Origin of the sequence: Lewinella cohaerens DSM 23179 (genome assembly GCF_000379805.1) — a bacterium.
Classification (GTDB): domain Bacteria; phylum Bacteroidota; class Bacteroidia; order Chitinophagales; family Saprospiraceae; genus Lewinella; species Lewinella cohaerens.
The window spans coordinates 173,015-230,095 of the sequence record NZ_KB903533.1 but is presented as its reverse complement, the minus strand read 5'-3'; the positions used below and the strand labels follow the sequence as shown (position 1 = coordinate 230,095).

The following is a 57,081-nucleotide window of genomic DNA, read 5'->3' as shown; positions in this document are numbered from 1 at the left end:
AGTTTTCCTGAGTAGGGCATGAAGCCATCCAATAGGTAAGCCGTAAAACCTTTTTCATAAAAGGCTTTCGCGTAACGCCTGATGGTATTATCATCTAACCCCAGTGCAGCCTCAATGACCTTAATCTTATGTCCCTGATGCAACATAATCAAGACCGTAACCTTACGGAATTGGCGAGGTGGCAAATTCGGATGCTTCTGAATTTGTCGTAATTGATCGTACTCGGATTGACTTAGCTTGATTTTCACGCCAAAAAATACGAATTTATCCCAAAACACTTAGTGACGGGTATAACAAACCATATTGGATATCTTCTATTCTAAATGATTCATCAAAGTTTCCTATGGCAGATCGAAAGTCCGTGAACCTTAAAAAACATTTTTCAAATGATACATTTTCTAATGTTGCGTTTTCAAATACGGCAAGAGGTGAGTATTCATAACCGGAAATAATAGAAAGTATACTAATGAATTCATCTGGCCGCATATCCCTAATTGAGAGTCCAAAAGCACAATTCTCAAACTTTACATCAGATAGACGACAATCATAAAACTGAGTTGCCAAAAGACTTCCACTTCGGAATTGAACATCACTGAACGCTGAATTACTGATTACAGAATCATCAAAATTAGGCTTTGATAAATCAAAATGTCTAATTACTAGGTTTTGTAATTTCACACCCCTAAACTGGAGGTTGTCTGCACTTAAAGTTTCGTACCGATCATAAAGTCTATTACGACGCTGAAGGTCAACAATTTTGTAAAATGCACTTTGCTTTACTCTTATCGCAATGTTAGGATCATTCAGATCATCCAAATAATTATTGTATAAAGTAGAAAAATGCTCTTGACGTGCAAACGAATTTTGCTGCTCTATACTGGATGTCTGTTTATCAATGAGGTTGTTTTGACTGGTAAAAAGCTCAGTCTGACTTTTCAAATAATCTGTTTGCTCTAATAGAAGTCTATTTTGATTCAAGAAAAGTTTATTTTGATCTTCAAATTTATCATTCTGCTTGGCTAGTAAATCATTTTGCTTTATAAGCACATGAGTACCAATCAATCCACCGAATACTACAATCAAAATACCAATTATGCGTAAACTAGAAAGGACGATTCTATAATTTAATATCTTCGTAAAAACCAACCTAAAACGTTTACGCTCAGACTCTGACAAACCAGGCAACAGTCTTACCAGACTGTAATTGTATACATTATTTAATAAGCCTTTTTCAGATTCACTATTGTATAACTTTGTTTTCCCAATAATTAGAATTACACCTATAATCATTAACAAAAACAGGGTTGCTACTACCCCACTTATAAAACTTATAGTAAACTCTATACCTGTACTCATAAAATAGAATCCAAGGTATCCTATTATACATCCTACAATCAACATTATTAATCCCGTAAAAAATCTCATAATTGTAATAAAATTAACGAATTAGCTTAATTGCAGGGAACCCAAAGGCCTGTCTACACCCACTCCCCACACCAAACTCCTCAGCTGACCATCTCGCGCAGACAGGTCCGTTGAACCTGCCTTAAGACGATTACCACCCCTGATCGAGGTTTTCGATAGAGGATATAGAGGAAAAGCGCATTTTGTCCGTTTTACTAGTCGACTAATTTAGGCTTTTTTCGGTATTCCCGCACCGCTTTTTATGGCTCCGTTGGCTCCTTTCCTCGCAGGTCATCGCTGGCGGGCCATTTTTGCTCACGCTCAGGCATAACTTCCCAAAGCCGAATACTACACACTTCACTTAGCTCCAACTCCCCAAAATCCGGTTCCACAGGCATGGGATGTGGGGGGTGGAGAGCGGCTTCCCAACCAGATGGAGGCGTAGTTTCCATCAGGCAAGGATTATACGTTCGGGCTGAAGCCTTACGGTTGGGACACATCTCCAAAAAAATAGAGGAATTGACCAAAAAGAAACACCTCAGAGAGGTGAAATATTGGTAGAATCAGGATAAGTAAGTGATGAAACGACCTCGGATGAGGTCGCACAATAGGAAGTATCGCCCCTCATTTTGATTCTTCCTGCCCCGTCAGCCAAGGTGGGTTGATATTCGACCTCATCCGAGGTCGCTTTCACTCCAATAAACATGGTTCTACCAATTTACGACCTCTCCGAGGTCAAAATCAGCCACAAAGATGTGTCCCAACTGTAGGACTGCGCTGAAGGTATGGCGATGCCAAAGCCCAAGCTACGTCAGATACCTAAAGTCCCCCCTTTACTCCTCCTCTAACGGCTCCCAACCACGCAGCAGCAAAGACAATGATTGGTACTGCGCGGCTTCCTCAGCGGTGAGCAGGTGTGACCAACTCACGCGTTGATCAATAGCCGCACCAACACCCGTATTTTGGTATTCGGCGTAGTAAGCGGTTTTCTCATTCTCGGGGTTGCGCCAATTGTCCCAACCTTCTTGGCGGATAATATCGGAGAGTTCGCAGGCGTAGAAGACCACTTTTGCGTAAGGTCGCCACGGGCGGCCCAGGTAGACGGAACCTGGTTTTACCTCCCCAAAAATCTTGCAATTTCGGAAGACATAGCCCGTCTCCGTCTCCTCCTTGGTAGAGGCTGCCGTGATGTAGCCGGGGCTTTTGCATTTGATCTCGCAATTATCAAAAACGGCGGTTGAGGAGCCAAAGATAAAATCCACCGTACCTTCGATGTAGCAGTTCTTGTAGTACTGCCGACTATTGATGCCGTGGGTATAGAGGGTGTCCTGAAAGCCAAGAAAGCGGCAATTCTCAAACTGCACTTTGTCACCATCCACACGCACGGCCACGGCCTGACCAACTGGGCCAGCGGCGTTTTCAAAGGTGATATTTTTAGCAAAAAAGCCATCTCCATTCAAAAAGAAGGAGGCAGAGCCTGAGGTGCCGATCTCTTCTCCAAAGCGATTTTTCCGGCTGGCGTAATCGTCAAAGGTGAGGATCGTTTGTTCTACACTTTCGCCAATCAAAGAAACATTGACCGTGGTGGTGGGTAGCACCAACTTTTCTTTATAGACACCATTCTTGATGAATATCCGGGTACGGTTGTGCCGCAAGGAGGGCACAGCGTCAATCGCTTCCTGGACGGTTGTGAAATCACCACTGCCGTCGGCAGCTACCACAAAGTCATAATCAGCGTATTGATCGGTATTTGCGGGAAGCGCTGTAGATGCTGAGGTGATGCTGTTCAAATATTTTTCCAACATGGTGTACCCATCCTGGCCTACCTTGTTTCCATCCGCTGCGTTGTCTGGGTCAAGGCCATTTTGCTTTTCCCATTCATCGGGCATCCCGTCTTGGTCGGTATCCACAGGGGCAGGTGTTGAATTTAAGATGGGCCAACTGCCTACTTCTTCCTGGCTTTTGATGATACTGCCCGTGCGATTCCTCACACCGTCCACGATGCGCAAATCAACCGAGTCTCTTTTTGGCAAACTAGCTCCACCCGAAGCCAGTACGCGCTGGTAGGCCGTGGGAGCATCTTCTTTATTGATAGGCCCGGCTTCAAATGCAGTGGCTTGCTTATAGGCACTTACTTCTTCTTCCGTCCAGGTTTTCCTGAACTTTACTACCTCCCAAGGGTTATCGGGAAGTTGATGGTCGTAATAATTCCCCGCGAAGTAGGCACGATTATAGGGAGACTTTGTTGAATAGGCGATCCCATTGGCCTGAGAATTTGCTCCAGGAATCAGGTAATTGCCTACATAGTTCAGTCGCGTAACACTGATGGTATCATTGTTATAGCCCGCGTGCCCACCACCCCAGTTGTAGATCACATTGTTTCTAAAATCCAACAGTAAGCCTTCTGGATCTTCGTAATACGGATTGGTATCATAATTTCCGGGGCGAGGATTGCGGCCTTGATTATGGGCATAAAGGTTGTGCAAATAGCTGTACTGAGCACCTCCCGTTCCACGAATTAAAGAACCATAGCCATGATTATCCGGGTTCAGGCCTTCGGTAATGAAGCACCACTGCACCGTCACGTTCGTCAAGGTCGGAAACCTGGTGGAAGAGGATAAACTTTCATCCAGGCTCCAACTGGTAGAGCAATGATCAATGATAATGTCTTTTCCTTCCGAAATATCGATGGCATCTTTCCCTTGCATACTGCCGATCCCCTGCATTCCATCCCCGAGGCGAACACGGAGATAGCGAATGATAATGTCGTGGCTTCTGATTTTTACTGTTTCGCCTTTCAGGCAAATACCGTCTCCTGGTGCCGTCTGCCCGGCAATCGTTAGGTAAGGATTTTCAATATTGAGTCTTTCCTTGAGCTCAATCGTTCCCGATACGCCAAACACAACGGTACGCGGGCCCTCTTGCTCTACCGCCCACCGCAAGCTCCCTGGGCCATCGTCGTTCAGGTTGGTGACGTAAATGACCTGCCCGCCTCTTCCTCCTTTGGCGTAAGCGCCAAATCCCTCGGCACTGGGGAAGGCCAATTGCTGGCTCCAGGAATTAAGGAATATCGAAACAACGATTAGTAAGGTTAAAAGAATACGCTTGTCCATGGTTTTGGAAATTGTCTTGGTTAAATACGTTTCGCCCGAGGCTGTAAATCCGTAAGCTCTGCTATTCGGACGGGTTCATTGGCTTCGATGCTCTTGCGGGCAGCAATACCTATCAAGACGGACATCGCGCCATCGCGGATACCAGCAGCATGCTTGAAGGGATCAGGATTATCCGGATTTCTAAATATTTTATCATGTAGACGAACATCTCCACCACCGTGACCGCTGCGCTCAGAGCCTACTTGGACGACCTCGTGCGCATTCCAATTCTTGTGGACTATCATTGGTTTATAATCCAGTTCACTTCCAGATTGGTCCATTTCCAGGGCGTGAAGTTCCGCTTGAGACAGGTTGTTGTCATCATTGTACGGAATATCATGCCACGCTTCAATGCGCCCCTCAGTACCGTTGAAGGCAATTCGCCAGCCTTCAAAGGGGGAATACGTCGTGAGGGAATAGTTGACCACTACCTCATTCGCATACTTGATCTGCGCCGACATTTTATCATAAATATTGACTTCAGGGCGGAACAGGCAGTTATCGCGGATGTAACCATCATGGTGCTCATGCTTGACGTAGAGGTTCATCATGCGTTCACTCTTGGTGATATCCCAATGGAATTTACAGTCGTTTTTATGCTCGCAGGTACGGCAATTTTCTCCGCGAAAAGGGCCGTTGCTTCCGTAGTGCTCCAATGCGCCATAGGCAAACACCTCTGCCGGATCGGAATCCAGCCACCAGTTGAGCAGGTCAAAATGATGGGTAGCCTTGTGTACCCAAAGCGTACCGCCAGACTGCCGTAGCCCGTGCCAACGCCGGAAGTAAGACGCTCCGTGATGCGTATTCAAATACCAGTTAAAATCAACCGATGTGACCTTCCCAATCGTATTATTCGCTAAAAGCTCTTTGATTTTGGTCATGTAAGGACTCCAACGATAATTGAAGCCAACAATCAGTTTTTTGCTCGATTTACGCTCCGCATCCAGGATCGCCTGACATTTGACTTCATCGGTCGTAAGGGGTTTTTCCGTAAGGACATCACAACCCATTTCCAATCCCTGGATGATAAACTCGTGATGGGTAGAATCCTTTGTGGTTACAATAATCAAGTCGGGCTTAGTAGTTTCCACCATAGTGGGGAAGTCCAGAAAAGTGGGGCAGTCTACGCCCATGTATTCCAATGCGTATTCCAAGCGACCAGCGTTGTGGTCACACAAACCTACAAAAGTCAACAAGTCCGAGTAGTTCTCGACCAAGCGTTTTCCCCAGAAGCTGGTTCCGCGTACCCCTGTGCCGACGAGGCAAACCTTGAGTTTACTGCTCCCTCCAAAGTTAAAAGCAGAACCGGGCAACAGTGTCCCAGCTGCGAGCATACTAATGGACGTTAGAAATTCACGACGTTTGAGATCATTTTTCATAATAAACATGGTTAGGCGACAGTAGATCAATTACGGTCGCTAGGTGAACAAAGGCAGCAATCTATTCAAACACCTTTCGCAAAAAGCCTACTGAATAGGACAAGGTGGGTTTAAACCAGGGTTTAAACAACCAAAACCCATGCGGTGAACCAGCAAAAGTGTGGGCTTCGTAGTAGGTACCATTTTCTTGAAGAAGCGCGCGTAAATCCTCACGCCCAGCGTGAAATCGCGGATAAGAACTATTGACAAATAGAAAAGGGGGCAGATTTTTATCGGCATAAGTCAGAGGAGAAGCTGCTTCCCAACGGGGGTAATTCTCCGTATAGTCGCCTAGCCAAGCATTGGCTGAACGGCCCGTCCATTCAGGTTCTGCTTCTGGGTGGACAAAAGAAACAATACCATCGATATTAAGGACTGCTTGAACGGCAGCGGAATAATCAGTATACGCTTCGTGAACATCATAAAGTGGCAACCCGTTGGTGGCCCCAAGTAGCGAGGCTAAATGCGCACCCGCCGAACAGCCATAAGCGGCTATCTTTTCGGTATCAATCCCGTAATTTCCAGCTTCCGCTCGCATCCATCGCACGGCAGTTTTCAAGTCTTGAACGGCTGCTGGATAGGGCGCTTCGCCGCCAAGGCGGTATTCTGCTACTACAGCTACGTAACCTTTTTTGGCCAGCTGCTGGGCCATCGGCCTCATGTTTTCCTTCGAACCGGCCATCCATCCCCCACCGTGAATCATAAGTACGGCGGGGCGTTTTTTCTTTCCTTGCCGTTTGGGATGATAAACATCCACGTGGAGCTGGCGGTCATTTTCTAACTGAAGGTAAACAACGTTTTCATGGCCCGTTACCGAACGAGGCAACTTAGGCCAAACGGCTTCAATATCCGGGTATTTCCGGCTGGCTTTTTCGTAAGCAGACTGGATGGTATAGGTCGTATCCCGAGGGTAATAATTGCTCTGAGCCTGACTGCTCAAAGCCAATAAAAGGAGCCCCAATATCCAGCTATGCTTTACGTTTTTCATAGGGTACTCAGCCAATTTTTCAAACGTTCCATCCAATCGTCGGGAGTCGTTGTGTTGTACATACCGAATCCGTGTCCGCCGCGTGGATACAAGTGCATTTCTACGGGTATATTGTGCGCTATGCAAGCCTGATAATACGCCAGACTATTGCCTACGGGCACCGCCTTATCATCTGCTGCGTGCACCAAAAAGGCTAGTGGAGTATCCGTGCCTACTTGCGTTTCGTTAGACCAGTGCAGGATTTCCGCAGCGGTGGGGTTGGTTCCCAATAAGTGTTCTCGTGAACCGCGATGCGTGAGTTCATCGCTAAAGCTGATCACCGGGTAGATGAGTATGGCAAAATCAGGTCGCAAAGACGTAGTGTCCGTGTTATTGGCATCCGCTGGTTTCTGAAAATGGGTAGCTGCCGAAGCGGCCAAATGCCCACCTGCGGAAAAGCCCATAATTCCGATTTTCGTGGGGTCTAGCTGATACATTTCGGCGTTCCTCCGTGCGTAGCGGATCGCTTGCTGCGCATCCTGCAACGGTGCCAGCGATTTGTCGACATTGGTCAAATCCTGAGGGATTCGGTATTTTAGTACGAAAGAAGTGATGCTGTCTTCCAACAGTGATTGAGCGACCAGAATCCCTTCTTTATCAAAAGCCGTTTTAACGTAACCGCCGCCAGGGCAAATGACCACCGCCTTGCCATTTGGATGGGGCGGTGTGAAGACTGTAAGCGTTGGTACAGCTGTATCAAGATAGGCTCGGCCTCCTGTTTCGCGTTGTACTACCTGTTCGGGATCTGGCACCGGGCGAGCATTCGGGATGGGCCCAGGGTAAAGCGGTATCTCTTTCTGAGCTTGCAAGCTCAAAAGTGTTAGGATCAGAAGACTTAACAAGGTTGTTTTTTTCATGTGATGGCCCGTTTTACAATATTTGTAATTCCTCCTTCTTGATCCATCTGCAAGAGGTAGTCTGTCAGCATTTTTTGCAGGCCATGAACAGTCGACAAGTCTTCGCTCCAAGCCTCTTTCCACTGTAAGACTTTCTGTACCAATACAGCTATTGCGGCTTCACTTCCGTCACATTGCTCCCAAGCGGCGGCCAAGAAGCTTGTAGCCCAAGGTTCGTCTTTCAACGGAATTGTTTTTCCGTCAAAAGAACCTTTATAAAAACGAATCAAAGCTGCCAGAGAAAGGACAATCCCCTCAGGCAATGCTCCTTTTCGCTTGGAGTATTCCAGCAACGAAGGCAACAAGCGAGTCTTAAATTTGGACACACTGTTGAGTGCAATACTGATCAACTGGTGATGAATAAAAGGATTCTTGAAACGGTCGAGTACATCCTTGGCAAACTTCTTCAATTCCTCTTCCTTCATGTCCAAGGTGGGCATGATTTCCTCAAAAATGACCTTTTGTACAAAAGCGCCCATTATCGGATGCTCTACAGTTTCGCGAACAGTAGTTATGCCATACAAATAACCAACGGGCACCATAGCAGTATGCGCACCATTGAGGATACGAACTTTACTGGTACGATAGGGCGTCAGGTCGTCGGTATAAATGATATTCAGACCGATTTTATCAAGCGGCCATTCTTCACGGACAGCCATCGGCGCTTCAATGCCCCAGAAATGGTAAGGTTCTCCCTGGGTGATCATTTCGTCCTCAAAACCTGCTTGCGCTAAAGCTGCTGTCATTTCTTCTTTGCCAACGCCTGGGACAATGCGGTCAACCAGGGTATTGCAAAAAGTATTGGCTTCATTTAGCCAAGTGGTAAACCCTGCATCCAAGCTCCATGCATCGACGTATTGTAGGATAGCCTTTTTTAATTCCTCTCCGTTGTCTACCAACAATTCGGTAGGGATAAGCACGCAACCCATCGCCGGATCACCCGCAAAATGCTCATAGCGATGGTACAACCACCGGGTGAGCTTGGCAGGGAACTCAGCAGGAGGCGCATCGCTAAATTGATCCTCTGCTGAAAAGCGAATTCCCGTTTCGGTCGTATTAGAAAGAATAAACCGCAGGTTACTGTTTTCAGCACTACTGATGAATCCTTGCCAATTGTGGTAGGGGTGAATAATTTCTCCCACACATTTGACCAAATGCTTTTCATCCATCAGTTCGCCATCGCGGATGCCTTTGGTCAGTACGTGGTACAAACCGTCTTGTTCGCGCCAGGCCTGGTAGTCGCCCNGTTTGGTAGGCTTTACCACCAGAATCCCCATGGGGTCAGCTGATTTTTGGTTGTAAACATCAACGATCCAATCGGCGAAGCCACGCAGGAAATTCCCGCCTCCGAATTGGAGAATGCGGGCTGGGGGGGCAGCATCTATCTTAGCATTATTACGATTCAGTTTCATCATTTTTATCTATCATTACAAGGAAACGCCACGTTTCCAGGGAATAAAATCATCTTGTCCTAGCCGTTCAGCCTTCGTCAACACTTCTCCGCTGGCGACTTTGATCAATAGTTCCAACAGCTCTTCTCCTTTACTTTCAATGGTATCTTCGCCGGAGATAACAGTGCCAGCATTGATGTCAATCAAATCGGCCATTCGATTAGCCAGCGCTGTATTACTCGACATTTTCACCGTTGGGGCAATAGGATTGCCGGTGGGCGTTCCCAAGCCAGTGGTAAATACAATAAGGTTAGCACCAGAACCAGCCAAGCCCGTTGTGCTTTCTACATCATTTCCCGGTGTACACAGGAGGTACAAACCAGGATCACTGATTTGCTCGGTATAATCCAAAACACCGACTACAGGGGAAGTGCCGCCTTTTTTTGCGGCACCGGCAGATTTCATTGCGTCGGTGATAAGCCCGTCCTTGATGTTTCCGGGGGAAGGGTTCATGTCAAAACCAGAGCCCACTTCCTCGGCTCTTTGGGCGTAAGTAGCCATGATATGGGCAAACTTCTCGGCACTTTCCGCCGTCAGGCAGCGGTTGATCATTTCTTGCTCTACGCCGTTCAGTTCAGGGAATTCCGAAAGGATGGTTTTGGCCTTGAGGGCCACCAACAAATCGGAAGTATACCCCAGCGCAGGATTGGCAGAGATGCCGGAAAAACCATCAGACCCACCACATTCCAAGCCAAGGGAGAGGTGGTGTAAACCTGCTGGCTGACGGGTTATTTTATTTGCCTCCATAAGGCCAGCAAATGTCTTTTTAACGGCCTGCGCAATGAAATCTCGCTCCGACTTACTTGCCTGTTGTTCCAGTAGAAAAAGTGGTTTATCAAAAGTAGGCTTGATCTCGGCAATCGCTGATTCCAGTAAGCCTATCTGTGCATTTTGGCAACCCAAGCTCAGTACCGTAGCACCTGCTACATTGGGGTGCGTAATATAACCCGCCAACAAGCGACAAAGGGTTTCAGAATCTTGGCGAATACCACCACAGCCACCTTCGTGGGTCAAAAACTTAATACCATCCACGTTAGGAAAAAGTCGGTTTCGTTGAATGTCGCTCCCGGTTTTGATGACCTCCGTTGCGAGAATCGTATCGGCAGTTGCTCCGTTTTGGTATTGCTGGATGAGGCCCGCCATATCGACAGAAAAATCCCGATCAGTCGCGTAGCCCAAAGACTCAAGCATGGCTTCTCTGATCACTTTTATATTGCGGTTTTCGCAAAAAACCAGGGGAATCACCAGCCAATAGTTACGGGTTCCTACTGCACCATCGGCACGAAGGTATCCCTGAAAGGTTTGATCTTTAAATTTGCTAATATCGGGGGCATTCCAATCCGTCTGTCGCTTGCCTACTTCGTAAGCGTTGGAAGCATGGGCCAAATTAGTCGTCGTAATACGCGCACCCCGTGGGATAGGGAGCAAAGCTCTACCTACCGTAACTCCATACATCGTAATAATATCACCCTGTGCAAAATCACGTTCTGCAAATTTGTGCTTGGTAGGAATTGCTTCCGGTAATTGAAAATGATGATCCTGAAAGACCACCTCCTCCCCTACTGCAAAATCGCGTAACGCAACAATTACATTGTCGGAAGGATGAACTTTTAGTGCCGTATTTTTCATAAATTATTTTTCTATTCTTCTAAATTTCCCTAAAATCCCAGCAGTTCTCACTTTGACTTTTTTTGCCGTGGAGGTACGGAGACGCAGAGGTTTTATTGGATATCCCCTAATCCCGACTTATTGGTCGGAACCGTGTCTCCGTACCTCTGCCGCAAATTGTTCTGCAAAGTGCGAACCTAGAGGAACGTAGTAACGATCAACGAAGTTAATTGCTGCTAAAACCCAAACAAGCGCGGCAACCAAAGGCTAAGCTCTGGAATGTAGGTTACCAACATCAAGGAAATCAACATGGCAATAAACAAGGGCAACAAGGGTTTGATCACTTTCTGTATCGTTGTCCCAGCCACGCCTACACCGACGAAAAGCACCGACCCTACGGGTGGGGTACACAGACCAATACAAAGGTTCAATACCATTACGATACCAAAATGGGTAGGGTCCATGCCAAGGTTTGTTACTACAGGCAGGAAAATGGGCGTAAAAATCAGTACCGCCGGCGTCATGTCCATGAAAATCCCCACGAACAACAATAGCATGTTGATGATAAAGAGAATCACAAACTTGTTGTTACTAATAGAAAGCATGAACTCGGTAATATTCTGAGGAATATTTTCGTAGGCCATGATCCAGGACATACTCATCGAAGTACCAATAAGCAGTAAAACAATGGCCGTGGTGAGTACTGAGTTGAGGAAAATCTGAGGAAGGTTTTTAACCGTCACTTCCTTGTAGGCAAAACTGAGGATAAGACAATAAAGAACGGCCACTGCCGAAGCTTCTGTTGCCGTAAAGATGCCCACCACGATTCCTCCAATGACGACGACCAACAATAACAAGCTGGGGAAAGCATCTACAAATGTGCGAAACACTACAGAAAGCTTGGTCCGTTCCCCAGAGGGAAACTTGCGAAATTTGGACCAGATTGCGGCCGTAATCATTAACAGTAAGCCTGTTATAATCCCTGGCACATAACCCGCTAAAAACAAAGCGGCTATCGACACCCCACCACTAGCCAGAGAATAGACAATCAGGATATTACTGGGAGGGATCACCAACCCAGTGGTACTTGCGGTTACATTTACCGCTACCGAAAACTCCTTAGAGTAGCCTTCGGCTTCCATTTCTTTGCCCAACATACTTCCCAATGCTGATACAGCAGCTACTGCCGACCCCGCAATGGCACCAAACATCATAGCTGCTACGATGTTTACGTGCGCCAGGCCGCCGGGGAGTGAGCCTACCAAAGATTTTGCGAAAGCGACCAGCCTTCGGGCAATCCCCCCTCGGTTCATAATTTCCCCTGCGAGAACAAAAAACGGGATTGCTAAAAGTGAAAAACTATCTAGCCCTGTAGCCATCCGCTGTGCGACCGTCGTAAAGGCAGAGATGGTAGGGATACTGACCAACATGGTACAGATACTACTGATACCAATACTCCAGGCAATCGGAACGCCAATTGCGATGAGAATAATAAAGGATAGAACAAGAATTAGGACTTCCATGCTTCTGTGTGTTTTTTAGTTCCTAAGCGCTTTGTAAATCGCTTACTTTGAAATACATCACCAACAAACCACTCACCGGCAAAACGGCGTACACCAAAAACATAGGCACCCTTAGTGCAGCAGACAACTGCCCCAGTACCTGGGTAATGTACATCAAGCGGAAGCCCCCAATCACCAGCACGGCAAAGGCAAATACGGTGATCAGAAGATTAATAAAAACGAAGAGCCGGCGTTGGTTATCCGGATTCAACTTTGGGAAGAGCAAATCTATGGCCAAATGTTTATGTTGTCCGGAAGCGTAGGCTGCACCCAGCATACCAATCCAAATCAATAGAAAACGAGCCAGTTCTTCCGACCAATCGGCCTGGCTACCCATCGCATAGCGGGTAAATACCCCCCACAAAACGTCGAGGGTCATTAGGGCCATCAAAAAGACGAGGATGTACCCCAAATAGGTATTGATTATATTTCTCATGGTTAGGCTTGCTTCTTTTACTGTACGGCTTGAATTTCTTTAATCAGCTGGTATTTCTCCGGCTGATCTTTATAGGCATCAAACAAGGATTTTGTCATTTCAGAGAAGAGCGTTTTATCAGGCCTGATAACTTCAACCCCAGCGGCCGTTACTGCTTCCAGTGCTTCTCTTTCTGCTTCTTGCCATAGTTTACGTTGGTAGACCTTGGCTTCGTCGGCTGCTTCCTGGAGCCATTGCTGCTGCTGCTCGTCCAGGCTATTCCAGGCGACTGAACCGATCACCAGAATATCCGGCACGGCGGTATGTTCATTGAGGGTATAGTACTTACACACTTCGTAGTGGCGGGACGTGTAAAAACTGGGAGGGTTGTTTTCGGCACCATCCACTACGCCCTGTTGCAGGGCGGTATAGAGCTCTCCCCAGGAAATGGGTGTTGGTGCACCTCCCAACTCACGAATCAGGTTCATCGCTGTAACACTTTCCTGAACTCTGATCTTTTTGCTTTGCAAATCAGCAGGAGTACGAATAGGTTCTTTGCTGTAAAAAGACCGCTGCCCGGCATCGAAGTAAGTTAAACCACGCAACCAAAATTGCTCTCCCTGAATCAGTAATTTCCTACCCACTTCGCTATCCAGCACATGATAATTATGCTCGCGGCTGCGAAAGATATAAGGGAGGCTCAACACCTGGATATTGGGTGCAAAATTTTCCATTACCGCTGCCGAAACTTTGGTCATTCCCAAGCTACCGATCTGAAGTAACTCCAGGCACTGGCGCTCACTACCTAATTGGCCGCTAGGATAAATTTCCAGTTGAAAGGTGCCACCAGATTTCTCTGCCAGGCTTTCAGCCATAAACTCCATTGCGATGTGAACAGGGTGCTGTGTATCAAGGCCATGAGCCAACTTGAGCGTTTTGCTTTCGCTGAGTTCGGAACAAGCGGTCAAGGAAACCAACATTGCAAAAAAGAGTAACGATCTGTACTTCATAATACCAGGTTTTAACGACGTTTATTGCCGTAATTTCTTGATGAGTGCCAAGGTATCAGCTACTCGTTTTTCCAAGACCTCAAAAGTGCCGTCCTTGAGAATATCTGAGGAGATCATTTGCGACCCCATTCCCACACAGGTTACGCCTGCATTAAACCATCCCTTGAGGTTATCTTCCGTAGGAGAGACACCACCCGTAGGCATAACACTGGTCCACGGCTGAGGCCCTTTGATATTTTTGACAAATTCAGGACCGTAAGTGCCACCAGGGAAGAGCTTTACAATTTCACAGCCCAATTCCTCTGCACGACAAATTTCGGTCAGTGATCCACAGCCCGGAGACCATAGTACTTTGCGCCGGTTACAAGCAATAGCAATATCTTCGCGCAGTACCGGGGTTACTACAAAATTGGCCCCTAACTGTAGGTATAAACTAGTGGTGCCGGCATCTGTTACGGAGCCCACTCCCATGATCATCTCAGGAAGCGCTGCTTCACAATACTTGTTGAGTGCGGCAAAAGCTTCGTGCGCATAATCACCACGATTGGTAAACTCTAATAGCCGTGCACCTCCTGCATAACACGCCTTCAGTACCTTCTTACCAAGTTCAATATCCTGGTTATAAAACAAAGGCACCATGCCCTGCTCGGCCATTTTTTGTGCCACCTCTATTCTTGTAAATCTTGCCATTGCTGGTTTTTATTTTTTAAGAATTTTGATGCAATCGATTGATACTTCGATCCCAATCGATCGCAGTCCAAGTTCCATTTTCTACTCGGTAAAGCTTGGAGTACTTTTGGGGAAAAATGGGGGTGGTAATTTTCTATTACCAGTCCCCATCCACTCACTAATTACCAAAATGTATGAAAACTTTAATCTTATCGGGATACCCGGCCACTGGCATCGCCTCCCATGAGCGTTTCTACTTCTTTGATTGTCGCCAGGTTCGCATCCCCGTAGATAGTGTGCTTTAGGCAGGAAGCTGCCACCGCGAAGTTCAGCGCCCGCTGGTCATCGTCGGGGTAGGTCAGCAAGCCGTAGATCAAGCCGCCCATGAAGCTATCTCCTCCACCTACTCTATCCACAATATGAGTAATCTGGTAGGTGGGTGATTCAAAGAGGGTTTTGCCATCATAGAGCACCCCGGCCCAAGTATTGTGCGAAGCACTGATACTTCCCCGCAAGGTGGTAATCACCTTTTTAGCGCGGGGGAACATTTCCATTAGCTGCTTTAATACAGAAAGGTATGCTTTGGCATCTACGGAATCGCCCTGGGTTACATCTACGTGTTCAGGGTGGAGGCCAAAGTGCTTTTCGGCGTCCTCTTCGTTGCCGAGGATGATATCACAACCCTCCACGAGAGCTGGCATTACTTCGCCCGGCTTTTTGCCGTATTTCCAGAGGTTTTTGCGGTAATTAAGGTCGGTAGAAACGGTTACACCCATTTTATTAGCGGCCTGGATAGCCTCTAGGCAAGCGTCAGCCGCCCCTTGAGAAAGTGCAGGAGTAATGCCTGTCCAGTGGAACCAACCGGCATCTTTAAAGACTTCTTCCCAATCGATCATTCCTGCCTCGATGGTAGCCATGCCGCTGTGGGCACGGTCATACACCACCTTACTTCCTCGGCTCACTGCACCCATTTCCAGGAAATAAATCCCCAGACGCTCACCACCTTGAATCACATGACTGGTACCCACATTGCGCTTACGCATTTCCATGAGGGCACATTCACCAATTTCATTATCAGGTACGCGGGTAACAAACTCTGTAGGCAGGTTGTAGTTAGCCAAAGAAACAGCCACATTGCTTTCTCCACCACCATACACGACATCAAACTCACCGGCCTGACTGAAACGCTTGAATCCTGGAGGTGTAAGCCGCAGCATAATTTCACCGAAAGTAACTATCTTTTTCATCAATTTTTTGGATTGAATTTTTGTTGTTTTTAATAACCAAAGTAATTCTTGGCATTGCGGTAGCAGATATCCGATACAATTCCACCCAACCACTCGGTGTCATTGGGCAGTTCTCCGTTGTGTACATCACGACCGATGAGATTACAAAGCAAACGACGAAAGTACTCGTGCCGAGGGAAGGATAGAAAGCTTCTGCTATCCGTCAGCATCCCTATAAAGCAGCTCAACAAGCCCATATTCGACAAGGCATTAAGCTGTTTTTCCATCCCATCCTTTTGGTCTAAAAACCACCAAGCTGAGCCAAACTGCATCTTGCCTCGGATAGAACCATCATTGAAATTTCCAATCATGGTACTCATGACTTCATTGTCGCGAGGGTTAAGGTTATAAAGAATGGTCTTCGCTAATTTATCTTCCGTATCCAGACGATTCAGAAACTTAGCCAATGCACTGGCCTGCTCCCAATCACCAATACTATCAAAACCCGTATCAGGGCCTAGCTGGCGCAACATTCTGCTACTGTTATTGCGTAAAGCTCCCAAGTGGAATTGCTGTACCCAACCCAGCTCGGCATACAAGCAACCAAGGTGGTAAAGCGTAGCCGACATAAACTTGCGAGCCTCTTCGTCGGAAACACTTCCGCCATTTAGACGCTTGGTAAAGATGGTATTGACTTCACTTTCCGTAAAATCTTCCGCATAAATTTGCTCCAAACCATGGTCTGACAATCGGCAACCCTGCTCATGAAAAAACTGCATCCGGTCTTTCAGCGCCTGTAATAAATCTGTAAAGGATTTGATTTCCGCACCAGCAACACCACCTAGTTTTTCAATATAGGCAGGAAACTGTTCTTGCTGAATCAGGATAGCTTTGTCCGGGCGGAAGGCTGGCAACATTTTGATGTCCATTCCTTCTTTTCGTACCTGCTGGTGGTAGCGTAAATCATCCAGTGGATCATCCGTAGAGCAAACGACTTTCACGTTCATCTTGCGCAGTAGGTTGCGAGTGCTATACTCATCTGTTTGCAAAAGCCCGTTGCATTGCTCGTAAATACGCTGACTGCTCGCTGAATTGAGGAGTTCAGTGACGCCAAAATACCCTTTCAATTCAAGGTGCGTCCAGTGAAAGAGGGGGTTTCTGATCGTAAACGGTACCGTTTCAGCCCATTTCTGAAATTTCTCTTCATTAGTAGCATCACCAGTAATGAATTTTTCGGGTACGCCCATTGTGCGCATCGCCCGCCACTTGTAGTGGTCGCCTTTCAGCCAAACGTCAGTAAGGTTTGTGAATTTTTTATCGCCAGCAATCTCATCTGGTGGTAAATGATTGTGGTAATCGATAATCGGTTGCTTGGCCGCAAACTCGTGATAGAGGATTTCCGCAGTGGAATTTTCCAGCAAAAAATTATCGTCAAGAAAAGGCTTAATACCCTGGTCCGTAATTTGCATAGTTGTTGTTTACCATCAATAGTTGTCCACAATATTCTATTTTTCTCTGAAATTTCGGCATTCAATATCTACCATAATACTAGCTGTAATTCACTTTTTCTGAAAAAAAGCTATTTCAAATGAGGTTCCAGCGGCATTTTCATTGCTTTGATTGCCGAGACCACCAAACCTGCGTAAGCCGTTGCTCCTTTTAGGTTTAAGTGGGTGTCATCCTGTTTTCCTTCCGGGAATTTATCATACTCACCGGGGGCTACCCAGAGGTAAGTCCCCTTGGATTCATCCGGCCCTTGAGCGATAACATAGTCCTCGGTAAGCAACTGCATATCAATAAAAGGTACGCCCATTTCTTCTGCAACCGAGCGGGCTACAAACGGATAAGCACCGTGGGTATCTACAAGCGTACCTTGCTCATTGAATTTTCTGCGAACAATCGAAGATAAAATAACGGGATAGGCTCCTTTGGCCCTTGTTTCCGTTACATATTTTTGAAGATTCCTGCGGTATCCCGTCCAGGGGTTTGTATAACGGGACGAATCAGCAGTTTTCTGATCATTATGGCCAAATTGGATGAAAACGTAATCGCCGGATTGTAGCTTTTCCAATACTGCTTTCCAGCGTCCTTCGGTGATAAAACTTTTGCTACTCCGCCCATTGACGGCATGGTTTTCGATTTTCACCGATGGTTTGAAAAAAGCAGGCAACAACTGCCCCCAGCCTCTTTCTGGGTTCTCCTCTGGTGTACCGGGCTTATTGGCCATCGTAGAATCTCCTACCAGATAGATGGTAATTGAATCCTCCTGGGTATAAAAAGCGGTACTCATCAAAGCGCCTATTAGGGCGATGATCAGGATTAATTTATTGACTTTCATGGCGTCTTAATTTTACGGTTTCTTATTTCCTTAGGAACAGCACTAAAATACTTATGGAGAATCCCCCTTCCCAAAATAGGAAGAGGGATTCAAAATGGTTTATACGAGTGTTTTGTCAGCAACAAAACACCTTAAAAAGGGGGAATTAATGCGTAATTACCTTTACTGCTTTCTGCCCGTCAGGGGCATCAACTGCAACCACCCAAAAACCACCGGGCAAGGTAAAGCTTACGTCAGAAGCGGTTTCGAAAACCTTGTAAAGCACACCATTCAGGCCGTAGACCCGGATAAGCGTGCTGTCCGTTACTGCTGAAACATAAACGCGGTTGTCGTAAGCATGCACTTTCACTGCCGTAGTAGGCACCAGTGGGTTTACGCCAACCACATCTTCTTCAATAAGCATCGGTAATGGATCCCAACCGTCGTTACCTTTGGTAAAATTGAAGGTCGTAATATCCGTACCATCCAACAGCTGAGGCTGGGTCAACAGTGTTGACCAACTGGCTCTAAATGGGCTATTATCTGCTCCTGAGTTCTCGACAGTACCAATTTCGTACATACCTGCCGACTCTCCTCCAAGCGTATTCTGCCAGCCTAATGGAAAGATAAGGGACTGCCCTTCATAGCCAGGGTAATCAGAGGTTTCTATGATCGTATTGTAAAAAACAACTTCACTCGTTGTCGCTTGCCAAGGACGGCCAAAATAGCCCGGCTTAGAGCGTGTCATAGAAGCTGACTCTGTTCCAGGCAGGGCTGAATTGACGGTACATTCGTACATCAAATAACCCCGACCACTACCTTGCTGAGCAGCAGTAATGTATGCCTGATCACTACCCACATCGCTGGTATTCATCGTTAGTTCGGTCTTGTAGAATACGGCCGTCATACCACCAAAGAGGTAGTCTACGGCCCCCATCATTGAGCCTTTGTAAACGACAACACGTGAATTACTGCCTCCGAAGAAAGAGTCCTGACGGCCAACAACGCGGCATTTATTCAAGACCACCTTATCGGTATTATTGACCACAGCAATAGCTGCACCTCTTTCTACAAAGCTGCGGTCTTGTACATCGGTATTGCCGTAATCCGTAGGCCTTTCGCCGCGGCTGCCAGAAGTCCACATAACGACGATGTCCTGTGATTCCTTTTGGGAAATATACTGATTGAAAGAATTTTCAAAGATAATATGATCAGCGATGAAACCTTCCGCTCTCACCACCACTGTGGCATTCCAGTAAGAGCCATTGGTTGTGCCAGCACCGACATTCTCGTAAGAGAGATAGCCGTTCGCTTGGTTCACATTCAGCACATCAGCATTCCATTTTTGATCGTTGCCCATGCTGTAATAATCGTAACCATGACCGTAGTAGGCCGTTACTCTTACGGCACCTTCTGCTATATCCACGCCCTGGTTGAGTAGGTCAATATTGGGCAGTGCCGCAGCATTTTCCAGGGTGATGTTGGGCTCATCAATGACGAGCATTTCTTCATAATTACCTGGGTCTACCAAGATCGTTACGCGGTCTTCGTCATTGCGATCCATGCGGCGGATAGCGGCGAGCGCCTCATTGATAATTTGGTAATCCTTGTCCACACCAACCGTGATGACAGCGCTATAGGGCAAAGTCTGCTCTACTGAAATATTGGTAAAATAGGTCGTACCTGCACCACTTCCAACAGTAATGGTCACATAACCAGGTTCGACACCAGGGTAAACATAATCGGTTTGTTCAAAAATGCTGGTACTTTGGCTATTGGTTGTAATTGCAGCACCACCGTCCAACGTAAAATCTGCGGTATAGTAGTACTGAACAGTAACCGTTTCGCCCGGATTAGCAGGCACTTGAATGGTAGCACCAGGGTTGGCAGCAAGGTGCCCCTGGTTCGGTGAGTTGTAAACCGTACCCGTAAAGAGTAGCCCTTTGTAAGTAGGGTCTCCGTTGACAATCTCCCGGTCGTTAAACGGCCAGTTGGTTACGGGGCCAAAAGTGAGAACTTTGGTAACATCACTTTGATCCACCATCAAGTTCGAAGTTAAACCTAATTCCACAGGGTAAGCATCTACCCCTCCTGTCGTGATGGTGTAAGTTCCATCACGTAAGCTGATTCCACTAACTGAAGGGTAGTCATACACATATCCTTCCTCGTAAAGATTGCTGAAGCTAAGGCTCAAGTCAGCCAATTGCTCCGCCGTCAGGTTTTGGGCATCAATGGTCACATTATACACCGGTTTTGCGGCAAATTCCAGATCAGTATCGGTAACTGCTCCTTCAACAATTATCGTATCAACCATTAGTTCGTAATCGTTGACGCCTTCTGCTACAATCGTGTAGAGGATATTAGGCTCTAGTTCAACCGTATACGTGGCAGCACCAGCATCAATGACAGGTGCAGGAACAAAAATCGCACCGGCAGCAGGATCTGCTTCGTAACGCAAGTTAAGGTTAGCAATTTCTCCATTTAGCCCCATAATTGCACCAGAGACCGTATACAGTTCTACACCAACAATTGTGATATCGTGTACCGTCGTCGTCTCCGTCACTTCAAGGGAAGTGCCATTATCGATAATGTAGCCATTGGCCCCGGATAGACTCAACTCATAAGTATAAGTTGCTGGAAGCGTCATTTCGTAAGCGCCATCGGTAACGGAAGTTGTCCATACTTTTCCTGCTTCGTTGGTAAATACGATGGTATAATCATTAGGAATACCCGCAGCCTGGCTCACATCAACAGCTCCGGTGAATTCTACGTAAGTAGCATCTTTTCTGCTCACGCGGTAATAACTGGGTTTACCCTGGGTGTCGAAAATATGGTAAGCACCCGCTGCTTTGGCAACAAAATTCAACTCGGTCAGATCGCTCGGAATAGGCACAATATCAGTTTGCGCTTCCGGATCAGCAACGTATTCAAAATTGATCGTACCACCAGCATCGGTTTTCGCGATAATGGTAACTTCATCGTCTTCACTGAGGGTCAGGCTCAGGTAGCGCCCGGCATTACCACCAGAGTTTACGTATATCCGGCCTGTATAGCCATCAGCGTTACTGATATTTTCGTCGTAACGGGTAAGGTTGGTATTAACTGTTCGTAGACGATCATTTCCACCACCCAACCAGGATAATGCTCCTGCGCTGAAATTAGGCAGCGTATTGCCCGCACTCCCTACTATGATGGCAGGATCGTACCAATCATTGATCAGCGTTTCATCCAATTGATTGTTGTAAAGCATGGTATCGAGTTGCTCGGCACCAAAGTCCCAAATATCGGTCTTGCCGTTGGAGGTCACAACCTCAGCAGCGTTTTCAATATTAAGCCCATGAAGGTAAATTTCCGCTGTTGGAAAGCCCTCACTAAGCAATGTAGCTGTCACAACTCCGGCAGGGCCAGTATAGGCGTAACTTACGGGAAAACCGTCGTCACCACCAATGTTTTGGCCTGCAATAGCACCCAATACGCTACCTCCGGCATCCGTGATTTCGAGCTCAGCATCAACGGCAGAACCATAGGTATCTACAATGAACGTGATAATGGCATCTCCCGCCACGATCATGTCAAAACTATTGCCGGGAAAGAATACCCCACCGTGGCTGGAATCGTGGTAACCAAATTGTTGGGCCTCTTCGTCGGTATTACTATTAATGGTCAATAAACCATCATGTGAAATGTAGGTTTGATAACGAAGTGACTGATAGCCGACTTGAGGCAATTCTGAACCATCAGCAAAATTGTAGGTATAAGTTACACCTGGTTCCGCTACCGGGATGAGACTGCTATCACTTACTTTAATCAAGAACCCGACAGGGTCGGTATCTGTATCAGCAAAGGTTACCAAAAGAGAATCTCCCGTTGCGATTACGGTATCAATACTGGTGGAGAAAGTAGGTAGATAATAAGCGAGTTCCTCACCGCCCAGGTCAATAGAAATAGAAGCGTCCGTGGGTGTTGCACTGATGATTAGCCCCTCACTGACAGCAACGGTTGCATTGCTGGTTGCATCTTCGCCTGTTTGCAAATCGATGATAACATCATTCACTGTGATCGTACCTGACTTTTGTACAAAAGGAGTGAGTGTCACCTCAAAAGGCACCGGTACCATTTCAATATAAGGGACATAATTAGTACCCGTAAAATCCAAGGTCACCGTACCCGCTTCACCAACGTAAAGAAAGTCTACGGTAGAGCCATCATTACCAAAATTGCCCGCTGTTGCGGCAGCTTGACTCGTAATATCGAAATCTCCATTTGGACTGGAAACAGAGATCGTGCCGTTGGAATAAATACTACCACCAACGCGGATGGTGGTGTTGCCAGCTACTTGAAGTACAATTTGATTACCCTCCTTGAGGATGGAGCCATGCTGTGCACCATTGTACCCATAGGCATTGCTGGGGCCTACCAAAACATCGACCAGCCCAAGGTGGAGGTCCTCTGTTCCAGTAGTGGAGGTAGGAATAATACTGCCGTCTCGGAAATCGTAGTAGTAAATAATATTTTCTTCAGCTGTTGCGAATTCAATACCCAACTGTGCTGGAATTACTTCCAGTGTTGGTAAGTAAAGATCGTTGCCAGAACCCGCAGTCAGCAAGAAATTCAGGGCTGCGGCATCGCCAGCATATACAAAATCATAGATGTCACTCAAATCATTAGCAACCATGGTATTGTGGGTACCCAGATCGCCGCTTTCGGCAGCTGTTCCTACCATATTGAGGCCGGAATATTGCGATCCTAAAAAGCGGAGGGTGCTGCTGCCAGCTACACTGACACCAATCTCTCCGTCCACTTTCATATTCAAGCCATATTGCGTACCGTGGTGACTGTACACACCTGCTAGCGTAACTAGTCCATCTGGGCTTTCTGCCGCACCAATGATGGCTCCATCCCGAAAATCGTAAAGGGTAGCGTTTGTTATCTGGGCTTGCCCCAGGTGGCTAAAAAGCAGTAGCAAGCTACTGCATAAGAGTAATAGTTTCTGTTGCATAAAGGCATAGAAATTTAGGGCTTGGTTTGAGTGACTCAAAACAGGCAGTTAAGAAAAATGGAAAAGGAAATCTTACCTGTTTACATTCAATTTCTGGGTATAAGTAGCTGTTCCTGCCTGCATACTCACCAAGTAAGTACCAGCGGGCCATTGTTGGGTATCCAACAAGTATTGGGGTGAGCTTAGACGCAATTCGTTTTCAACAAGCATTAAGCGTCCAAGGCTGTCATAAACTTTAAGTGTAAAGGCTTGCTCTGGCAAAGCATCCCATTGTAAGGTGGTCTGATCCCGAGCGGGGTTCGGATAAATTCGCAAGGTTTGCCCCTCAATTCCCAAGTCATCTGCTGCGTTGACGGTTTCGTAATCAATAATGATCCGCCCTGTATCTACACCGCCTTGGGTGTCGACCAGTAAATAGAGGATAGTGTCTATTCCCGAAGCATTGGCCGGAGGGAAATAGTAGATATTGTTGAACCTGATCGTCGCTGATCCGGGAGGATCATTGGCTAATTGAGCGATACGCAGGTCACCATTGTCTTCGTCCAGGTCGTTGTCCGTAGCAGAAATGGTCAGCGCACCTGATAAGCCTCCGTAAAGAATAATGTCATCTACTGCTACCGGAGGTATATTGTTCTCAGGATTGAAAGGGCCAGCTTCGTTCATCACCAGTGCGGGCACATCCCAGGTGGGGGTAGGTTCGTAAGTATAAAAATCACCAGGAGTAAAGGCTTCTCCTTCAGCGATTTGATTGCCGGTACAATACTCATAAAGGTTATTGATAGCGACCAAATCAGCGTCCTCCAATCCCAGCCCCTGGTCTTCAATTTCGTGAGCATCTTTTGAGTTGCGGAAGTAAGTGCTTTCAACCACCACATCTGATTCGAAGCGAGCTGCCACACAATAGGAGTCAATCTCTTCGTAGTAATTATTAAAGATATGGACATCACCGAAACGCACTCGTGGGTTTCTCTGATTCAGGCCTTTGTCTACCGTTCCGTCATACCAGCAATGGTGGAAAGTCACCCGCAGGTGATCACGGCATTCAATATCATCATTGCTGCTACCGATCAGCGTCACTTTGTTGTGGTCGCTGAACTTGGTGTTAGAAATGGTGATGTAATCGGCGACTGAGCCATTGCCACTGCGTACATCCAACAGTCCATCAGCGCCAGCCCATAGCCAGCAGTGATCTACCCAAACATTGACGCCATAGATTGTCATACAATCGGTACTGTGCGTTGTGCCGCTCCAGTCACCATCGTAAAAATCGCCGATGGCAAGGTTTTGGATAATGACATTATCGCCTAGAATTTCCAGTCCTCCAAACCTGATCATGGCTTCAGGAGAGCTACCTAGCAGGGTCTTATTGTCGTATATTTTCACCCTTTCGTAAAGATTCAACTCGATGGTATCTACGATGATCAAAATCTTAGGGGTACTCCCCACGACATTGGCTAACAACTGGTCGCGGTTGGTAATCATTACCACTTCGCCCCCTTCACCGCCGGTAGTACCGCCGTTCAGGCTGGCCCAGCCGATGGGTGAAGTTTGTGCCGTAGCACAAATTCCAAACGCAAGTAAGACAGAAAACAATAATGTACGCATGATAACTAATTGAAAAAACGTTTTTTTAACAATAAACTACTTCACTAACTCGTCGTTGAGATAGAGGCTTTTCAAATCAAGGCCCTCGGCGAAGGTTATCTTGTTCCCCTCTTTTACCCCATTGAAACGGCAGTTAGTAACCTGGATATTCCGAACCGGATACTCCGCACTATATCCATCGATTAAAATGCCGTATTTACTTTTTTGGGAAGTAATATTCTCGAGATAAATGTTCTCTATCGTTGGGATATAGACCTGGTTGGTGTCCGAATAAATAGGGTATAACATATTGATACGCAGCACCGCTTCGCGTACCTCTCCTACCTTTATATTTCGAAAGAAAAGGTTTTCGATTTTCCCACCACGCACTTTATTGGTTTTCACTCGCAAGGCACGATCCAGGTTGGGGCTATCCATAATGCAGTTCTCTGCGTAGATGTTGCGGGCGCCACCGCTCACTTCACTGCCGATCACTACGCCACCATGACCGTCTTTCATTTGGCAATCCTGAATTACCACATTCTCGATGGGGCGGCCAACGCGGCGACCGTCTTGGTTTCTGCCAGACTTGAGGGCGATACAATCGTCGCCGGTATCGAAGTAGCAATTCTTGATAAGCACATTCTTGCAACTTTCCGGATCACAACCATCGCTGTTAGGGCCGTGGCTAATTACTCTTACGTTTTGGATGGTAACATTTTCGCACAAGACAGGGTGCATTACCCACATGGGAGAATTGAGGATGGTCACGCCATCGATCAACACGTTTTTACACTTATAAGGCTGCACAAAATTAGGCCGCAGGTAGCTTCCCTCCCCTAGTACGCGATCTTCTACAGGGACTTCGTCGGTATTCCAACCAAACAACTTGGGCCGACTATGGTCATCTGCCTGACTAGGCATACCTTCCTCCCAGCCAAAATCTTTACCATCGACCCAATTCCACCAGTTTTCATTGCTGGCTTGTCCGTCGAGGGTCCCCTTGCCGGTGATGGCAATATTTTCCTGTTCATAAGCATAAATCAGGGGAGAATAATTGTAACACTCTACCGCTTCCCAGCGCGTAAAAACAACAGGAAGGTAATCCTTGGCGTCGGTACTGAACAAGATGGTGGCACCTTCTGCAACATGAAGATTCACGTTGCTTTTCAAGTGAATAGGCCCCTTTACCAGGTAGGTTCCTGCGGGCACCAGTACTTTGCCGCCACCGGCCTCATTACAGGCCTTAATCGCAGCTTTGATAGCTGGCAGGCAATCGGTCTCGCCATCAGCAACAGCTCCGCTCTCCATAATGTTAAAGGTTTGATCCGGGAAAGTCGGTGCTTTAATATTTGCCAATATCTCATCAACGCCTGCCCAATGATCAACAGTATCCTCTTTGGGAACCTCTGACACTTCCGTTGGCTGACAGCCAAACAAGAGAAACAGTAGCAGACCTGGTAATATTTTAGACATGATCATCATTTTATGGTTGGTATTCTTTTGTAGTAGGAACTATTCCTACCATTCGTTTTCGTAACCCGGCTTATTGTAAATTTCTGCCCAATCACGATGGCCTTCTGTAAAACTGGCCAAGCACCAGGTGAACATAAAGTCAACCGCTGGCGGTGCTATGGTATCGTGGTAAGTAGGCGTAACATTAATAGCTACTTCATCAAAAATATGAGCGTAGACATTTACTTTTTCTTCAGGTAAGGCACAGTTTTGGAGAACGTACGGAACGTCGCCTTCAATCTCCGTTTCACAACGAAAATGGTAAATTTCTTCTTTGGCGTTAGCGCCTAATCCGTGAGGGCCATCAGGGCCGTNAAAGTGGGGAGGATAACTACCTACACCACCTCGATGAGCCATATAAGTATCGCCGAATAATAATCGATTAGCCTGGACATTCTTATCAACCAGCTTAAATACGGTCCGCTCTGACATGGGGCGCTGACTTCCTAAATCAGTAGCTAGCTCAGTGCCTTCAATATCTGTGTGCCGAACCAGTTTATCAGGGTACTTCGTGTGACAAGACACTGCTTTAAATTCGCTTACATCACAAAACTCCTTGCTGCTAAGGCTTACTTCAGAATCAACACTAACGTAGAGAACATCTCCTTTCCCCAAGGTGTACGTTTGGCCGTTGGTCGTTATAGATACTTCTCCACGATTGATATAGTAAACGGCTTCTGCTTTATCTAAGCTGCGACTTGCTGTTCCTTCCTGAAGAACGATTCTTGCAAGGCGAAGAAATTCGAAGCTCGAATTTTCTTCCGTAATAATCTCTTGCACCCCTGGAGCAGGAATTGCATTAAAGGCTTCTACCTTTCTGATTTCATTTTTTTGAGGAACCATTACCTGTAGATCGTGCCGACGTTCCTTTGGAGATTGAGGAGATATTGTCTTCGTCTTACCTATTGTTTTTGGCTGTACCATATTTGTTTTTAATATCGTTTCACCCAAAGGTAGCTTAACCCCTTGCGCAGCGATTATTCATTATTTATCAATTACCTAGCTGTTTATAACATTTGTTGCAAATCACAGGGAAGAGTAGTGAAATTAGCGCATTGCTCACCGTATTCTAAAACCAAATCTCCGTGAAATACCTCTTCTGCATGGTTTTTACCATAATAGTTTGCATTTGCAATGCTCAACAAAATTATCCATTACAAGCTGGAAGACATTGAGAACGAACGCCGTGTAGGCTACGGCTTTTATGGAAAATGGGCCAAGAGATTACTAGTTAAAGAGTTTCCTGCCTGGCAGGAAAAGTGGGTTGATTGAGGGGGTGTTCGTTCCGATGTATCGGAACTCACGAAGGGTGCTTGTTCCTCGCGGGGGTGTTCGCTGCGCTCACGGTAAGTGCTCGCTTTGCTCGCGGGGGGCTATGTTTACCGGGCCATCCATCCGCCATCGACGGGAATCATGGTGCCATTTACGTAATCACTGGCAGGCGAGGCTAAAAACACAACGGCACCTCCCAGGTCGGTTGCTTCTCCCCAACGGCCGGCAGGGATTCGCTTGGTGATTTCTGCATTTCGGGCAGGGTCACCCTGTAATTTTTGCGTATTGTCGGTTTTGAAGTAGCCCGGTGCAATAGCATTCACCTGAATATTGTACTGCGCCCATTCGTTGGCCAGTGCTTTGGTAACGCCGGCAATGCCGTGCTTACTTGCGGTGTAAGCTGGTACGGTAATACCACCTGAATAAGAAAGCATTGAAGCGGTATTGATAATTTTTCCACCGCCGTTTTTAATCATTTCTGCGCCCGCAAGCTGTGAAAGGTAGAAAGCCGAGGTAAGATTCACTTCCAGCACCCGATCCCAATCAGAAAGGGGAAAATCTACTGCGGGATGCCGCGCAATGGTACCGCCATTATTAACAAGAATATCAATCTGTCCACACGCTTCTTGTGCTGCTTCGAACAGTTTTTTCACTTCCTCCCGCTTACTTAAATCAGCAGCCAATCCTATTCCTTTCCCGCCAGCAGCTTTGATCAACTCCAGCGTTTTATCCGTTCCTCCAGGGCTAGAGCTACAACAAACGACAAACGCGCCAGCATGAGAAAGTGCAATGGCCATTCCCTGACCGAGCCCACGGCTGGCACCAGTAATTAAAACGTTTTTACCACTTAAAGAGAAAGGAGTATTCATATTTTGGAAGTTTTCACCATATCAACTAATACTCGTAAAGGTCGGTATTGAGCAATAAGAGAAACACCCGTTTTTTACCAAATAAGGTGCATAAATTAACTCAACACAACCGTTTTACTTTATACTAATGGTTATTTGACGTAAGAGAGTTCGCAAAAAACAATAGACTTTCCTACTTTAGTTTTTTTACACCAATCCTTACAACAGAATAAATTCCCGCAAAAACATCTCAATCCATACTTAATTTTGCAACCTTTGTTCAACTCAAATAAAACACCTATCTTCCTTTTCAAGCATTCTACAGGAAAGAGTTTTAGATTATGGGGAGGTTTATCCTAATACTGCATTTCATTCTTTGGGGAGGATTAATGGCTTGGGCTGCTCAACCATATAATCCGCAGATCGTCAATCCTTTGACAGAGCCATGGCGTTGGAAACATTTCCCCGAACTGGAAGGCAAGGGTATTCGTCACGTAGTAGAATCTGCCGACCAAAAGGTGTGGGTGAGTTACAATGACGGTGTTCTTGAATACGATGGTTACGATTGGAAAACGCATAATCAGGATAACGGCCTAACAGCCTCGCCGGTCGAGCAATTGCTTGTTGCAAAAGATGGTTCCATTTATGCGACCGCCTCCAATGGCATCTACCGCTATGATGGCCAGCAGTGGGTTCACTTCTTCGAAGGGCCTGCCAACCAAACCATAACCTATCATAGCATTAAGCAGCTACGTGATCAAAGTGTAATAGCTTGTGCCGACTGGGGGTTCATTCATTTATTAACAAATGGAGACACCCGCATTTACACTTCAGCAACAAAAGCGGAAGACCTTAAGAAACGCCTTCCCGGATCTGAATATATTCTTTTACCAAAAGATTTGCTAACCACTGAGGGGGATATGATCTATGCCTCCGACGTTCTTGAAACGAATGAGGGTGAGGTATGGTTTGCCGTCACCACTAAAATGGAAGTGGGAAAACTGCTGCGTTTTAAATGGAAGGACGTAAGGGATGGCAAGATTGATCATTTCGAGGTGATTGCCAGCCAGAAAGATTTTGAATTAGGAGAAGACCAAAGAATGCTCCTGGCCGCTGACGGAAAAATTTGGGTAATCAACTCCACTTCCAACAAGGGTATTCATATTTACGATGGTGAAAATTGGGAGACCATTTTTATCAATAAACTTTTTGGTAGCGATGAATACCTTGCAGACATCGTACAATCCGTCAATGGTACCATTTGGCTTAGCTCTATGGCCAAAATTTTTGCTTACCATCAAGGGCGGTGGGCGGTGTATAAAGCACCTGTTTATCCTGTACCTGCCAACCGCATCATTTTGCAAAATAGCCAAAGTGACCAAATATGGGTAGCTGGCTATAAATCTAAAGTCCTTCTTCTGGATTTCTCTACCGAGCAGTGGCTTACTTACGAAAACCTCAGTTTCCAATGTGAAATTGCTCCTGATGAAGAGCTCTTTCTGGAACGCAATAACCGGCTTATTCATCGCAAAGGAAGCATTTGGACCTCCTACGGCGTAGAAGATGGCCTGATGGACGCTCCAATACGAGTAATAAGAACATCAAAAGGACAAATATGGGCTGCCGGTTCTCACCAGGGTTACGCCGCTACTGCTTTGTATGTAGACGGACGGTGGGAGCGCCACATCCATAGAGAACTATCCTGGGGCATTGACTATCGGGCTGTATTCGAGGCGCGGGATGGCGCGCTTTGGTTTGGCGGAGCCGTAGATGGGGAGAAAGTTTATGGCTTCTACAGTGGGGTACTACAACTCACCAACCCTGAAGCCGAAGAGCTGACCTGGATACAGCACCCTTTTCAGGAAAACGGTCTCACACAAGCCAACTCTTACGGTATCGGGCAATCTAAAGATGGTAAGATTTGGCTGGGAGGTAGCCAATTGTTGTTTTATAATGGAAAGACCTGGAATACCTTACCAGATGAACGCCTCCAGCAATACGTTAACTACGTTTGTAGTACGGATGAATTACTGCTGGTAGGATCCAGGTATTACGGACTGTTCGTATACGATGGTAAGACGTGGAAAAACTACAATACCTCTTCTGGCCTTTCCGGCAATACAATCATTAGTATTGACGCACTTTCCGATAGTATGATTATCGTAGCCACAGAAAATGGCATCTCAAAATTTGATGGAACCTCTTGGACGCAGGATATTTTCCCGGAGCGCCTCAATATGGATTTTGAAGGAGGCACCATTTATCATACCGACAAATACATTTGGGTCAACCATGTACCGCGTAGTTGGAAACGCCGAGCTTACCAGCGTAATATAGCCGAGGAGGAGAATGGGCAATTCTTTACCACGCGCTATCGCCCCAGTAGCAAACCACCGGAAACCAGCTTTGATTTCTTTTTGGAAAGCGTTTCCTCCGACGGTAATACACTGATTTCGTGGAAAGGGAAAGACTACTTCGCTAAAACTGCCGCTACCCGACTAATGTATGCTTACCGGTTGAATGGAGGCAAATGGTCTCCTTTTACAAAAGATCAACAGTTCACTTTCACGAGCCTCCCTAGTGGAAATCACATCCTGGAAGTCATGGCCCGCGACCTGGATTTTAATGTAGACCCCACGCCTGCGCGTATTGAATTTGAGGTTATGCCTCCTATTTGGAAACAAGCCTGGTTTATTACGCTCATTCTTGCATTCCTTACTATTTTCCTGATTTACGAATACCGCGTTATTTCCAAAAAGAAAAAATTGGAAATACTGAACGAGTCGCTACGGCAAGCAAATGACAAACTGAAAGAGCGAGGACGGAAGATAGAAACTCAAAACCATGAAATCCTTGCTCAGCAAGGGCAAATCCTCGAGCAATCAAAAGTTTTAGAGCGCAATAACATCGACCTTGAATCTCGTAATGAGGAAATCCGTCAGCAACGGGATAAGCTCGAAGACATGGTGGAACAGGTTGAAAGTCTCTCAAAAGCAAAGCTTGGTTTCTTTACCAATATTTCCCACGAATTGCGTACCCCCATAACCCTTATCCTGGGGCCCATTTCTCAGTTGATCAAGGAAAGTGGAGTGCTGTCACTGGAAAAAAGGCAGCAGTATTACGGGACCATCGAACGTAATGCTTCTCGCTTACACAAGCTTATTAATCAGCTTTTGGAGATGCGCCGCATTGAGCACAGTACGCTGGAACTCAACCTCAGTGACATTTACCTGGCCAACTATATATCCAGCATGGTGAGGCTTTTTGATGGCCTTGCGCTCAACCGTGACATTCATTTAGAGTTTATTGACCACAGCCGCGACAACATCACGCTTCTCGATTCTGATAAGGTAGAGAAAATCATGGTCAATCTGCTCTCCAATGCCTTCAAGTTCACACCAGAAGGTAGCAGTATTACGGTAGAGCTTTCTACGGTAAAAGCATCTGAAAGAAACCTGAGTCCTTTTTACGAAAACTACTTTGAAATTATCGTTGAAGATACGGGTACAGGGATGAGCCAGGAAATCATTGATTTGATTTTTGACAAGTACTATACCACGGGTACCGGGATCACGGGTTCCCATAATTCTGGCATAGGTCTTTATTATGTCAAAGACCTCGTCTACCTTATGCAAGGTGATATTAAGGTAGACAGCCAACTTGGAAAGGGGACAAAATTCACTATTTACCTACCCCAGGTTTTGAAAAAAGAAGAGCTCACAAAGGATGCTGTACTGGAAAAACCTGCGCTAAAGATGGCGCGCCAGGAAGCCTCCTTGCTCATGGATACACTTACGGAAGAAGCCCCTCTGACCGCAAGTCATCTCCCTGACAACAGCAACAAATTGCCGCGAGTCCTGGTGGTGGAAGACAACCCAGATATGCAGCATTTCCTTGAAGACATTCTTAGTAAACAATACCAGATCACCACTGCAAACAATGGCCTGGAAGGGTTAAAAATGGCTCGCAACCAATCCTTTGACCTCATTCTCAGCGATGTGATGATGCCAGAAATGGATGGTATTACTTTCTGTAAAAAGATCAAGGAAGACTTTGCGACCAGCCACCTTCCTGTGATTCTCCTCACGGCCAAAGCCATGGAAGAAAGTAAGCTAGACGGCTATATAAAAGGTGCCGATGACTATATCACCAAACCCTTTAACCCTGAATTACTGCTGGTAAGGGTAAACAACCTCTTACAACAGCGTGCGCAGCTACGGGAAGTCTTCAATAAAAACTTTATGCTTACACCTAAAACGGAGACCATTGCGTCTCCTGATGAAGAATTCCTGGCACGCTTAGTTAATTTGATGAATGAAAACCTGTCTGAAGCCGAGTTCAATGTCAAGTCGATGTGCCAGTCGATGCACCTCAGTCACATGCATTTTATCAGAAAGGTGAAGCAATTAACTGGCAAAAAGCCGATAGATTTATTGAAATCTTTCCGAATGAAGAAGGCCAAGGATATTCTGGCACAACAAAAGCTGACCATCGCTGAGGTCGCATATATGGTTGGATTTGATCTTCCTAATTCCTTCAGTAGATCTTTCAAAAAAGAGTTTGACCTTACACCAACAGAATTTGTGAAAAACATTTCTGAAATCAGTGAATATCAAGACAGCTAGAGAACAGCACGAAAATACCAGATATTAGTATTCCTCAATTGTTTCTCCAAGGCACGCGTGACACCTTTGCTAAAACGAACCTTATTACGGAAGTATGCGAAGGATTGCCATTAGCCAAACTCGTCATTATTGAAGGCGGAGACCACTCCTTCAAAATGCTAAAGCGGTCGGGTGTTACGCAAGAAGAAGCGATTCAAAAGCTGGCGGAAGAGACGGCCGTTTTTGCGCAAGGTTTGTAAGCAGCTGCGTAGGAAATGCTATCTTTAAGAATAGCCCACCACCTTTCACCCCTAACAACATGACCTCAGGCACCCTCATTGCTTTTATTATTATCGCTCTCTTCGGCGCTGGCTGGAAGCTCTTCTTCCAATCAGATCAACTGCCGCCAACGCCGTTTCCTGAGTCTTGGCGAAAGATTCTCAACGATAGAGTGAGGTACTACAAAAAACTATCCGCCGAAGAACAGCCCCGCTTTGAACAGGCAGTTCTCCAATTTTTTGAAGATGTTGATATCACAGGGATAGAAACCGAGCTTTCGGATACCGACCGACTACTGGTGGCAGCTAGTGCGACCATTCCGCTATTTGGGTTTCCTGGTTGGCGTTATCATAACCTCAATGAGGTGTTGCTGTACGAAAACACCTTCAACCACGATTACCAAACGGAAGGTGATGAACGTAACATCCTCGGCATGGTGGGCACAGGGGCGATGCAGCGGATGATGATTTTATCAAAACGGGCACTCCACCAGGGTTTTGATGACCAACGCAGCAAGAGTAATGTGGGTATTCACGAATTTGTCCACTTACTCGACAAGGCTGACGGTGAAACCGATGGCATCCCCGAAATGCTAATGGAAAGCCCCTACATCATTCCATGGCTGAAGGAGATGCACGAAGAAATCAATGATATAAAAGATCGGGATTCAGACATCAACCCTTATGGTGCAACGAATCAGGCAGAGTTCTTGAGCGTCGCCGCTGAGTATTTCTTTAGCCAACCTCACCTTTTTGAGCGTAAGCATCCTGATCTTTTCGCCTTGATGGAGACGATTTTCCGGCAGGATTTGTCAGGGTAGATCAGGGTAGATTCATGAATTTATCTTATCGGCAGGATTTGTCTTGATTTAAACCACCAAAGGGCACCTAAGGTTTTTTTGAACCATTTAAGGGATTATAAGGGCATATAAGAAGGGGGATTGTGCAGCTTATACGGGTTCAGCCTACACAGGAATCAAATTAGATTGAGCTGTAACCGCCGCAAGACTTCTTCGCGATGGTTTTGGCCAATGGGTAGGGTCTTGTCTCCGATGGTGAGGTTGGTTTGGGTAAATCGATCCACTTTTGTGAGGGCGACCAAATAGCTGCGATGAATTCGGGTAAAATGCTGCGGAGGAAGTTTTTGCTCCATCTGGCTGATGCCCAGTAAGGTCGTATGATTACTTGTAGTCGTCACAATTTTCACATGGTTACGCAAGCTTTCGATGTAGAGCACTTCCGCTAGGAGGATTTTGATAAACTGCCGATCACTTTTGATATAAAAGAAGGTGGAACTTTCTTCCTTGGCTGGCTCGACATGGTTGACAATCGGGGCCGTTCTTTGCTGTAGTCGGTAAATTTTTCCTACAGATTTCAGAAACCTGTCCAGGGAAATAGGTTTTAGTAAATAATCTACAACATCTAGTTCAAAGCCTTCCAGCGCAAATTCTCGGTGGGCAGTCGTCAAAATTACGGGGGGCTTATTGGGCATTGATTTCAGCAGGCTCAATCCCGATATTTTTGGCATCTGAATATCCAGAAACACCAAGTCTATGTCTTGCTGTTGCAAGATCGTGAAAGCATCCATTGCATTGTAACATACAGCAGTAACCTCCATTCCATCAATCTGCTGGATATGGTTTTCGATCACTTTTACCGCAAGTTCTTCGTCATCAACGATGAGGCATTTCATGATCCAGGTTCAATTTGAGGGTGATTAAATAGGTATCGTTTTCGGTAATTTCCAATTCATAGCTCTCTGGATAAAGCAAAGCCAGGCGCTTTTGCACGTTGGCCAAGCCTACCCCACTCTGCGTTTTGGGCATCGTTTCTTCCGTAGTCATCGTGGGAATACTGTTTTCTACCAGATAGGTCAGGTCGCCATTTTCCACCCACAGATTGACACGAATCCAAGCCTTGGTTTCATCTGTTTCAGCACCATGCTTAAAAGCGTTTTCCAAAAAAGGCATCAGTAAGAGCGGAGCTATGGTTTTCCCTGCGACATCCCCTCCTAATTCAAAAGAAAAATCCAGCCGCTTTCCGTATCGGATTTTTTCAAGTTCAACGTAATTCTGTAAATTTTCAATCTCTTTTTCCAAATCAATTTGAGGCCGTTCACAGTCATACAACATATAACTCATCATGTTCGAAAGCCGCACAACTACCTCGGATGCTTGAGAATGCCGGGTCAGCACCATCCCATAAAGGTTGTTCAGGGTATTAAACAAGAAATGAGGATGCAGCTGATTCTTGAGAATCTTCAGTTCTGCCCCTAGTTTCTGTTCCACCAACTGCGTCGCACGTTTCTCTTGAAGGTGCTGCTGCTGATAAAGCTTAAACATCATCGGCAAGCTGGCGATATAGATCAAATCAATCACCTTGTAGATAATTTTTGTACTCCAAAAACGGGGCGCGTCGTAGATAAAATACACTGGGTTAAGATAGTAATGATAAAGGACCCAAATAGCAATCCCCCCAATGATAGAGGACAAAATAAACAAGGGAAAAAACGTAGCGTATCGCTTGGTAAGTAGGTAATTAGGCACCAAGTAATAGATTACAAAATAGGTAAACGGCAACTTGAACCCCATGATCATCAGCTCCACGCCTGTCCAGGTAAGAAAGCTCCCCTCTAGGTGGGTACTATTGGTAGCGGCGTACAATATCAGCCAAGCCATCCAGTACAAAACATGCCTGCTAACTCTCTCCCACGACCAGCCTTGATAGGTTTTCTCAATTTGAAACATGGTAGCAATGTATCAGAAAAACGGCAATTCTTTCCAAGATAAGTACTAAACCCGGCTTAAGCCCTACCAACAAGGCGCTGAGCAATACGAAAAGGCTTTACGCTACACAAAACCCTTCCGTCCTTATTCATTGAGGGTTAGGCATTTATCCCCCAAAAACACATTAAACACTGTTTTCTTGCAGACCATTCAATAACATCAATCCTACCCGACGATGAAACATCTTTCACTCACCCTTTTTTCTATCCTCGCCTTGTTTAGCCTCCAGGCTCAGCAATCGCTCACTGGAACCATCACCGATACAGAAGATCAGCCCTTGGCTTTTGCCAATGTATTGTTGCTTCAAGCCGAGGATACAACCTTTATCAAAGGGGCCATCACCGACCTAGATGGCCTGTTTGTGATTGCCAATATTCCTTCAGGTGCTTACTTTATACGAGCCAGCATGATGGGATATGAAGAACAGCAAACACCTCTAATTCAAGTTCGTGACAATCAGCAAGCAACACCCCTCAGTTTTTCCTTGCGGGAAGATATTACAGCCCTCGATGAGGTCACCGTTACCGCCAAGAAGCCGCTCTTCGAACAGCTGATCGACCGCACCGTCATCAATGTCCAAAACAGCATCACTGCCGCCGGTGCTACGGCGCTGGACATCCTGGAACGCTCGCCTGGCGTAAGGGTTGACCGTATCAATAACCAAATCACAATGCAAGCCAAACAAGGCGTCGTGATCATGCTCAATGGCAAACGCATTCGCATGGAAGTAGAGGGTCTGATCCAATATCTCCAGAGTATGCCGGCAGACAACATTGAGAAAATCGAACTCATTACAACGCCTCCTGCATCCTTTGACGCCGAAGGAAATGCAGGCATCATCAATATTGTAACCATCAATCAAACGGAAGATGGCCTCAGTGGCAGTGCTACGTTCAACACGGGTTATGGCTTGCGCCCAAAATATGGCACGAGCATCAACATGAATTTGAGAACGCGTAAAATCAACCTCTTCACCGACTTCTCAGCGAACTACGATTATACCCGGCACAAGATGGATATTTATCGTAAAAACACCTTTGGCCAGCAGGTCACTACCGCCAATATTCACAGCGACCGCCCTGCCTTGACTAAAATCTACAATGGCCGTATTGGCCTCGACCTTTATGCTAGCGACCAGACGATTGTAGGGGGCATGGTATCCGGCTTTTACCGCCATTGGTTTATGGAAGCCGAAACGAGAACCACCCTCACCAATGAACTCGAAGAAGTGCAATACAATGACCTACTGGTGGAAGAAACCAACGAATGGAATCACTGGTTGGCCAACCTAAACATCAGACACACCTTCACCGATAAGAGCAGCTTGGCCATAGACTTTGACTTCCTCGACTATTTCGATAACAATCCTGTTAATTATCAAGAAAGCAACCGTGATCAGCACCAGCTTCTGCTCAGTGAACGTGATTTTTCGTCGACCAAAGAAACGCCCATCGGCTTCACGGTACTAAAGGCCGACTACAGCAAAGAATGGAACGACCAGCTAAAATTCCAGACAGGGTTCAAAGCCACCAACTCCAGCTTCACCAATAATCTCAGCCTGTTTGATCTCGAAAATGGCGACCGAATCTATGATCAAAGATTCACCGACTCCGGCACGCTTAAAGAAATGATCGGTGCCCTATATTTCTCGGCAGATTATACCCTGAGCGAGGCCATCACAACCAAGATCGGCGGACGCTACGAATACTATGACAGCCAGCTGACCAGCAGTAAAGAGGGGCCAATAAGTGTGCAAAAATTCGGCCGTTTTTTTCCGTCTATCTTTTTGACGTACCAGCTCGACGACAACAATCAACTACAGTTTTCCTACGCCGAGCGTATCAATCGGCCCGCCTTTAGTGAGTTGGCGCCGTTCTTTCTCTTCTTTGGTTACAACACCGTTTTCACAGGTAACCCAAAGGTAAAACCCACTATTAGCCAGCAAATCAGTGCTTCTTTTCGCCACAAAAGCCTGCTGATCAACATGGAATTTTCTGACCAAGACAACCCCATCAGTTTCCAACCCCAAGTAAATGCAGAAGAAAATCTCCTCATTGCTAATGCCGAAAACATGGAAGATGCCAAATCGGCCATGATCTCTGTAAATACGCCTTTTCAAATAACGGATTGGTGGGAAACACGACTCAATGTTGCTGCTTACTGGATTCGGCTACAGCCGCGTTATGAAGGCGAACTCATCACGGTTACCAACACTTACCTGACCGCTAACCTGGCGCAAAACATCCAACTTCCTAAGCATTTTCAATTTGAAATAACCACGCAGTTGAATAGCGCTCGCCAATGGGGGCTAGGCCAGACCAAGCCTTATGCTGCCTTGAATATGGGCCTGCAAAAATCCATCGGAGAAAACACCAAAATGAGCTTCAACTGGAGCAATATGTTTCATCTCGGTTCTCAGTGGATCTACGAAATCGACCGCCCCGAGCTCAACCTCGAATACAGCTGGAAGTACAGAATGGAAGGAAATATCTTCCGGCTCAGTCTAACTCATCAATTTGGAAACCCAGCCGTAAAAAAGGCCAACCAACGCGCCACCGGCTCCGAAGAAGAGCAACGACGATTGAACTAAAACTTTTTAAGCTTTATACACTAACTTTGGGAGGCGCTGTTGAAGCGCCTCTTTTTTTAGTCCTTGTTAAAGCGCACTGACTTAGCTCTGAGGCTCGTTAAACCTTAATATGAGACCATCCATTTACGCTTTTCTTATTTTCTCCGTGCTATGTTCTTGTCATACTGTTGATACCGATGTCGCACCAGATCAGATAGAACCAACGCTGCAGGAAATACTACAACTGGCACTAGACGATTCGTTCGAACAAGTCCCTGGTGCAAGCTTGACCGTCATTGCTCCTGAGTTGGATTTACACTGGACGGGTTCTGCAGGATTCGATAGCGAAGAACGAGAACGGGAATTGAGTGCCGATCAACCTTTTCGGATTGCCAGCGTCACCAAAACTTTTGTTGCAGCAGCCATGCTACGTTTGCACGAAACGGGCCGCCTGAACCTTGAAGACCCTATTGATGGTTACCTGCTGGAAGANCATCGCCAACTGTTGCTCGATCACCACTACCCTACTGACAGTATCACTTGGCGGCAGTGCCTCAACCAAACCAGTGGCCTCTACGATTACGCGATGGGCGGACGCACTTTTGCTGAATTGATTATCAACAACCCTCAGCGGGTATGGACGCGCACAGAGCAGGTTGCCTTGGCTATGGAGAGCGGACAGGCTACCGGCAGCCCCGGCGAGCGGTACAGCTACGGCGATACGGGTTACATCCTTGCCGGGGCTACCCTGGAGGCCATTACCGACACCAATTTGGGCGTCGCCCTGCGGCAATTATTGCATTACGATCAACTGGGCATGAGCAGCACTTGGCTGGAACGCATCGAAGACGGTCCAACAAAGCACCCTCCTTTTGTTAACCGTTATTTCCAGCGCTACAACACCACCGAATGGGATCCCTCCATGGATCTCTACGGCGGTGGTGGACTGATTTCCACAACGGATGACCTTGCTACTTTCACCCACGCATTGTTCAACGAGCAGATTTTTAATCAAGCCACTACCCTCGATTTGATGCTTCAAGCACCGGAATACGCTCCTACTTACCTTCCCGAAGAAGATGAGCGTTTTAAAGATTACCGACTAGGACTCTGGCGAATCTCCATTTTTGGAGAAGATGCCTTTATGCACGGTGGACTGTGGGGCACAGGCATTCTTCATGTACCTGCTTACAATTGTACGGTTGCCGTCAACTATACCAAAGGGCGATGGGATCGTTTGCTAAAGCAGGTGGTTTTGGTAATCAAAAATGCGCATGAAAATAAATAAGTATTGAGCAGAAAATAAAAAGCCCTAGTAATATGTCGATCCTATCCGTCAGCAACCTGCATTTTTCTTACACCAAAGGGCAACCCATCCTCAAAGGACTAAACCTCAACGTCCCAGAAAATAGCATCTATGGATTTTTAGGAAGTAACGGCGCAGGCAAAAGCACGACTATCCGCAACTTGCTGGGGCTACTCACGCCTCAATCGGGTGAAATCACTTTGTTTGGCAAAACCAATCCACATAAAGATCGCTCGTGCTATCGCCAAGTAGGTTCCCTCATCGAGGCCCCCTCTCTTTATCCTAATTTATCGGCTCACGATCACCTGCGGCTGGCTTGTCGTTATCAGCAAGTTTCCAGTGATCAGATTATGCCGGTATTACAAAAAGTCGGCCTTTGGCAACATAGGCATAAAGCCAGCAAGAAATACTCTACAGGAATGAAGCAGCGCTTGGGGCTGGCCATTGCACTTTTGCACGAACCCAAGCTCCTCATACTGGACGAACCCACCAATGGCCTCGACCCACAAGGCATCAGCGATATCAGAGATTTGATTAAGCTACTCTGTGAAGAAGGCAAAACGATTTTACTATCCAGTCACCTTCTTACAGAAATTGAAAAAACCGTCACCCACCTCGGTATCCTCAAAGATGGCCAACTGGTTTTTGAAGGCAACCAAGCTGCCCTCGAAGAATGGAAAGCCAAACATCTGAAGTTAGCAATCCGCACCAATGACCAAGACCGAGCCAATGTGCTACTAACTTCCGCATACCAAGTGCAATCGACAAAAGATTACCTCTACCTACAGCTTTCGACAGAATCTGACATTCCTGTCATTGTCCGTCAGTTGGTAACCGAAGGCTTAGATATTTACGAAGCCAAGCTTGTGCGCAGTGATTTGGAAGGCTTATTTATGGAACTCAATAAAGACAACACCAATCATGGCCAATAGCAGCATCTCTCCTTTAGCCCTATTGCGTGCTGAACTCATCAAGCTCAAACATAGCCCCGTTTGGTACATCCTCTTACTGGGTATTTTACTCACAGCTTCGGGGGTATTTCTCGGGCACCTCATGGATGCTCACAACATGGTAAAGTTAAACATAGACCCCTGGCAACGCTACTTTAAAGTCTCTCTTGCTATTTTCAACTTGTTCATTGTCGTCCCTTATCTACTCTTACTCGTTAGCTCCACAGTATTTATCGAGCAGCGTGCTGATGCATGGAAGTACCTCTACGCACTGCCTTCTGGCCGTGGGGTGTTTTACATTACAAAATTGGTCCTCATCCTCTTGCTTTACCTCTTCAGCTTGGCAATGCTGATTGTAGGATTGGTGCTCTCTGGCTATTGCCTCAATATTTTCTTGCCGGAATATGAATTCACCTATTACCAGCCTGACCTCCTTAATCTCATCGAGTTCATGAGGCACTTCTTTATTGCCAGCTTAGGGTTGATCGCTTGGCAATACTGGCTTTCCTTACGCTTCAAAAACATCTTAGTACCACTGGGCATTGGCGTATTTGGCTTCGTCCTTGGCATTATCATGTCAGCTACCGGGCAAAAAATCGCCCTATATTTCCCCTACGCTTTACCAATGATTGTAAAAGACATGGACATGTTTAGAAACGAATACATTACCCCCTCTTTCATCAATGGTTTGAACAACGTAGAACTACACAGTATTGCTTTCTTTCTGGTGTTTGGTCTACTGGGCTACTGGTGGGAAAATAACCGAGAAGTCGTATAACTTCAGAAGGCTCTGCTGATCGCAAATAACTCTTTTGACTCTTCTTTGCCTCTCAGTTCGATTGCGCCAAGGAACTTGGAGGAGTAACAAGGTTTCAAATCAAGCTGATCGAGCATCTCCGCCGAAACGATGAGATCAGTCTCATAGCTGTTACACAATCCTTGAATTCTCGCAGCTGCATTCAAAACATCACCCGAGAATAGGATGTCCTTTTTTATGGTACCAATTTCTCCTGTGGTAACTTTTCCGTAATGTATCCCGGCCTTAAAAGTTGGGATCTGCCCAAATTTATCGTTAAAGAAGCCTTCTTTTCCCTCCAGGCTTCCCCTCATTGCAAAAAAGCAGTCGATACAGCGATGGTCTCGTTTATCTCCTTCAAATTTCCACGACAAGATGATCTCGTCACCTACATATCCGTAGACCTCTCCTTCATTTTCAATGATCGCATCCGTAAAGCAATGATAATAATCTCGCAACAACTTAAAATAGGCTAAGTGGCCAAGTTGTTCCGCAATCGTTGTTGATGATTTCATGTCTAAAAACATAAAAATCCTTTCTTCTTCAACAGGGTTATGATACTTCCCTGTAAAGAAATTCATCAATACACCTTGGCCGATAAACTCACTAATTTCTGTATAGAAAAGCGAAAGAATAAGCGCCGTTCCTAACTGTACAGCAGTACTTAAATGAGTAATACTCGTGATATAATTACCATACTTTTCCCAAACACGTGAATCAAAAATAGAAGCATCCAATTCTAAGCTGGCGGCTATTGGAAAAGTAACCAATACAATTAGGAAGAAGAACAGGGAATAGATAAAGAACTTGTAAAGAGACCTTATCGCAAAGTTCTTATGAAGAAAAGCTTCATGTAAATATTTAAGCTCAATAAACCCGGTGAGCAAGCCTACCACAGTGATTGCTACACTTGATAATAAGAATATCTGAATGTCCATACGGATGGCTGTGTCAGGGAGCTCCAATGAACTTCCTGATACTGCCAATTCAACGAGAATAAAGACCCAGCCCGACAATAACCAAATCAAACCGAAGGGGATAATCTGATGTAGGTCTCTCTTTGTTTTTGCACCTACCTTTAAAACATTCATTACGCTTCCTCTTCTAGGCGCATAAAAAATTCTTTCAAGGTGTGGTAGCCGTACTTATTGGTCGCCATATCTAAGGCCATTACGTTCAAGAAAAACTCCGTCGTTCCATAACTGGCCTTTCCCATAAATACAGCAGCTATACGAAGTAGCAGCCTCCTTACCCAATCAGGGACATAGGTGATTTTGGTTTCTCTACCGACAGCATCAAAAGCGATCTCGGCTATTTGCTGATGAGTCAATGTTTCTTTTCCGCCCACTTCAATGACTTGTTCATTCTGAAACACTGCATCTACACAAACTTTTGCAAGGTCAGCGCCGTGGATGGGGTTCGCTTTCGTGGTTCCATCACCAAAAAGATACACGCGGCCACGCTTGGCCATTTCGTAAAACTCCTTCATGTCGGAAAAGAACCCACTGGGGCGAATAATACAGTATGCTAAACCTGAACTTTTTAGCGCCTGAACAAAGCGCTCTTTTGCTGCGCAAATTTGTAGGTGAGTCAAGTCCTCTCCATGTAATACCGAAACGTAAACAAACTTCTTAACGCCGCTTTTAATGGCTTCATCAAGGAGGTTTTTGTTCGCCTGATAGTCTACATCCATATAGGTCAACCCGTCCTTTTGGCGGGTGATCCCTACCGTTGAAATGAGGACATCAGCACCCTCCAAACATCCTGCCAAAGAACTTGAATCTGTTACTTGCGCCTCAATTATTTGCGAAGAAGCTAATCCCAATGCATCCAATTTCCGTGGACTACGTGCTATGGCTTGAAAGTCCAATTGGCGTCTTTGCAAGTGTTGAACAATATGGCTTCCCAAATAACCTGTAGCGCCTGCGATTACTATTTTTTTCATCATTTTCGAATTAAACGTTTGTTTGCCAATAAAGAATCAAAAAAAGGAATCCTTTATTACAATTGATTGTACAAAGGTGAGGCAATCCTATCGCTGCATCGTCCCGAAATGAAATTGCGGACGTTTTTCTAATAAAAATAGTTCTTCCAATAAAAATCCCCTTCATCACGATGATATCGCAATGAAGGGGCACTAAAAAACTGGACCCAATTCTAGTAAACAGCCTCTATGATTGCTTTCGCTGCTGTATCCTGAATTTTCACGAAAGTGATTTTCAAACCAGCATCATAAAAGTAAGCGTTACTCGCACTGTTATCCAGGTCGTTCTTGCTTGCTACTCCGCTTAGGGGTTTCCCCTTCGCGGATACACTAACAGGAGGATTGGTACCAATAAGTGCTACAAAATAGTACTTCTCCTTCGGCGCATACTTATCGTAAGTGCGCTGAACCGTCACCTTTTGACCATTGGTAATGCCCTCGTGGCTAATTTCCGTCACCCGGTATGCGCCAGACTCTTCCGCAGCGGTCGTCGTCTCGTCATCCTGGTAAAGGGTATAGGTACTATCTTTCCCTGGGTAAATCTGGAAAGTGATCGGGTTGACCGATAATTCCCCCACATATTGCTCCAACTCCCGCAAAGGAATGATAGCCCCTTCCCGAACATAAACAGGAACAAGGTCCATTGGCACGTCCCAGTTTTGAGTAGTTCCTCCCGGTGTTGGGGCGCTCAGAACTTCCGTATTGTCATTGAAAACGTACCATTCGCTGCCCGCAGGTAGGTAGACATCACGATTATAGGTATTAGGCGTCACTACCGGTGCTACCAAAATATCCTTTCCTAAGAAAAACTGGTCATCACAATGCTGGTACACCTGTGGATCAATAGGATCGTTCACAAACAGGGCACGAGCGATAGGCAAACCATTTTGCGTATTTTCATACATCGCATCATAGAAAACCTGCAATAAGCGGTAACGAATTTCTACGTACTTGCGGCAATTACTCAATACGGGTTCTCCGTAGTTGTAGGGCTCCTGAAACGCTTTGGTATACTTATCGTAGTGATTGCGATACCAAGGCAAAAAGGCACCACTGGTCATCCAGCGGGTCAACAACTCAGGGTCTGTCACCCCATTGGTGCGGGAACTTCCCGTACCATTTGCAAAACCACCAATATCGCAACCAGAAATAGGCTGGCCCGTTAAGCCAATATTGAGCACCTCAGGCACATTGATTTTAAGAAAATCCCAGCTAGAAGCCGAATCTCCTGTCCAAATACCTGCATAACGGTGAACGCCAGCATAACCGCCCCTGGCTATGATAAAGTTACGCTTCTTGTAATTGTAGGTCCCTTTAAAAGAGTCACTGGATTTCAACTTGGTGATCCCCTCGTAGGTGGCCTTAATCAAGTTTATCGCAAATGAATTGTGAATCTTCGCATTGGGTTCATAACCACCAGTACGCGTATCGTACATCATGATATCCAGCGGAAGCGTTTTGTCAGGATAATTATCATCAAAGTTAGGAATCAGGGCAGGACAAGTCATGTCTTGCCAGATCATATCCAAACCTATCGACAATAGGTACTCGTACTGCTCTCCCCACCACTTTTGGATATCGGGGTTACCCATGTCGGAATAGAAGCCGTAGGTTCCCAGATCTGGGTTATTACCAGGATACCCCGGTGAAGGTGAGTACTTCTCAACAACAGTACTCGTACCATACCCTTCATTAGCAATAAAAATATTTGGGTCCTCGCCCTGATTCGCCCGTGTGTTGTAAATGAAAGCATGAACTGGTGCGTCGTCTTTGTAGGTAGATTTCGCAGCATTATCATGGTTAAGATTCAGAATATTGTCCCGAGTCGGGTAAGGCGTATCCGTATTCCCGTTTTCATCTAAAGGGTTAGCGGTAATGATGCCCGTGATGTTGGTACTGCACTTAAAACCAGCACTATGTAGGCCATCAAACATCCCTTTTGCATCGGGAAACTTGCGGTTACTACTTGTAAAAGTGCGATAGTTATCCTGGAAATCAACATCGATGTGCAAGCCATCAATCGGGAAGTTATTGTTGCGGTAATCTTGCGCTACCCCTTCCAGTATCTCGCGGGTATAATAGCCGTAACCTCCTTGTTGGTAACCAAAGGCATACTTTGGCGGCATTGCCGATCCACCTGTAAGTATAGCATACTGGCGCATTACATCATTGATGGGGTTTTCAGCATCACCAACCATAATGTAGTAATCCAACTCGCCATACAAAGCACCAAAATAGTACTTCCCACTCATGTCGGAGTAATCACTGGCCTCCATATTGAAGTAAGTCTGCGCTACATTGTCTAAAAACAGGCCATAACTGTAAAGTGAACCAGCCAGGTTATTCGGATCAGTGTAGCCAACCGCCAAAGCAAGTGGCATGGTATTATAGAGTGGCCCAGAAGGATTAAGCGGTCCACCTTCTTTTTGTGAATCGGGTATCATCCGCGAGCCATCAGAAGCGATATCGTTATAGGTGAAGTTATCGTAGTTGAAAAAGGTCATTGTAAAAGACCGCTTGTTCAACTGATCACCAGCTTTCTCACCAAATCCGTAATATTTTTCGTTAGTTGGCGCTTTTTTCAAGTTGGCAACAGCCTCGTTGCTGTAGATGAGGTTCTTTTCGTAAGTATCCTCATGAATCAATTGCCCGTTCTTATAAACAGCAATCCCGTAGGGGTACAAGCCCACCTTCACCTGCAGGATACCTGTATCAAGCAGCAAGGTGCCTCCATTATCTGGAAGTGTTTGCACCGAGAGGTTTACTGGCCCCAAGTTGCGATTGACGACCGCGTAAGAATTGTTATTATCATAATCACTGGCTTGTTTCGCAGCGGGGTTAAACCGGACTCTCAGCGCCGTAGCAGATAGAAAGGATAGCTGAACAACTCGGTTATCCTGGTTAGTCAATAAAATTGTATTGGCATCTGACTGGGTCCAATTGACTGGCCCCATTTGATTCCAACCATCAGCATTAGCTTGAAATTCGTCGACTTGGACGAAACGATAGGTTGACATAATATAGATTGTTTTCAAAGGCGAGCAGTGTCGCCAAATATGGGTTAAAAAACGTTCGAGGTTTACTTATTGCTTTGAAGGCGTTTTGGTGACGGGGCGAGTTTTAGGTGCTTGCTTGAAACTTGCTTTCAACTGCATCAACCAACTAAAATCACCAATAGCCTGACTTTCATAGAGATAGCGTTGTCCAAAGATGGCCGTTCGCTTACCGCTAATGATCGTATCTCTTACCGCAATGGAAGCCGAAGCGTGGCAACCCACGCAGCTTTCTGTACCAAAAATAAGTTCGGTGGTTTGCTGAGGGAAGCCTTCAATTTGCAACCAGGCTGGTTCATTGGCAATGAGATAATTGAAATCTGTTCCTTGAGTTGCTCCTTGAAAATAGGTCTCCATCACCATATTGGTAAGGTATACTGGCGTAGCGTCTCCTCCGGCCTTATTGATGACTGCTTCGGGAACAGCACGCTTAGTGGTATCCGAAGGAGGAGGAACAGGATAAGGAGCTTTGGTTGGATTAGTTGGCCACTGCGCACCAATCAATTGATAATACTGAAGAGGTGAATTTGCCGCGCCAAGTACCCCTTGCACCTGTGTATTCAACGCTTGTGTGGACATGGCAATGGGTAAAACCCGCTGAATTTGATTCTTGACCACATCCGCACTGGTATCCGGGAAAACATTGATCGGACAAGTTTGGCAATTGGGGTCATAAAAAGAAGGTTTGAGATTATGACCATTATGGGTAGCCAATACATTGACTTCCAGGTTGTCAACATGCTCAAAAGTGGCCCAAACCCATTGTGGAGAGGATACCGTCTTAGTGGAAATATGCATCCCCACCATCCCAACAGTAGCTTCCGTAAAAGTTTTATCAGGGTTTAATACACAAGCCGTACGGTGGTAATAGCGATCAAGGAAGGGATCATCCTCAGCCATGATTTTCCAAGCCAACTTGATTTCTATAGCCCCCTGCTTTTTCTTATTTCCAGAAGGAAAAGTAACCACCTTGGTACCATTCTCGGAAAACTTGATTTGGCCATCCAGGTTGTAAAGTTCATTTTTGACGATATAGTCAAACTCCACCTCGTTCATTCGAACTTCATAGCGCACTATGTTCCCATTCTGATCCCAGATGGGCGCAGAAAAAGCCTGATCGATTTCATCAGCATAATCGGTATCGTTTAAATGAGCAAACTTACTGGTACGGTAAAGAATGTTTTCACAGTCATCAACTTTGTTTTGCGAAAACAAGGGCAGCTCATCTGTACCCCAAGGAGTTGGCTTCGAGCCATCACTTTTGTACACTTCATAACTTTCTTTCCAAGTGTTCCAAAGTGGTTCTCCTGAGCCCGTGATCTTTGATGCTGGTTTCCCGTTTTCATACGGCCAGTTTAAAGCTACAAACAGCTGCCAGGAAAAAACCTCAAAAAGCCGTTGAACTTCGTTGAATTTTCCGGCATCTTCCAGTGCTTTTTTCTCAGCTAAATTGACATCATAAGGTGTCGTAGGTGTGAGCTTAGGGGGAAAATCAAGGCCTCCAGTACCTTTGCTGTAGGGAATACTAGATAGGCCAGCAATTCCAATACACAGGACAAGGGCATAGGCGCTCCTTTTCCAAATTTTGTTGAATTTTGAAGTAATCATTGAATATGGTGTTGGGGTGTTAAATGCAAGCTACTGGCTAGCACCAATAGTACATTCACACCTTAGGTGAAAAAGTCAAACCAACCAAAGCCTGGCTTTAGAGCTTGTTTGGCACGACCTCGATTGCCTCCAAGCGGCAATTTTTATTTCATACTGTGTTAAATTTTTCGTCGAATCGCCCGCATTCGACTGCAAAATTTACCTTGTCTGAAATAAAACTTGCTCACTTTCGGCTACCACGAAGTAGCCGCGAAGCGAATCATGCCGTACCAAACAAGCTCTTAGCCAAGCTTTGCACAAGGTAATCTACTCGTATTACCTATATGCAAATTCTTATTAAATCAACTTCAAGCTTTCAATCAATAATACGCTAAGCATTCACCACCAATTTCCCCTGGTCTCTGGCCTCCAACACACTCTCGCCTTCTTCCAGAAAGGCATCAACAGCCTTGGCGGCTTCCCGGCCTTCACTGATGGCCCAAACGACGAGGCTTTGTCCACGGCGCATATCGCCAGCGGCAAAGATTTTAGGAACAGTGGTTTGGTAATTATTGGCAAGCACATTTCCGCGCTCATCGAGTCCTATTCCTAGTTGTTCCAACAAGCCTTGCTTTTGAGGATGTAGAAAACCTGCCGCTAGCAGCAACAGTTCACAAGGCCAATCCTTTTCAGTACCTTCCTGAGGAAGCATATTGAAGCGACCAGTCTCCGGATCTTTATCCCAAAGTACGCGCACCGTACGGATAGCTTTTATGGCACCGTGCTCATCTTTGATGATTTCTTTGGTCATTAGTGCCCATTCCCGTTCACAGCCTTCTTCGTGGCTGGTGGAGGTACGTAAAATCATGGGCCAGTTGGGCCAGTTATTTTCGGCACGCTCGGTAGGAGGCTTGCTCATGATCTCAATTTGAGTCACCGAGGCTGCTCCTTGCCTATTGGAAGTCCCGACGCAATCGGCTCCAGTATCGCCACCACCGATGACGATCACGTTTTTGCCCGTCGCTAAAAGTGGCAGCTGGTTGCTGATATCCTTACCGGCTACCCGCTTGTTATTTTGCTTGAGGAATTCCATCGCAAAATGAACGCCTTTGCTATCCCGGCCAGGAATCGGCAGATCGCGAGGGATAGTAGAACCTCCACATAGCACCACTGCAGCATAATCAGCTAACAAGCGCCCAACAGGAATATTCTCTCCTACATTAGCATTCGTCTGAAAACGTACGCCGGCGGCTTCCATCACTGCCAGCCGTCGGTCAATCACACTTTTTTCAAGCTTAAAATCAGGAATTCCGTAGCGAAGTAATCCACCGATAGCATCATCTCTTTCAAAAACGGTAACAGTATGGCCAGCACGATTTAGCTGGTCTGCGGCGGCTAGCCCGGCGGGACCACTGCCTACTACTGCCACTTGCTTGCCAGTACGGCTGGTTGGTGGATTGGGGCGAACATAACCGCGCTCGTAAGCAACCTCCGCAATGCTTTTCTCGATATGCTCAATAGCTACCGGCGGCTGGTTGATCCCCAATACACAAGCTGATTCACAAGGGGCCGGACAAATCCTTCCGGTGAATTCAGGGAAGTTATTCGTGCTACTCAGAATATCATAAGCCGTACGCCAGTCTTCTTCATAAACAGCATCATTGAACTCTGGAATGATATNTCCCAACGGGCAGCCGTTATGGCAAAAAGGTACACCACAGTCCATGCAACGCGAGGCTTGGGCTATCGTTTTTTCAGGAGGAAACTCCTGGTACAATTCTTTGTAATCTTTCTTGCGCTCTTGCACAGGCCGTAGCTCGGGAAGGCTTCTATCGTGGGTCAAAAATCCTTTAGGATCGGCCATATTATTTAGGTTGATGGTTGTTGGTTGATTGTTGTTGGTTGGATGGTTTGGGGGTGTAAAGGTTTTGGGAAGTCGGAAATATTTGATATTGCTAGTGAGTAAACTTCACTCTTGTTCTTCGTGTATCTTCACTTACTTCCGAATTCCCAATTCCCAACTCCGACCTTTTAAGCGGTGGGTGCCATTTTCACGCCGATAGCTGGTTTTTCCTTCTTTCGCTCCAGCACAGCCTTGTAATCACGGGGCATCACTTTGGTAAACACCTTCAAGGTTGCCTCCCAGTCATTGAGCATATCCAACGCAGTTTTACTAGACGTGTAGGCAAAATGATTGCGAAGCATTTGCCGAAATAGCTCCTGGTCGTCCTCGTTTAGAGGCTCTAGCTCCACCATTTCAGCATTGAGCCTTTCGGCAAAATCCTTTTTAGGGTCGTAGACGTAAGCCATGCCACCACTCATTCCAGCGGCGAAATTCTTGCCAGTCTCTCCCAGGTTTACCACTAAACCACCGGTCATGTATTCACAACCGTGATCGCCGATACCTTCAACCACCGTTTTTACACCGGAATTGCGGACAGCAAAGCGCTCTCCTGCCAGTCCTTTGATGTAAGATTCTCCGTCTGTCGCGCCGTAAAAGGCGACATTTCCCACAATGATATTCTTAGCAGGATCAAAAGTCGCTTCTCGGTCAGGTACAACGATGAGGCGGCCGCCGGATAGCCCTTTGCCAAAGTAGTCATTGGCTTCTCCTTCGAGGACAAACTCAATTCCACGAGCACCAAAAGCACCAAAACTCTGGCCTGCTGAACCCCGGAAACGATATTCGATACTAGCGTCTGGCAGTCCATCTCCTTTCCAGATTTTACTAATTTCGTAAGATAGCATCGTGCCTACTGCTCTATCTGTGTTTTTAATCGGGAAAGTTGTTTTTACATGCTGAGCAGCTAGCAAAGCTGGTTGCGCATGAGCAACCAGCTGCCGGTCCAGAATTTGATCAATGCCATGGTCCTGAACCACTTTCTTGTACTGCCCCACTTCTTCTCCTACCGCTTCCTTGTATAGTAAGGGGGTAAGATCAAGATCGCGGTATTTCCAGTAGGTGACTTCTCGATTGACTTTCAGGCGTTCTACGTGCCCAACCATTTCGTTGATCGTACGGAAGCCCAATTCTGCCATAATCTCCCGGAGGTCTTCCGCCAAGAATCGGAAGAAATTGATCACATGTTCCGGTTTACCGGTAAAGCGCTTACGCAACTCTTTATCCTGGGTTGCAATGCCTACGGGGCAGGTATTTACATGGCATTTACGCATCATGATACAGCCTTCTACAACGAGGGCAGCCGTAGCAACGCCCCATTCTTCTGCGCCAAGCAAGGTGGCTATCGCCAAATCCCGCCCAGTACGCAGCTGCCCATCAGTTTGGAGAGTTACGCGGTCGCGGAGCTTGTTTTTCACGAGAGTCTGGTGGCTTTCCGCCAAACCAAGTTCCCACGGAAGTCCTGCATGACGAATAGAGGACAAGGGCGAAGCCCCCGTTCCACCATCATAACCAGAAATAAGAATAGCATCGGCATGTGCTTTCGCTACACCACTTGCGATAATACCCACACCAGCTTTGGACACCAACTTTACGTTGATACGTGCCTCTCGGTTAGCATTTTTTAAATCAAAAATCAGCTGTGCTAAATCTTCGATAGAATAAATATCGTGGTGCGGTGGTGGGGAAATCAAGCCTACACCTGGCGTAGAATGCCGTACGCGACCAATCCAGTCGTCGACTTTCCCTCCCGGCAATTGCCCTCCTTCTCCGGGTTTTGCACCTTGGGCCATCTTGATCTGCAATTCATTGGCCTGACTCAAGTAATGGCTCGTAACACCAAAGCGGCCAGAAGCAATCTGCTTGGTTGCCGAATTCATGCTATCGCCATTTTCATCAGGGGTGAAGCGTGCTTCATCTTCTCCACCTTCACCGGAATTACTGCGCCCTCCGATGCGGTTCATCGCAATGGCCAATGTCGTATGAGCTTCCCAGGAAATCGACCCAAAAGACATCGCTCCGGTAGCAAACCGCTTCATTATTGCCTCTGCTGGCTCTACTTGCTCAATCGGGATAGGATCCCCTTTACGGAAGGCTAGCAAGCCGCGAAGGGTAAGGGCCTTCTCCGTTTGGTGATTGATTTCAGTAGCATATTTTTTATAAGCATCGTAATCATTGGTACGAGCAGCCAACTGGAGATAATGGATACTCTTGGGGTTGAAGGTATGCTCCTCCCCTCTTCGTTTCCACTGGTACACGCCTCCTACTTCCAACTGAGGGTTAGGAAGTGCCTGCTTGGGGTAGGCCAAATCATGGCGCACCAAACTCTCGCGGGCGATACCGTCAAAGCCTACGCCTTGAATACGGCTAATGGTGCCCGTAAAACAGTGATCGACCACATCGCGATGAATCCCCAGCGCTTCGAAAATCTGTGCGCCCTGGTAAGACTGCAAAGTAGAAACGCCAATTTTAGACATGATTTTCAACAAGCCTTTCCCTATTGCTTTATTATAAACTTCGATATAGTAATCGCGGGATTTTTCTTTACCGAATGCTCCTTTCTGGTATAAATCGGAGATAGTAGCGTAAGTCAGATAAGGATTGACTGCACTGGCTCCGTAACCGATGAGGGTCGCAAAATGGTGAGTTTCCCGAGCGTCGCCGGCTTCTACGACCAACGAGGTTTGAGAGCGCAAACCAAGGCGTACCAAGTGGTGGTGAATAGCGCCTACAGATAGTAAGCTTGGAATTGGCGCATGAAAAGCATCGGCTTGCCGGTCACTGATCACCAAAATACCGTGACCATTACGAACCAAGTCTTCCGCCATCGCACAAATATGATCTACCGCTGCGCGCAAACGTCCTGATTGGCCACCAATCTTAAAAATAGCATTGATGGTACCCGCCTTGTAATGCGAATGATGCAGTTGTTTGATTCGTCCCAAGTCATCGTTACTCAACAACGGATGATCGAGATGAATGTAGCGCGCTCTTTCTGGTTTAACATCCAGAATATTGTCTTCGCCGCCCAGCATTGCGTAGAGCGACATGACCGACCGCTCGCGGATTGGATCAATAGGAGGATTGGTAACTTGAGCGAAAAGCTGCTTGAAATAATTGCTCAGATGCTGTGATTGCTGAGAGAGACAAGCCAGAGGAATATCGGCTCCCATCGAACCGATGGGGTCTTTACCCAAGGAAATCATTGGTTCGATAATAACCTTCAGGTCTTCCTTCGTAATGCCATGAAGTTGCTGCAACCGGAAGAGGGTATTCTTGTGTAGCGAAGTGCCCAGGCTTTCTTCGAGCGGTAAGTCTTTGAGGGTGATCTTGTTGGCATCCAACCATTCACGGTAAGGCAAGCGGCGACAGATAGTGTCCTTCAGCTCCTGATCTCCAATGATCCGGTGTTCTTTTAAATCGGCAATGAGAACGCGACCTGGCTGCAGGCGGCCTTTCATCACGACTTTGGACTGATCAATGACCAAGGCACCTGCTTCAGAGGCCACAATCAGGCGATCGTCATTGGTGAGGCAATAACGAGAAGGCCGCAGGCCGTTGCGATCAAGGGTAGCTCCTACCAAAATACCGTCGGTAAAACAGATACTGGCTGGCCCATCCCAAGGTTCCATCATTGTACGATGGAATTCATAAAAGGCCTTTTTATGATCTGGCATCAATTCATCATTCTGCCAGGCCTCCGGGATCATCATCATCAAAGCGTGCGGCAGGCTGAAACCGTTGAGCACCAAAAACTCAAGAACGTTGTCGAAATTACCCGAATCAGAAAGATGCTCTCCACAAACGGGCAACAACTTATCCATCTCCTCCTGCGAAAATTTATTGGACTTCAGCAGGCTTTCTTTACTTCGCCACCAGTTCAGGTTGCCACGTACGGTATTGATCTCTCCGTTGTGGGCGATCATACGAAAGGGCTGGGCCAGTTTCCACTTGGGTACGGTATTGGTAGAAAACCGAGAGTGGATAAGTGCAATCGCGGATTTGCAACGAATATCCTGTAAATCAGGAAAATAAGGACGCAATTGCCAGGTAGTCAACTGCCCTTTGTAAACGATGGTTTTATAAGAAAAAGAAGCCAGGTAAAACTGGTCTTTGGTTGCAGGATAGGTTTGATGAATATTGTGAGTGGCGTATTTCCGTAAGACAAACAGGCGGCGTTCCAGTGCGTCTGGTTCCATCTCTGTTTTGGGTTTTACAAAAACCTGCTCCATTCGCGGTTCTGTAGAGCGTGAAGTAGGGCCAACCTCTTCATGATCGGTAGTTACCTTGCGGTAACCCAATAGCTCTAAGCCCAGTTCATCAATATAATCATCGAATAAAAACCGGCACTGATCGCTCAAAATTTTATCAGCAGGAAAAAAGACCATCCCTACACCATATTCGCCAAAGGCAGGGAGCGTAAAACCATTCTCCTGGCATTTATCTACCAAAAAATCGTGTGGTAATTGAATAAGGATACCTGCACCATCGCCGGAATTGGGCTCACAGCCGCAAGCTCCCCGGTGCTCCATGTTTACGAGCATCGTCAGGGCGTCTTTAATCAGATCATGGGTTGGAACACCGCTGAGGTTCGCAATTAGGCCTGTGCCACAGGCATCGGATTCCAATTCCGGACAGTAAAGACTTTGTTGCTGAGATTGATCAGCTAGTTTTTGGTCAGTTTGTTGCTCTTGCATAGACAGCCTTTGATTATGGCGGTCTTATTTGGTGGTTAGGCTATACTCACCAACTCTAGGAAATTGATGAGCTTATAAAAATAGAGCTATTTCTTTGAATGGTTATCAATATTTTGGCACATTCCTTGATTGATCTACAAACGTAAGAGAGGTTCACCGCCCCAATACCTGCAAGAATAATAAAACGATTCACTTGAAGTATTCAATTTTTTCATTGGCAAAACCAATGCTATTTAGAAATAAAAATTGCCAAAATACTTATTCACTTCTAAAACCAGCCTCTTTGCAAAAGGTATATTGATGTAGTTCTACGCCTAAACACCGTCAAAACAGGTGGTGTTGTTCCGATTTCTAAAGCGTTTTTCCTCACCGCTTATCTTAGCATGCGATGGAACTTTAGGAGCCTCAAACCTATAAACATAATTTATTGTTAATCGACTATGACTCCATTTTTGTAGCGAAGCTTTTCAATTAAATTTCCAGTACTATCCCAGATTTTCCAAACTCCATTTTTTTCACCATGTCGGAAAGAGCCCGAGTATTTCTTTTTCCCGTCTTCATAGTAACCTTTCCATAAACCAGTCTTAAGATCGTCTTCAATCAATAGATTCCCTTCTTCGATTACTTCTCCATTGGTATAATAAGTTCTCAAATAACGCTTTTCATAATATTGCAACTCATACACTTCCGTAGAATGTAAAAGCTTATTTATAAAGACTTGCCTTCGCTCAATTTTCGAGAAACTATACTCATAATGAATTTCCTTCGCTAACTGATTCTTTTCAATAATATACTCTCTGCTTAATTTTTCCTCATGGTTCCAAAAGTCTATTTGGGCCTCGGCTTGGCCCGCATCTAGTAAAATGGAAACGATAAAATCTAGAATTTGCGTCCTTGTTTCATCTGGGCTTTGAGACAAAAAATACATTACATCATGCCCAATTTGTTCAATAACATATATTGCTTCAGCGGTGCTTGGTGCGACACCGCTCTCACTTTTAAGAAGAATCGATGGTTTCTGGGTATCATAAAAAGAAGCATATTCCAGCAATTTATTATCCTTCCAATTCTCCTTAGCGGACAGTTTCTGGCCCCAATAATTATTCGTGTAACGCAGCCAGGTCCCCTCCTTTAGTCCGTCTATATATTGACCATCATAAATCTTAAGCGTTTTATCCAAATCTTCATAATAAACCCAACGCCCATCAGGCTCACCTCCTTCATTTAATTCTCCTGTAAAGACCATTACAGAAACGGCATACCTCGGATCATCTTCCAAGTCCTTCACCATTTGCAACAATTGTTCCCTATTCTCAGCGAGAATAACAGTATCCGTCTGGGCAGCAATACTTTGAAAGAGTCCTAATAGAAAAAGGATGTAAAAATATTTCATGACAAAGATGTATTACGTTAAAACAGCCTTCTGATTAAGAATAAATAACTAAATTACGAATACCAGCGCTTCTTGATTTTGCGCTTCAATTTACTGTTCATCGCAAAATCAAGAAGAAAAGCAAGTAGTAACCAGGTTCCTATCATCATATAGCTTCCTCCAATAATTATGGTGGTATGCCAACCAGGGATTATTGATGTAGCAAAATCTGCCCTACCTAGTGTAAGTCCTGAAATTCCTATCAAGACGTAACTAAGCATTAATACTAGCTGCCATTTCCCCAACCAATGCTTTTCTCGAAATTTTGTAAAGAGGCAAAGTGAGCACAGTATTGCAACGATGACGCCTATTAATAGGAAAAAACCGACAAAATCACCGTAGGTCGTTCTTAGGATATAGAAGGTTTCCCATGCATACCCAAAGAATATTGGTAGTAGGATTTCGTAGGCCTGTACAATCAGCATGATAAGACCGAATACGCCTAACACCAACAGGTGTACTTTTTCTTTGTTATCCTTTCTTATGAAACGAATTGTCAAATAATAAAGCAACCAGGCTATTACAATATGTAGTGATTCTAATACTCCCATACCCACGGTTTTTATTTTGAACAATGTGACTTACCACTCCCACCGCTCTTTACGATGCGGATAAGCGTCTAAAATAGCTTTGGCCATTTGGCGGTCGAGTTGGAAATTATTGATCACCACTTGTACTTCTTTGCTCCCCTGGCCTCGTTCCTCGATATAGACTTTCTCGATGCTTAGGTATTGGTGGGTGGCTTCGGGGAGGTAATGGACATGCG

The 57,081-nt window shown here is 46.0% G+C and carries 40 protein-coding genes (1 of these 40 running past the window's edge); 8 read left to right on the top strand and 32 right to left on the bottom strand.

The features are described from left to right. From A3EU_RS0104765 to A3EU_RS0104670, 20 genes are all read right to left on the bottom strand, one after another. On the bottom strand, nucleotides 1–248 hold a 248-nt coding region (locus tag A3EU_RS0104765), incomplete at its 3' end, for a COG3415 family protein (RefSeq protein WP_156825652.1). A gap of 16 nt (nucleotides 249–264) precedes the next feature. Beyond that, nucleotides 265–1,425, bottom strand: coding sequence for a pentapeptide repeat-containing protein (locus A3EU_RS0104760; RefSeq protein WP_020534985.1), 1,161 nt, complete (start codon nucleotides 1,423–1,425; stop codon nucleotides 265–267). Between the two features lie 239 nt (nucleotides 1,426–1,664). After that, nucleotides 1,665–1,856, bottom strand: a complete 192-nt coding sequence (locus tag A3EU_RS0104755) for a hypothetical protein (protein WP_020534984.1) — start codon at nucleotides 1,854–1,856, stop codon at nucleotides 1,665–1,667. Nucleotides 1,857–2,237: 381 nt separating this feature from the next. Further along, a complete protein-coding gene (locus tag A3EU_RS34510; protein WP_020534983.1) occupies nucleotides 2,238–4,517 on the bottom strand; it encodes a pectinesterase family protein in 2,280 nt (759 codons plus the stop codon). Nucleotides 4,518–4,537: 20 nt separating this feature from the next. Then, nucleotides 4,538–5,935: a Gfo/Idh/MocA family oxidoreductase gene (locus tag A3EU_RS0104745; RefSeq protein ID WP_020534982.1), complete on the bottom strand. Its 1,398-nt coding sequence runs from the start codon at nucleotides 5,933–5,935 to the stop codon at nucleotides 4,538–4,540. A gap of 61 nt (nucleotides 5,936–5,996) precedes the next feature. Further along, nucleotides 5,997–6,962 carry an alpha/beta hydrolase gene (locus A3EU_RS0104740; RefSeq protein WP_020534981.1) on the bottom strand — a complete coding sequence of 322 codons (966 nt, stop codon included), beginning with the start codon at nucleotides 6,960–6,962 and terminating at the stop codon, nucleotides 5,997–5,999. Further along, the gene (locus A3EU_RS0104735) at nucleotides 6,959–7,858 is read right to left on the bottom strand and encodes an alpha/beta hydrolase (protein ID WP_020534980.1); all 900 of its coding nucleotides are present in this window, start codon (nucleotides 7,856–7,858) and stop codon (nucleotides 6,959–6,961) included. Before A3EU_RS0104735 ends, A3EU_RS0104740 begins: the two co-directional genes overlap by 4 nt. After that, entirely contained in the window at nucleotides 7,855–9,309 is a 1,455-nt protein-coding gene (locus A3EU_RS0104730; RefSeq protein ID WP_020534979.1) for a tagaturonate reductase, read from the bottom strand. Before A3EU_RS0104730 ends, A3EU_RS0104735 begins: the two co-directional genes overlap by 4 nt. Before the next feature lie 15 nt (nucleotides 9,310–9,324). Beyond that, complete coding sequence (locus A3EU_RS0104725) at nucleotides 9,325–10,977, bottom strand: UxaA family hydrolase (RefSeq protein ID WP_020534978.1); 1,653 nt, start codon at nucleotides 10,975–10,977, stop codon at nucleotides 9,325–9,327. 215 nt (nucleotides 10,978–11,192) lie between these two features. Then, complete coding sequence (locus A3EU_RS0104720; RefSeq protein WP_020534977.1) at nucleotides 11,193–12,479, bottom strand: TRAP transporter large permease; 1,287 nt, start codon at nucleotides 12,477–12,479, stop codon at nucleotides 11,193–11,195. A gap of 22 nt (nucleotides 12,480–12,501) precedes the next feature. Next, nucleotides 12,502–12,954 carry a TRAP transporter small permease gene (locus A3EU_RS0104715; RefSeq protein WP_020534976.1) on the bottom strand — a complete coding sequence of 151 codons (453 nt, stop codon included), beginning with the start codon at nucleotides 12,952–12,954 and terminating at the stop codon, nucleotides 12,502–12,504. 17 nt (nucleotides 12,955–12,971) lie between these two features. Continuing rightward, a complete protein-coding gene (locus tag A3EU_RS0104710) occupies nucleotides 12,972–13,943 on the bottom strand; it encodes a TRAP transporter substrate-binding protein (RefSeq protein ID WP_020534975.1) in 972 nt (323 codons plus the stop codon). 21 nt (nucleotides 13,944–13,964) lie between these two features. Then, nucleotides 13,965–14,633, bottom strand: coding sequence for a bifunctional 4-hydroxy-2-oxoglutarate aldolase/2-dehydro-3-deoxy-phosphogluconate aldolase (locus tag A3EU_RS0104705; protein WP_026211224.1), 669 nt, complete (start codon nucleotides 14,631–14,633; stop codon nucleotides 13,965–13,967). Between the two features lie 188 nt (nucleotides 14,634–14,821). Continuing rightward, complete coding sequence (locus tag A3EU_RS0104700; protein WP_020534973.1) at nucleotides 14,822–15,859, bottom strand: sugar kinase; 1,038 nt, start codon at nucleotides 15,857–15,859, stop codon at nucleotides 14,822–14,824. A gap of 29 nt (nucleotides 15,860–15,888) precedes the next feature. After that, on the bottom strand, nucleotides 15,889–17,307 hold the full coding sequence (gene uxaC, locus A3EU_RS0104695) for a glucuronate isomerase (protein ID WP_020534972.1): 1,419 nt from the start codon (nucleotides 17,305–17,307) through the stop codon (nucleotides 15,889–15,891). A 110-nt stretch (nucleotides 17,308–17,417) separates the two neighbouring features. Next, the gene (locus A3EU_RS0104690) at nucleotides 17,418–18,176 is read right to left on the bottom strand and encodes a rhamnogalacturonan acetylesterase (protein WP_020534971.1); all 759 of its coding nucleotides are present in this window, start codon (nucleotides 18,174–18,176) and stop codon (nucleotides 17,418–17,420) included. Nucleotides 18,177–18,321: 145 nt separating this feature from the next. Continuing rightward, entirely contained in the window at nucleotides 18,322–23,154 is a 4,833-nt protein-coding gene (locus A3EU_RS0104685; RefSeq protein WP_020534970.1) for a pectinesterase family protein, read from the bottom strand. A gap of 72 nt (nucleotides 23,155–23,226) precedes the next feature. Beyond that, complete coding sequence (locus A3EU_RS0104680) at nucleotides 23,227–24,759, bottom strand: pectate lyase family protein (RefSeq protein WP_020534969.1); 1,533 nt, start codon at nucleotides 24,757–24,759, stop codon at nucleotides 23,227–23,229. A gap of 36 nt (nucleotides 24,760–24,795) precedes the next feature. Next, on the bottom strand, nucleotides 24,796–26,214 hold the full coding sequence (locus A3EU_RS0104675; RefSeq protein ID WP_020534968.1) for a glycoside hydrolase family 28 protein: 1,419 nt from the start codon (nucleotides 26,212–26,214) through the stop codon (nucleotides 24,796–24,798). 45 nt (nucleotides 26,215–26,259) lie between these two features. Continuing rightward, nucleotides 26,260–27,096, bottom strand: a complete 837-nt coding sequence (locus tag A3EU_RS0104670; RefSeq protein ID WP_425412647.1) for a 5-deoxy-glucuronate isomerase — start codon at nucleotides 27,094–27,096, stop codon at nucleotides 26,260–26,262. Nucleotides 27,097–27,387: 291 nt separating this feature from the next. Here A3EU_RS0104670 and A3EU_RS34150 point away from each other — a divergent pair, with 291 nt between their 5' ends. After that, the gene (locus A3EU_RS34150; RefSeq protein WP_020534966.1) at nucleotides 27,388–27,525 is read left to right on the top strand and encodes a hypothetical protein; all 138 of its coding nucleotides are present in this window, start codon (nucleotides 27,388–27,390) and stop codon (nucleotides 27,523–27,525) included. 107 nt (nucleotides 27,526–27,632) lie between these two features. On the opposite strand, the gene kduD is transcribed toward A3EU_RS34150, so the two are convergent. Further along, entirely contained in the window at nucleotides 27,633–28,394 is a 762-nt protein-coding gene (kduD, locus tag A3EU_RS0104660; RefSeq protein ID WP_020534965.1) for a 2-dehydro-3-deoxy-D-gluconate 5-dehydrogenase KduD, read from the bottom strand. Between the two features lie 320 nt (nucleotides 28,395–28,714). Here kduD and A3EU_RS0104655 point away from each other — a divergent pair, with 320 nt between their 5' ends. From A3EU_RS0104655 to A3EU_RS0104645, 3 genes are read left to right on the top strand one after another with little or no spacing between them, the layout of a single operon-like run. Continuing rightward, complete coding sequence (locus A3EU_RS0104655) at nucleotides 28,715–32,998, top strand: hybrid sensor histidine kinase/response regulator transcription factor (protein WP_083937256.1); 4,284 nt, start codon at nucleotides 28,715–28,717, stop codon at nucleotides 32,996–32,998. Continuing rightward, nucleotides 32,983–33,237: an alpha/beta family hydrolase gene (locus tag A3EU_RS0104650; RefSeq protein WP_342670964.1), complete on the top strand. Its 255-nt coding sequence runs from the start codon at nucleotides 32,983–32,985 to the stop codon at nucleotides 33,235–33,237. Before A3EU_RS0104655 ends, A3EU_RS0104650 begins: the two co-directional genes overlap by 16 nt. A gap of 59 nt (nucleotides 33,238–33,296) precedes the next feature. Next, a complete protein-coding gene (locus A3EU_RS0104645; protein ID WP_020534962.1) occupies nucleotides 33,297–34,076 on the top strand; it encodes a M90 family metallopeptidase in 780 nt (259 codons plus the stop codon). A gap of 155 nt (nucleotides 34,077–34,231) precedes the next feature. On the opposite strand, the gene A3EU_RS0104640 is transcribed toward A3EU_RS0104645, so the two are convergent. Next, nucleotides 34,232–34,948, bottom strand: coding sequence for a LytR/AlgR family response regulator transcription factor (locus A3EU_RS0104640; RefSeq protein WP_020534961.1), 717 nt, complete (start codon nucleotides 34,946–34,948; stop codon nucleotides 34,232–34,234). Beyond that, nucleotides 34,929–36,002, bottom strand: coding sequence for a sensor histidine kinase (locus A3EU_RS29405; RefSeq protein ID WP_020534960.1), 1,074 nt, complete (start codon nucleotides 36,000–36,002; stop codon nucleotides 34,929–34,931). Before A3EU_RS29405 ends, A3EU_RS0104640 begins: the two co-directional genes overlap by 20 nt. Before the next feature lie 214 nt (nucleotides 36,003–36,216). On the opposite strand from A3EU_RS29405, the gene A3EU_RS0104630 reads away from it, so the two are divergent. From A3EU_RS0104630 to A3EU_RS0104615, 4 genes are all read left to right on the top strand, one after another. Then, nucleotides 36,217–38,631: a TonB-dependent receptor gene (locus A3EU_RS0104630; protein WP_020534959.1), complete on the top strand. Its 2,415-nt coding sequence runs from the start codon at nucleotides 36,217–36,219 to the stop codon at nucleotides 38,629–38,631. A 109-nt stretch (nucleotides 38,632–38,740) separates the two neighbouring features. Then, nucleotides 38,741–39,898, top strand: coding sequence for a serine hydrolase domain-containing protein (locus A3EU_RS32500; protein WP_020534958.1), 1,158 nt, complete (start codon nucleotides 38,741–38,743; stop codon nucleotides 39,896–39,898). Between the two features lie 32 nt (nucleotides 39,899–39,930). Continuing rightward, complete coding sequence (locus A3EU_RS0104620; RefSeq protein WP_020534957.1) at nucleotides 39,931–40,848, top strand: ABC transporter ATP-binding protein; 918 nt, start codon at nucleotides 39,931–39,933, stop codon at nucleotides 40,846–40,848. Next, nucleotides 40,838–41,644: an ABC transporter permease gene (locus A3EU_RS0104615; RefSeq protein ID WP_020534956.1), complete on the top strand. Its 807-nt coding sequence runs from the start codon at nucleotides 40,838–40,840 to the stop codon at nucleotides 41,642–41,644. Before A3EU_RS0104620 ends, A3EU_RS0104615 begins: the two co-directional genes overlap by 11 nt. A 2-nt stretch (nucleotides 41,645–41,646) precedes the next feature. On the opposite strand, the gene A3EU_RS0104610 is transcribed toward A3EU_RS0104615, so the two are convergent. From A3EU_RS0104610 to A3EU_RS0104570, 9 genes are all read right to left on the bottom strand, one after another. Next, nucleotides 41,647–42,753 carry an adenylate/guanylate cyclase domain-containing protein gene (locus tag A3EU_RS0104610; protein WP_020534955.1) on the bottom strand — a complete coding sequence of 369 codons (1,107 nt, stop codon included), beginning with the start codon at nucleotides 42,751–42,753 and terminating at the stop codon, nucleotides 41,647–41,649. Next, nucleotides 42,753–43,610, bottom strand: coding sequence for an SDR family oxidoreductase (locus A3EU_RS0104605; protein ID WP_020534954.1), 858 nt, complete (start codon nucleotides 43,608–43,610; stop codon nucleotides 42,753–42,755). Before A3EU_RS0104605 ends, A3EU_RS0104610 begins: the two co-directional genes overlap by 1 nt. Before the next feature lie 209 nt (nucleotides 43,611–43,819). Next, nucleotides 43,820–46,663: a TIM-barrel domain-containing protein gene (locus tag A3EU_RS0104600; protein ID WP_020534953.1), complete on the bottom strand. Its 2,844-nt coding sequence runs from the start codon at nucleotides 46,661–46,663 to the stop codon at nucleotides 43,820–43,822. Between the two features lie 66 nt (nucleotides 46,664–46,729). After that, entirely contained in the window at nucleotides 46,730–48,307 is a 1,578-nt protein-coding gene (locus A3EU_RS32495) for a hypothetical protein (RefSeq protein WP_020534952.1), read from the bottom strand. 370 nt (nucleotides 48,308–48,677) lie between these two features. Next, nucleotides 48,678–50,150, bottom strand: coding sequence for a glutamate synthase subunit beta (locus A3EU_RS0104590; RefSeq protein ID WP_020534951.1), 1,473 nt, complete (start codon nucleotides 50,148–50,150; stop codon nucleotides 48,678–48,680). 167 nt (nucleotides 50,151–50,317) lie between these two features. Continuing rightward, entirely contained in the window at nucleotides 50,318–54,883 is a 4,566-nt protein-coding gene (gene gltB / locus A3EU_RS0104585) for a glutamate synthase large subunit (RefSeq protein ID WP_020534950.1), read from the bottom strand. Nucleotides 54,884–55,313: 430 nt separating this feature from the next. Next, complete coding sequence (locus tag A3EU_RS0104580) at nucleotides 55,314–56,276, bottom strand: toxin-antitoxin system YwqK family antitoxin (RefSeq protein ID WP_020534949.1); 963 nt, start codon at nucleotides 56,274–56,276, stop codon at nucleotides 55,314–55,316. Nucleotides 56,277–56,329: 53 nt separating this feature from the next. Then, nucleotides 56,330–56,866, bottom strand: coding sequence for a hypothetical protein (locus A3EU_RS0104575; protein WP_020534948.1), 537 nt, complete (start codon nucleotides 56,864–56,866; stop codon nucleotides 56,330–56,332). Between the two features lie 30 nt (nucleotides 56,867–56,896). After that, nucleotides 56,897–57,081, bottom strand: the 3' end of a protein-coding gene (locus A3EU_RS0104570) for a hypothetical protein (protein ID WP_020534947.1). Its footprint extends 691 nt past the window's final position; 185 of the gene's 876 nt are visible here — the last part of the coding sequence; its start codon lies off the right edge, out of view; its stop codon occupies nucleotides 56,897–56,899.

Excerpts from the sequence above, each read along its gene's own strand:
- A3EU_RS0104760 (WP_020534985.1), bottom strand. The coding sequence starts at position 1,425 with ATGAGATTTTTTACGGGATTAATAATGTTGATTGTAGGATGTATAATA.
- A3EU_RS0104755 (WP_020534984.1), bottom strand. The coding sequence starts at position 1,856 with ATGGAAACTACGCCTCCATCTGGTTGGGAAGCCGCTCTCCACCCCCCA.
- A3EU_RS34510 (WP_020534983.1), bottom strand. The coding sequence starts at position 4,517 with ATGGACAAGCGTATTCTTTTAACCTTACTAATCGTTGTTTCGATATTC.
- A3EU_RS0104745 (WP_020534982.1), bottom strand. The coding sequence starts at position 5,935 with ATGAAAAATGATCTCAAACGTCGTGAATTTCTAACGTCCATTAGTATG.
- A3EU_RS0104740 (WP_020534981.1), bottom strand. The coding sequence starts at position 6,962 with ATGAAAAACGTAAAGCATAGCTGGATATTGGGGCTCCTTTTATTGGCT.
- A3EU_RS0104735 (WP_020534980.1), bottom strand. The coding sequence starts at position 7,858 with ATGAAAAAAACAACCTTGTTAAGTCTTCTGATCCTAACACTTTTGAGC.
- A3EU_RS0104725 (WP_020534978.1), bottom strand. The coding sequence starts at position 10,977 with ATGAAAAATACGGCACTAAAAGTTCATCCTTCCGACAATGTAATTGTT.
- A3EU_RS0104720 (WP_020534977.1), bottom strand. The coding sequence starts at position 12,479 with ATGGAAGTCCTAATTCTTGTTCTATCCTTTATTATTCTCATCGCAATT.
- A3EU_RS0104715 (WP_020534976.1), bottom strand. The coding sequence starts at position 12,954 with ATGAGAAATATAATCAATACCTATTTGGGGTACATCCTCGTCTTTTTG.
- A3EU_RS0104710 (WP_020534975.1), bottom strand. The coding sequence starts at position 13,943 with ATGAAGTACAGATCGTTACTCTTTTTTGCAATGTTGGTTTCCTTGACC.
- A3EU_RS0104705 (WP_026211224.1), bottom strand. The coding sequence starts at position 14,633 with ATGGCAAGATTTACAAGAATAGAGGTGGCACAAAAAATGGCCGAGCAG.
- A3EU_RS0104700 (WP_020534973.1), bottom strand. The coding sequence starts at position 15,859 with ATGAAAAAGATAGTTACTTTCGGTGAAATTATGCTGCGGCTTACACCT.
- uxaC (WP_020534972.1), bottom strand. The coding sequence starts at position 17,307 with ATGCAAATTACGGACCAGGGTATTAAGCCTTTTCTTGACGATAATTTT.
- A3EU_RS0104690 (WP_020534971.1), bottom strand. The coding sequence starts at position 18,176 with ATGAAAGTCAATAAATTAATCCTGATCATCGCCCTAATAGGCGCTTTG.
- A3EU_RS0104685 (WP_020534970.1), bottom strand. The coding sequence starts at position 23,154 with ATGCAACAGAAACTATTACTCTTATGCAGTAGCTTGCTACTGCTTTTT.
- A3EU_RS0104680 (WP_020534969.1), bottom strand. The coding sequence starts at position 24,759 with ATGCGTACATTATTGTTTTCTGTCTTACTTGCGTTTGGAATTTGTGCT.
- A3EU_RS0104675 (WP_020534968.1), bottom strand. The coding sequence starts at position 26,214 with ATGTCTAAAATATTACCAGGTCTGCTACTGTTTCTCTTGTTTGGCTGT.
- A3EU_RS34150 (WP_020534966.1), top strand. The coding sequence starts at position 27,388 with ATGCTCAACAAAATTATCCATTACAAGCTGGAAGACATTGAGAACGAA.
- kduD (WP_020534965.1), bottom strand. The coding sequence starts at position 28,394 with ATGAATACTCCTTTCTCTTTAAGTGGTAAAAACGTTTTAATTACTGGT.
- A3EU_RS0104655 (WP_083937256.1), top strand. The coding sequence starts at position 28,715 with ATGGGGAGGTTTATCCTAATACTGCATTTCATTCTTTGGGGAGGATTA.
- A3EU_RS0104645 (WP_020534962.1), top strand. The coding sequence starts at position 33,297 with ATGACCTCAGGCACCCTCATTGCTTTTATTATTATCGCTCTCTTCGGC.
- A3EU_RS0104640 (WP_020534961.1), bottom strand. The coding sequence starts at position 34,948 with ATGAAATGCCTCATCGTTGATGACGAAGAACTTGCGGTAAAAGTGATC.
- A3EU_RS29405 (WP_020534960.1), bottom strand. The coding sequence starts at position 36,002 with ATGTTTCAAATTGAGAAAACCTATCAAGGCTGGTCGTGGGAGAGAGTT.
- A3EU_RS0104630 (WP_020534959.1), top strand. The coding sequence starts at position 36,217 with ATGAAACATCTTTCACTCACCCTTTTTTCTATCCTCGCCTTGTTTAGC.
- A3EU_RS0104620 (WP_020534957.1), top strand. The coding sequence starts at position 39,931 with ATGTCGATCCTATCCGTCAGCAACCTGCATTTTTCTTACACCAAAGGG.
- A3EU_RS0104615 (WP_020534956.1), top strand. The coding sequence starts at position 40,838 with ATGGCCAATAGCAGCATCTCTCCTTTAGCCCTATTGCGTGCTGAACTC.
- A3EU_RS0104610 (WP_020534955.1), bottom strand. The coding sequence starts at position 42,753 with ATGAATGTTTTAAAGGTAGGTGCAAAAACAAAGAGAGACCTACATCAG.
- A3EU_RS0104605 (WP_020534954.1), bottom strand. The coding sequence starts at position 43,610 with ATGATGAAAAAAATAGTAATCGCAGGCGCTACAGGTTATTTGGGAAGC.
- A3EU_RS0104600 (WP_020534953.1), bottom strand. The coding sequence starts at position 46,663 with ATGTCAACCTATCGTTTCGTCCAAGTCGACGAATTTCAAGCTAATGCT.
- A3EU_RS32495 (WP_020534952.1), bottom strand. The coding sequence starts at position 48,307 with ATGATTACTTCAAAATTCAACAAAATTTGGAAAAGGAGCGCCTATGCC.
- gltB (WP_020534950.1), bottom strand. The coding sequence starts at position 54,883 with ATGCAAGAGCAACAAACTGACCAAAAACTAGCTGATCAATCTCAGCAA.
- A3EU_RS0104580 (WP_020534949.1), bottom strand. The coding sequence starts at position 56,276 with ATGAAATATTTTTACATCCTTTTTCTATTAGGACTCTTTCAAAGTATT.
- A3EU_RS0104575 (WP_020534948.1), bottom strand. The coding sequence starts at position 56,866 with ATGGGAGTATTAGAATCACTACATATTGTAATAGCCTGGTTGCTTTAT.